Below are 54,128 nucleotides of genomic sequence, written 5' to 3'. Positions count from 1 at the left end.
CCCGCACGGCCCGCGACTCCGCCGACCAGGCCGCCCGCGACGCCGACGCCGCCCGCCGGGCCGCGTCCCGTGCCGAGCAGTCCGCCAAGGACGCCCGGGCCGCCGCCGACCGCGCCGACACCGCCGCCGCCGAGGCCGAACAGGCCGCCAAGGACGCCCTGAAGTACGCGGAGGAGGCGCAGGCGGCGGCCGACCGGGCCGAAGCCGCCCAGAAGAACAAGTCGATCGCGGACGGCGGCACCACCGGAGTCGGCGGTGTCTTCTACGTGGTCGACAAGATGGTCCCGATCGGCGAACCGGAGGTGACGAAGAAGGAGAACTGCAACGTCATCATCCACGTGGGCGACTGCGTGATCACCGCTGTCATCCGCTTCGACGCCCACATCGATCTCTACCTGTGCACCGCGGACGACGTGCCGGCGACCGAGACCGGCTGCCCCTCGGCCGCCACGGTCTTCCTCGGCTCGGAAGTGCTGAAGAACCAGAAGACCGAGGTCACCCGCACCCTGTCGATGGCCGAGTTCAACGAGGGCATCGACCCGGTGGAGATCCTCTTCGGGAGCTGGATCAAGTGCGTCCAGAAGATCGCTCCCGGCGGTGAGAGCGGAAGCCTGGGCGGATGCGGCTGGGCAGCCCTCGACGTCGTGACCCTGTTCGCGGGCAAGCTCCTCAGGCCCATCGCCGACGCGGTCAAGGCTCTCGACGCCGCCGCGAAGACCGGCATCGGCTTCACGGACGCTTACCGGACCCTCCGCTCTCTCGGCCTCTCCGAGGAGGCCATCGCCGGCATCAGCAAAGCGCAGTTCCTGCGGCTGAGGGCGACGTGCCTGACGGCTCCGGTCGCCTCCGGGCTGCGCGCACCGCCGGCCGGTGGTGGCGTGCAGCGGACCGTCGCGGCCGGTGCCGCCAAGTGCCCTGACTACGTCGCCGTGGCACCGAACGGACTGGGCATCGTCGCGGGAATCAACGACGCCGGTCTCGTCTCCATGGCAGTCAAGGTGGGCCCGGGTACGCCGAGTGGCGGCGAGATGTTCAACGCCGCGCTGGCGCACTTCGGCGACAAGGTCAAGGGCGTGAAGGCGTACTGGCAGAACGGCGGAGAACTCAGCGACAACCTGAATTCCTTCAACAAGGCCGTGCGGAGCGGCGAGTACGCCTCACTCGAAGAGGCCGCGCTCCGGGGGACGTTCACCGGCAAGATGTCCTCGAAGTCGGGCTTCACGAAGGTGGAGATCATCGAACTTCGGGGAATGCCGGGTGAGTACACCGAGGTCGGTGTGATCTTCTCGTAGGGTACGGCCCGCCTGATTCGCGTCATGGCGGGCATGGGCGAGGGCGGGCTCGCACGAAGCGGGACCCGCCCTCGCGGTTCTTGGTGGAAGCAGAGTGGAGAGCCGGGTACGACATGGATGATCTGGAAAGAACGGCGGACGGGCTGAGGGCGGCTCGGGCGGAAGGCAAGGACGCGGTGGAACTGGCCCTGTTCTCCAGGGAAAAGCTGGGACCGGCCTTCGGCGTCATCTCCTTCATCGCCGTGTTCCGCACCGCGTTCGACATTCCGCTTCCCGTTCTTCAGCGGGCACAGGCGTGGGAGGGGTTCGGCTGGGGGAGCGCCCGGATCTCCGACGAAGAGTTCTCCGCCCTCCTCTCGCCCTGGCTCGCCGACTGACGATCCCGCGCGGCTCGCGCGCGGACGATGGGCGGCGGCCCGTCGGGAACGAGGCCCCGCCGGAAGCCTTTCGGCGGGGCCTCTTCACGCGGTCAGGAGGCGTCTCGGCCGGCCGGGAGGACGGGCAGGGGCTCCTTCGGGCCGTACGACGTCGTGACCGGCTCCCCGCCGGGGCACCGCGCCGCGAGGAGGGCCGCCGAGGCGATCGCCTCCACCGCCACGTCCGCGTCCAGGTACGCGCCACCGGTGCCGACCACCTCCCGGAAGGTGCCGCGCAACACCTCCGCCTTCCTCTCCACCGGTGCCCCGACCACCCGGTAGGAGAAGTCGGCGGCGGTGTCGTTGTCGAAGGGGCCGATGTCCCAGGTGCCCATGGCGTACTCGCTCTCTCCGTCGTCCGGGTTCGTGACGATCGTGGCAGCCCCCACTGACAACGGGCGGTCCGCTCAGTCCTCGACGCCCAGGTCGGCGCGCATCGCCTTCTTCATCGCGCCCACGTAGGGCCAGACGTCCTGGTGGAGTTCGGCCTCCATCGTCTCCAGTTCGGCCGCGTGGGCGGCGGGGTCGGCCGCGTACTTCCTGAGCTTTCCGTAGGCCGCGTTCAAGCGCGTCTTGGCCGCGCCGGAAGGGCGCGAGACGACGTCGGGGACGATCATCTGGGACTCCGCGTAGCTCTCCCGGTAGGCCACCCTGGCCGCCTCCAGGTGCTCCAGGGACGCGGTGACGTCCTCACCGCGTGCCAGTGCGTGGAGGTGGTTGGTCATCTCCGTCAGGTACTGGCGCGCGGCGGTGTTCAGCGTGATGTAGCAGGCGCGCCGGCGCTCCAGGCTCTCGCGCTGCCCTTGCAGGGCCCGCTCCGCCCGGAGCAGCTCCTCGGCGTGGTCGCGTTCCTCGCGCCGCTGGTCGGCGGCGGCCCGGAGCTCCATGCGTTTGGTGCGGTCCGCGCGGACCTGCGTCAGGAGCGCGGCTCCCAGCGTTCCCGCCACGCCGACCACCGCGATCAACAGTGCCGACCAGCTCGCGCCCATGTTCCCTCCCGTGTACGGCCCGGTCCCCGCGACGATGCTGTCACAAGGGGGACCGGCTCAGGCGCGGTGGCCGGGCCAGTGGGGGTCCTCCCAGCGGGCGGGGCCGGTCAGGCCCATGAGTCTGACGCGGTGGAGCAGGTCCTCGTGGACGCCCGAGGGGCCGAGCCGGACGGGGGCGTGGCGGACGAACCAGGCGGCGAGCTCGGTCCGGAAGAGCTCCTCGTTCTCCTCCTCCCAGGTGTACCAGGGGAGTTCGTCGCCCAGAAGTTCGTGGTTCCAGTGCTCGGCGGCCTCGGCCAGGTGCCGGTCGGCCACGTCCTCGTCGAGCGCCTCCCAGACCGCGAGCCACGGACCGAGCGTGCCGGACGCCTCCGCGCACAACGCGAGGAGTTCGTGGACGGGGACGACGGGGTCCGGGTCGGTGAGGGCGTGGGCCCACCAGGCGTGCAGGAACTCCCGCACGGCCTCCGCCTGTCGCCCGGGCCACCGCCACCACTCGCCCCGGACGATCGCCCGTCCCACCTCGTGCATGCCGGACAGGGGCTCCACCCGGCCGGCGACGAGCGCCCCGGCGAACTGGGGCAGGATGCGACGCAGCACCGCGCCCTGGTCCCTCCAGTCGGGAGCCGTCCACGTGCGGTGCAGGAGGTCCGGGTCGAGCACGACGTCCGGGACCTTCAGGAGCGCGAGTTCCTCCTCGCCGCCCCAGTGGCAGTCGCACTGGACCTCGTCGCTCCGGGCTGTCATGCCGCGGAAGGTGACGGCCAGGCCGTCCAGGGCGTGGGCGAGGCGGATCCGTGCGGGAGTCTCGTCGACGTCCATCGGTGTCGGGACCGCCTGCCGGTACTCCGGAGGACTTCCGCCGGCCGAAGATTCCCACCCTACCGGCCCCGGACGCCGTCGTTCGCGGGGGAATGCGAGCGGACGGTGGAGGGGCGGTCCGGACGCGGGCCCCGTGGGCCGGGACCGGGATCGGGCCACGGCCGTAGGACCCACGGCGTATGTACGGGGCCGGAGGCCTCTGCGACCATGACCGTCATGCCGCAGACCGACTCCGTCACCAGTGCGTCCCCCGTCGTCCCTCCCGCACTCGCGCCCCGTGCCTGGGCGGTCGTCCTGGTGGCCTGCGCGGGGCAGTTCCTCGTCGTGCTCGACGTCTCCGTCGTGAACGTGGCGCTGCCGTCGCTGCGGGCCGACCTCGGGCTCTCGGGGCTCGGTCTCCAGTGGGTCCTCAACGCGTACTCGATCGCCTTCGCCGGGTTCATGCTGCTCGGCGGGCGGGCCGCCGACCTCTACGGGCGCAAGGCGATGTTCCTGCTCGGGCTCGCCGTCTTCACCGCCGGGTCCGTCGCGGGCGGCCTCGCGCAGGAGGGCTGGCAGCTCGTCGCCGGGCGCGCCGTGCAGGGCCTCGGCGCGGCCGTCCTGTCGCCCGCCACCCTGACCCTGGTCACCGGCGCGGTCGCCCCCGGGCCCGCCCGGAGCCGGGCCATCGGCACCTGGACGGCGGTCGGCGCGGCCGGCGGCGCGGCGGGCGGCTTCGTCGGCGGCCTCCTCGTCGACCTGCTGTCCTGGCGCTGGGTCCTCCTCGTCAACGTCCCCATCGGCGCGCTCGTCCTCGCCGGCGCCCTCCTCTGGCTCCGCGAGAGCCGCCCCGGCACCGGCCGCCGCCTCGACCTGCCGGGCGCGGTCCTGGTCACCGGCGGGCTCGCCACCCTCGCGTACGGCATCGTCCAGACCGAGGAGGCGGGCTGGGGCGACCCGAAGACCCTCCTGACGCTCCTCGGCGCGCTCGTCCTGCTCGCCGCGTTCGTCGCGGTCGAGGCCCGCACGGCGGCCCCGCTGATGCCGCTGAGGATCTTCCGCACCCGGACGGTGTCGGCGGCCAACACGGCGATCCTGCTGTTCGGTTCGAGCTCCTTCGGCATGTGGTTCTTCATGACGGTGTACGCGCAGAACGTCCTCGGCTATACCCCGCTCCAGGCCGGCCTGGCGCTCGTCCCCAGCTCCCTCGCCGTCGTCCTGGGCTCTAAACTCGCGCCCCGCCTGATGCCGGCCCTCGGCGCCCGCGCCCTCGCCGTCATCGGCGCCCTCGTCGCCGCCTCCGGCTTCGCCTGGCAGTCCACGATGGGCGTCGACGGCACCTTCCTGACGACGATCCTGGGCCCCGGCATCCTCATGATGGGCGGCATCGGCCTGGCCACCACCCCGCTGGCCACCCTCGCCACCTCCAGCGCCGCCCCCGGCGAGGCGGGCCTCGTCTCCGGCCTCGTCAACACCTCCCGCACGATGGGCGGCGCCCTCGGCCTCGCGACCCTCTCCACCGTCGCCGCCGCCGTCACCGGCCCGGTCCACGGCACCCCCGACCCGGCCGCCCTCACCTCCGGCTACGCGGCCGCCTTCCGCGTCTCGGCGTCGATCCTGCTCGGCGCGACCGTACTGATGCTGCTGTGGCTGCCGAGGTCCGGACGCCGGGGCACCCCTTAGGGGCGGCCGGGCCCCGGCGGGTCCACTGTCAGAGGGGTGTGCCAGAGTCTGTGCATGCTCGACATCGTGGTGCATACGGAGAACGGGGAGCGGCACGTCCGCGTGTCCGCCGAGGAGCTGGCCGGGCTGGTCCGGCGCATCGGCGGCGAGGACGACCGGTTCCTGGTGGTCCAGCGGATACCCGACCTGCCCGACGTCTTCGTCCAGGTCTGGCACCAGACCGGCGGCGACTACACGCTGGAGCACCGCGACGGCGCCGCCGACCGGCACTTCCACACCATGGTCGGCGGGCCCGGGGACGTGGCCGCGGCGATGACCGGCTGGGCCCGCCGGGAGGCCGGCTGGGACGACGGCCCGTCCTGGTCGCCGCTGGACACGGGCCCCGTCCGCGAGGTGCCGCCGCTCGATCTCGGCGAGGACGAGCGCGAGACGCTGGAGAAGCGCGTCCGCGAAGTACTGGCCGGCGGCTACGCCTCCCGCGCCGAACTGGCCGAGGTCGCGGAGGAGTACCTGGTCACCGAGGACCGCCGGCCCGTCTCGCGCGAGCAGGCGCAGGCGCTGGCCGACCGGTTGTGGCTGGAGCGGGTCGCGGAGCAGGCCGCGTGGCGGGGCGAGACCGACCCCGAGCGGCTCACCCGCGCGTTCACCGCCCTGGAGGAGGCCGGCATCACCGCCCGCGAGAACTTCACCTGCTGCCGTGCCTGCGGCCAGGACGGGATCGGCGACGAAGGAGGCCCCGACACCCGCGGCTTCGTCTACTTCCACACCCAGTGCACGGACTCCGCCGCGGCCGGCCACGGGCTGACGCTCCTCTACGGAGGCTTCGACGGCTCGTCCGAGACCACCGCGGCCGTCGGCCGCGAGGTCGTGGCCGCCCTCACGGCGGTCGGCCTCCCCACCGAGTAGGACGGCGATCCCGGCCGGGCCGTCACCGTCACGCCCCTGGACTGGCGCCGCCGCCTCGTCGGTTAGGGACGGCATCGGGCACCGGGGCCCCCTCCCGCGTCGGGCGCGGCCCGAGGGCGGTGGCCGGACCGCACGCCCCCGGCACGGGGGCCGTCGCGCCGCGCCGGTTCAGAGCCAGCCCTGCCGTCGGGCCGCCCGCACCGCCTCCATGCGGTTGCGGGTGCCCGTCTTGCCGATCGCGGAGGACAGGTAGTTGCGGACCGTGGACTCCGAGAGGTGCAGGACGGCCGCGATGTCCGCGACCGTCGCGCCGTCCACCGAGGCCGCCAGCGCGTCCCGTTCGCGGGCTGTCAGGGGGTTCGGGCCCGCGCCGAGGGCCGCCGCCGCGAGCGCCGGGTCGACGACCGTCTCGCCCCGCAGGGCCTTGCGGACCGCCTCGGCCAGCTCCTCCACCGGCCCGTCCTTCACCAGGAACCCGGCCGCCCCCGCCTCCATCGCCCGCCGCAGATAGCCCGGCCGGCCGAACGTCGTCAGGATGAGGACCCGGCAGTCCGGCACCTCGTCCCGCAGGTCCGCCGCCGCGTCGAGCCCCGAGCGCCCCGGCAGCTCGATGTCGAGCAGCGCCACGTCCGGCCGCGCCACGAGCGCCGCGTCCACGATCTCGTCCCCGCGCCCGACCTGCGCGACCACCTCGATGTCCGGCTCCATGCCGAGCAGCAGGGCCAGCGCCCCGCGCATCATCCCCTGGTCCTCGGCGAGCAGGACCCTCACGGACTTTCCCGGGCGGTGGTCCCGCGGCATCTCGGTCACGGGGACCAGGGTAGGGCGTGCGCGGCCCCGGGATAGGGTGGGCGCGCCCCGGGGGGACGGGGCCGGAATCCGTGGAACTTCGTACGTATGGGGTGGGGAAATGCCCAAGCACCGGCTGTCCAGAAAAGGCCGCTACATCGCCCTGGCGACGACCGGCGTCGTCGTCGTGGCCGGCGCCGGGATCGCGGCGCAGACCTCGATGGCCGCCCCCGCGTGGCCCGCGCAGAAGACCTACACCGGCCGGGCGTTCGATGCCTGCACGGCGCCCTCGCTCGCCGCGATGACGGCGTGGAAGAAGGACGCCCACTACGGCGGCGTCGCCGTCTACATCGGCGGCAAGAACCGCGGCTGCGCCCAGCCCAACCTCACCCAGCCCTGGGTGAAGTCGGTCAGCAACCTCGGCTGGCGGATCATCCCCCTGTACGTCGGCGCCCAGCCGCCCTGCCAGAAGAGCCTGAACAAGGAGCGGTTCACCGCGGCCACCGCGGCCTCGGTCGGGGCCGCCAACGCCAACGACGCGATCGCCAGGGCCGCCGCGCTCGGCATGAAGCCCGGCAGCCCGATCTACCTCAACATGGAGTCGTACGACATCGCCGACAAGGCCTGCAACGACGCCACCCTCGCCTACGTGCGCTCCTTCACCAAGACCCTGCGCGCCAAGACCTACCGCGCCGGGCTCTACGGCTTCAGCACCTCCAGCGCCAAGGCCATCGCCACCGCCAAGGACCGCACGGACCTGCCGGGCAACCTCTGGTACGCCCTGTGGAACGGCCAGGAGACCACCACCAAGGACTGGCCCTGGGACCCGAAGCTGTACACCGACCACAGCCGCGGCCACCAGTACAAGGCCAACAGCAAGGAGACCCGCGGCGGTCACACCATCAACGTCGACCGCAACGCCTGGGACGCCCCGGTCGCCATCGTCGGCTGACCGGACCGTCAGCAGCGGCCGGCCCCCGCCTCCCCGGGGCCGGCCCCCGACCCGGGCGTCTCCACGGGGAGTTCCGCGACGACCCGGAAGCCGCCGCCCGGGGCCGGTCCCGACTCCAGCGTGCCGCCCGCCGCCGCGAGCCGCTCGCGCAGGCCGCGCAGCCCGCTGCCCGGACCGCCCGGTCCCGGCCCGGCGGCCCCCGGCCCCGGCCCGTCGTCCGGCCCGTCGCCCCGGCCGTCGTCGGTGACCGTCAGACGGGCCCGGCCGGCCGCCGGGCCGGAGACCTCGACGACGCAGCGGGACGCCCCGCTGTGCCGCACCGCGTTCGTCACGGACTCCCGCACCACCCAGCCGAACAGCGCCTCCGCCGCCGGTTCCAGGAGCGGCCCCGAGCGGCGCACGACCGGCTCGATGCCCGCCGAGGAGAGCGCGTCGCGCGCCCGGTCCAGCTCGGCCGCCAGACTGCCCTCCCGGTAGCCGGTCACCGCCTCCCGGATCTCGGTCAGTGCCTGTCTGCCCACCGACTCGATGTCCGCGACCTGCGCCAGGGCCGCGTCCAGGTCGTGCGGGGCGAGCCGCCGGGCGGCCTCCGACTTCACCACGACCACCGAGAGCGTGTGGCCCAGGAGGTCGTGGAGGTCGCGCGAGAACCGCAGCCGCTCCTTCTCCACCGCCGTCCGCGCCAGCTCCTCCCGGGTCGCCCGGAGCTCGCGGACCGTCTCGTTCAGGGCGAGGATGGCCGCCGTCACCATCACCGAGATGAACGTCCCGTACACGACCCCGAACGAGTCCCAGCCGTCCCGCCAGAACGTCACCGCCGCCACCCCGGCGACCAGCGGGAAGGTGATCCGGGACAGCAGCCTCCCGCGCCGCACCACCGCCCCCACCGCCAGGCCCAGGAGCGGGAAGAGCAGCAGCCACTCCCGGCCGTAGCCGATCGCGAGCCCGAAGGTGAGCACCGCGAGCGCGCCGAGCAGCCACCAGGTCAGCGGCGCCTCCCGGACGCGCGGGTCGAAGGCGCGCAGGACGATCGCGATGTACAGGGAGTTGAAGGCGAGCAGGCCCAGGCCGCCGATCCACGGGTTCGGGGCCTCGCCGCCGAGCAGGTGCGAGAGCGCGCCCAGGCCCATGAGGAGCCAGGGGAGCAGGCTGAGCCCGCTCGGCCCCCGCTCGCGCAGCCTCTCCCTCCGCCGCCGCCGGATCTTCATGGATGCCCCCTCGACTCCCGTGCCCGTCACGCCGCCCGTGCCGAACGACGGTACGAGACCGCCGCGTACGCGCCGAACAGCGCCGCCCAGCAGGCGAGCACCGCCAGGGCCGCCGCCGTCGGCGCCCGCCCGTCGGTCACCGCCACGCCCAGCTCCGCGAAGCGGTTCGTCGGCGTGTACTCCGAGAGCGTCCGGAGCCAGTCGGGGAAGAGCACGACCGGGAACCACAGGCCGCCGACGACCGCGAGCCCCAGGTTGCAGGCGACGTTGACAGCGCCGGTGGTCTGGGCCGTGAGCCGGTAGCCGTTGCCCATGCCGAGCAGGGTGAAGGGCAGCGAGCCGAGCCACAGCGTGACGGCGACGGCCGCCCACTGCCAGACCGCCATCCGCACCCCGTTGGCCAGGCCGCCCGCGAGCAGCACCCCCGCGATGGCGGGCAGGACGACCACCGAACCGGTCAGGGCCCGGCCCGTCACCACCTGCCGGGGCGTCATCGGGGTGATCCTCAACTGCCGCAGCCAGCCGGTGGACTTGTCCTCGGCGATCCCGGTGCCGAGGGAGAGCGCGGCGCCCAGCGCTCCGTACGCCGCCATGCCGACCATCGCGGCCGTCCGGTACGCGCTGTCGTCCGCGCCGCCGAGGTTGGTGAAGAGGAGGTACATCAGCACCGGGACGCCGACCGTCGAGATCGCGAATCCGGTGTCGCGCAGGGTGCGGCGCACTTCGAGGCGTACGTACGCGGTGATCATCGGGTCGTCTCCAGGGTCGTGAGCGGCTTCGGAGCGGAGGGCTTTCGGGTGAGGGCGAGGAAGGTGTCGTTCAGGGAGGCCGGGGCGACCTCCAGGCCCCGGATCGCGTCCCGCTCCGCCAGCGCCCGGACCGTCGCGTCGGAGTCGGTGGTCCGGAGCCGGGCGCGGTCGCCCCGGATCTCGTACGAGGTCACGCCGGGCAGCGCGTCGAGCGGGCCGGCCGGGCCGCCGGCCAGGTCGAAGGAGACCAGGCTGCCGCCGGCCGCCCGCTTGAGCTGTGCGCTCGTGCCGTCGGCGGCGACCCGGCCGGCGTCGAGGACGACGATCCGGTCCGCGTACGCGTCGGCCTCCTCCAGGTAGTGGGTGGAGAACAGGACGGTGTTGCCCCGGCGGGCGTAGCCGCGCATCGCGTCCCAGAACTCCTGCCGGGCCTCGACGTCGAGGGCGGCCGTCGGCTCGTCCAGGACGATCAGCTCCGGGTTCCCGGCGAGGGCGACGGCGAACCGGACCCGCTGGACCTGGCCGCCGGAGAGCCGGTCCACGCGCCGGCCGGCGAGGCCGGTCAGACCGGCGAGCGCCAGGGCCTCCGCGACCGGCATCGGTGCCGGGTAGGTGCGGGCGACGAAGCCGACCAGCTCACGGACCGTGACCCGGGGGACCGGCCTGCCCTCCTGGAGCATCGCCCCGACCCGCCCGGCCGCGACGGCACGGGCCGGCGGCCCGCCGAAGAGCTCGACCCGGCCGTCGTCGGGCTCGTCGAGGCCGAGGAGCAGGCCTATGGCGGTGGACTTGCCCGCGCCGTTGCGCCCGAGCAGGGCCACGGTCTCGCCCCGGCGGACGGTGAGGTCGAGTCCGTCGGCGGCGCGGACGGTCCCGTACGTCCTGGTCACGGCCCGGAAGGCGATCGCGGACTCACCGGCCGGGCCCTGCTTCTCTCGCGTCTGCTGCTTCATGACCACGACGTTACGGAGAGTGAGGGCCGTCTCGGTAGGCCGTTATGTACGCGTCCGACGGTGACAAATGTCCTGGGGGTCGGTCCCGTAGGGGTTCTGACGTGCCGTCGGCGAGGCTTCCCAAGCCCTGCCGCCTCGGCTATACAGGAGGGCCACTGAACTGGAACGCGTTCTAGTGCGATCGCGGTCCGGAGCCCCGCGTTCCGGGGCGATCCCGTGAGGAGCAGCAGCCCGATGCCCATCGACGCAGCCAAGGCCGTCGCCGCCGAACCCCGCAGCACCGAGATCGCCTGGGACCACAAGGACGTCCAGCTCTACCACCTGGGCCTCGGCGCGGGCACGCCCGCCACCGACCCCGCCGAACTCCGCTACACCCTGGAGTCCCGGCTCCACGTCCTGCCCAGCTTCGCCACCGTCGCGGGCGGCGGCATGGGGATCGTCGACGGCCTCTCCGCCCCCGGCGTCGACGTCGACCTCATGGCCGTCCTGCACGGCGCCCAGTCGATCACCCTCCACCGCCCCCTCCCCACCGGCGGGCGCGCCGTCTCCACCTCCCGCGTCGCCGCCGTCCACGACAAGGGCAAGGCCGCCGTCCTCGTCCTGCGCTCCGAGACCGCCGACGCCGACGGCCCGCTGTGGACGAGCGACGCCCGGATCTTCGTGCGCGGAGAGGGCGGCTGGGGCGGCGACCGGGGCCCCTCCGACCGGCTCGCCGTGCCCGACCGCGCGCCCGACCGGACCGTGGAGCGCCCCGTACGCGAGGAACAGGCCCTGCTCTACCGCCTCTCCGGCGACTGGAACCCGCTGCACGCCGACCCGGAGTTCGCGGCCCTCGCCGGATTCGACCGGCCCGTCCTGCACGGCCTCTGCACCTACGGGATGACCCTCAAGGCCGTCGTGGACACCCTCCTCGACGGGGACGTCGCCCGCGTCCGCGCGTACCGCGCCCGCTTCGCCGGGATCGTCTTCCCCGGCGAGACCCTGCGCATCCGGATGTGGACCGTGGAGGGCGGCGTCCAGGCGACGGTCACGGCGGCGGAGCGCGACGACGCCCCCGTCCTCGCCGACACCTTCGTGGAGCACGCGTAGGGCGACATCTTCCTGGAACACGCGTAGGGCGACCGGGAACGACACCGCGTGTAGGGCGACCGGGAACGGCACCGCGCGTGGGGCGACCGGGAACGACGGAGGGCCCCGGGATCTCCCGGGGCCCTCCGTCTCACTCCGCCCGCCCGGTCAACCGGACGCCCCGGTCACTGGGCGTCCGGTTCGCGGCGGTGGCGGCCGTGCGGCGAGGACGAGGAGTCCTCCGCCGGCGAGGCCTCGCCGCGATGCCGTCCGGAGCCGTGCGACTGCGCACCCTCCGTGTTCACTTCCTCCATGCTGTGACTCACCCCGTGGAAATCGTTCTTGCGTGCGGCCCGAAAGTCTAGTCAGCCGGCCGGCGGTCCGTCAGGGGAGCCTGCTGAAGCGGTACGGGACGGCACACCCGGGGCTCCTCGGGGACCGTCACCGGCTCCGGTGCGGGCTCCGGCTCGGGCGGCGGCTCCAGGGCCGCGAGCCCGCACGGCGTCCCCGGCGTCGCGTACGGCAGCCGCAGCACGCCCCCCGGCGTCCACAGGCCCGTGCCGGCCAGCCAGCCCGGCGGGGCCGCCAGCTGGTCCATCCGGCGGGACGAGGGCCGCCAGGTCCCCACCCAGCTCCCGGCCGCCGCGTCGATCCGCAGCGCCACCGCGCAGTTCTCCGGCATGAGCACCTGCCCCGGCTGCACGGCGAACGGCGTCACCGCCGCGTCGTCGAGCCGCAGGCAGTCCGGGAAGCGCACCGGGAGCAGGCTCCCGAGGACGCCCCAGCCGAGCCGGTCGTGGCCCGGCGACGGCGCGTCGGAGCGGATCAGGAGCAGCCCGCTGTCCGGGTCCGCGAGCAGCAGCCGGTCGTCGCTCTCCTCGGTGATCTGGAGCAGCGGCGTCACCTCCCCGCCCCGCTCCAGGTCGACGGCGACCGCCTTCACGGGGCCGTCGCCGAGCCGCCGGTCCAGGGCGAGCATCCGGCCCGTGCGGTCGAGCCACACCCCGCCCGAGCAGTGGCCGGCGACCTCCGCCACCCGCTCGGGGCCGAAGGCCCCGCCCGCCACCAGCCACAGCGTCGTGGTGTCGGGGCCGACGCACATCGCGTACGCGCAGATGCCGTCCGGCGAGGGCGGGAGCAGCACCAGCCCCTCGGAGCCGGGCGCGTCCACCGAGCCGAGCCGGAGCTCCCCGGTGGCCGGGCCGGTGGGGTAGAGCAGGGAGAAGGAGTGCCGCCGCCCGTCCACGCGGCGGCAGACGAGGACCCGGCCGTCCGCGAGGGGGAGCAGCTGGGTGTGCGGCTCCTCCGGCTGGTCGAGCGGGAGCGGCACGGCGTACGGCTCCGGGCCGTCGAGGGTCCACCTCTCCACGTACAGGGCGTCGCCGACGCCCGCGAGCCCGGCCGCGTACGCGCCGTTCGCCGTGGTCGTGAACCCCGTCGGCCGGCCGCTGCTCCCGCCGTACTTCCCTTCGCGGTCGTCGTCCTCGGCCGTCGTCTCGATGGCACACGCTGTCATCGACTCGTCACCTCCGGCGACGAAGCTAGTTTTCGCACTTCCAGCCGAACAACACGACCCCGCTCACTTCACACATAAGGGTGGCCGTCCGGCGTTTCTGCTGAGCGGGAGAGAGCGGGTGTGCTGGAGTGACCGGCGGTGACCCGGGGTAAGGGGAGCCTAAGTGGAGTCGGCGGCTCCGGCGGTGGGGCGCGACCAGGGGTGCCACCAGGAGCGGGACCAGGACCGGGGCCGGGGGCGGGGGCGGGGTCGTCCACAGGGACCGGAGCCCGGACGGGGTTGTCCACAGGCCAGGGCGGCGGAGCACGCGGGACAGGTAGCCTTTCCCCCGTGCCCCGTCTGTCTGAAGTCATCGCCGAGCTCGACGCCCTCTGGCCGCCCGACCGGGCCGAGCAGTGGGACGCCGTCGGCACCGTCTGCGGCGATCCCGACGCCCGGGTCGGCCGCGTGCTGTTCGCCGTCGACCCCGTCCAGGAGATCGCCGACGAGGCCGTCTCCCTCGGCGCCGACCTGATCGTCACCCACCACCCGCTCTACCTGCGCGGTACGACGACGGTCGCGGCCGGTCACTTCAAGGGCCGCGTCGTGCACGACCTCATCAAGAACGACATCGCCCTCCACGTCGCGCACACCAACGCCGACACCGCCGACCCCGGCGTCTCCGACGCCCTCGCCGGCGCCCTCGACCTGCGCGTCACCGGCCCGCTCGTCCCCGAGAACGGCCTCGGCCGGATCTGCGAGCTCGACCGCCCGGAGACCCTCGCCGAGTTCGCCGCCCGCGCCGCCGCGCGGCTGCCCGCCACCGCGCAGGGCATCCGGGTCGCCGGCGACCCGGACATGCCCGTGCGCCGGGTCGCCGTCAGCGGCGGCTCCGGCGACAGCCTCTTCGACGCCGTGCGGGCCGCGGGCGTGGACGCCTTCCTCACCTCCGACCTGCGCCACCACCCGGTCTCCGAGGCCACCCAGCGGACTCCGCTGGGCCTGGTCGACGCCGCCCACTGGGCCACCGAATGGCCCTGGTGCGAGCAGGCCGCCGCGCAGCTCGACGCGATCTCCGACCGTCACGGCTGGGACCTCCGCGTCCACGTCTCGAAGACGGTCACCGACCCCTGGTCCTTCCACCACACCTCTTCTCCTGGAGCCCCCAACTGAACGCCGCGCCCGCCGACCAGATCCGCCTCCTCGACGTCCAGGCCCTGGACACCCGCCTCCAGCAGCTCGCCCACAAGCGCCGCTCGCTGCCCGAGCACGCCGAGATCGAGGCGCTCACCAAGGACCTCACCCAGCTGCGCGACCTGCTCGTCGCCGCGCAGACCGAGGAGAGCGACTGCGGCCGCGAGCAGACCAAGGCCGAGCAGGACGTCGACCAGGTCCGCCAGCGCGCCGCGCGCGACCAGCAGCGCCTCGACTCCGGCGCCGTCTCCTCCCCGAAGGACCTGGAGAACCTCCAGCGCGAGATCGTCTCCCTCGCCAAGCGCCAGGGCGACCTGGAGGAGATCGTCCTGGAGGTCATGGAGCGCCGCGAGTCGGTCCAGGAGCGCCTGGCCGAGCTGACCGAGCGGGTCTCCGCCGTCCAGGCCAAGACCGACGACGCCACCGCCCGCCGCGACGCCGCCCAGGCCGAGCTGGACGCCGAGGCCGCCTCCGTCACCAAGGAGCGCGAGCTCGTCGCGGGCTCCGTCCCGGCCGACCTGCTCAAGCTGTACGAGAAGCTGCGCGAGCAGCAGGGCGGCGTGGGCGCGGCCCGGCTCTACCAGCGCAAGTGCGAGGGCTGCCACATCGAGCTCAACATCACCGAGCTCAACGAGGTCCGCGCCGCCGCCAGGGACACGGTCGTCCGGTGCGAGAACTGCCGCCGGATCCTCGTCCGCACCTCGGAGTCCGGCCTGTAATGACCTCCGCGCGCGAGCTCGTCGTCGAGGCGGACGGGGGTTCCCGGGGCAACCCGGGGCCCGCCGGGTACGGGGCCGTGGTCCTGGACGCGGTGACGGGCGAGACGCTCGCCGAGGCCGCCGAGTACATCGGTGTGGCGACGAACAACGTCGCCGAGTACAAGGGCCTGGTCGCGGGCCTGAAGACGGCCCGGGAGCTCTTCCCGGACGCCATCGTCCACGTCCGCATGGACTCCAAGCTGGTCGTCGAGCAGATGTCCGGCCGCTGGAAGATCAAGCACCCGGACATGAAGCCGCTCGCGGCCGAGGCCGGCCGGGTCTTCCCGGCGGGCCGGGTCCGCTACGAGTGGATCCCGCGCGAACGGAACAAGCACGCGGACCGGCTCGCGAACGAGGCGATGGACGCGGGGCGGCTCGGCCGCCAGTGGGAGCCCTCCGGCTCCACGGCGGCCCTGGACGCCTCGGCCGCCCGCAACGCCGCCGCCCCGCCCCCGTCGGGCCCGCCCGGCGACGCGCGGGCGGGGGCGGCGCGGGCGCGGGCGGCACTGTCCGGCTCCCCGGCTGCCGGGACCTCCGGCCCGGCGACAACCGGCGCCGCTACGAGTACGAGCGCGGGCACGAGCGCGGGCGCGGGTGCCTGGCCCACCACGGACGACGGCCTGTTCGGCGCCGACGAGGTCACCGTGACCTCGTCCACCCCGGTCGCCTCGGGCGACTTCGAGGCCGAGGCGGGCGTCCTGGCGCCGACGGGCCACGCGGCGGACACGACTGTCGTGGCCGGTACTGGTACTGACACCGGCACCGGCACCGGCACCGGTACCGGCATCGGCACTGGTACCGGCACTGGTACCGGCGCCACGCGGGCCGACGCCTCCGCTTCCGCCCCCGCCTCCGTACAGCCGCGCGGCACCTCCCAGCAGGGCTGGTCCGGACCCGACATGGGCGTGCCCGCGACCTTCGTGCTGCTGCGGCACGGGGAGACCGCGCTCACGCCCGAGAAGCGGTTCTCCGGGAGCGGCGGGACCGACCCCGAGCTGTCGGCGGCCGGGCTGCGGCAGGCCGAGGCCGTGGCCGCCGCGCTCGCCGCCCGGGGCACGGTCCAGGAGATCGTCAGCTCGCCCCTGACCCGCTGCCGCCAGACCGCCGCCGCCGTCGCCGCCCGCCTCGGGCTCGACGTGCGGATCGAACAGGGCCTGCGGGAGACCGACTTCGGCGCCTGGGAGGGGCTGACCTTCGGCGAGGTCCGCGAGCGGTACCCCGAGGACCTCGACGCCTGGCTGGCCTCCCCGAAGGCCGCGCCGACCGGCGGCGGCGAGAGCTTCGCGACCGTCGCCCGGCGCGTCGCCGCCGCCCGGGACCGGCTGACCGCCGCCCACGCGGGCCGCACCGTCCTCCTCGTCACCCACGTCACGCCCATCAAGACCCTGGTCCGGCTCGCCCTCGGCGCCCCGCCGGAGTCCCTGTTCCGCATGGAGCTGTCGGCCGCCTCGCTCTCGGCCGTCGCCTACTACGCGGACGGCAACGCCTCCGTACGCCTCCTCAACGACACCTCGCACCTCAGGTAGGACGGGGAAAACGGGTGGCGGGGAGACCCGCCCCCGTACCACCATCACCGTCCATGACCTGGCACTTCACCGAGGACCCCGCCGCCTTCCGCGCGGCCGCCGGAGCCCTGCTGTCCGCCGAGCCCGCCCGCAACACCGGCGTGCTCACGCTCGTGGACACCGCCGGGCGGCTCGGCTGGTGGACCGAGCCGGACGGGCGGGTCACCGGGGTGCTCGTGGTGACCGAGCCGGGGAAGCCGGTCTTCGGGACGGTGACGCCCGAGGCGGCCCGCGCCCTCGCCTCCCTGCCGGACCTCTTCGGGGGCGAAGGGGTGACCGCCCTGCGAGGCGAGACGGCGGCCGTCGAGGCGTTCGCGGAGGCCACCGGACGCCCCTGGACCGCCACCTTCCGGATGCGGCTCTTCCGGCTCGGCACGCTCACCCCGCCGGACCCCGCCCCCGCAGGACGCGCCCGCCTCGCCACCGCCGCCGACGTACCCCTCGCCGCCGCCTGGGCACGGGAGTTCGTCCGCGACCTCGGCGAGGAGCCGGGGGAGGACTGCACCGGGCCCGTCACGAAGCGGATCTCCGACGGTCGGATGCTGCTCTGGGAAGCGGAAGCGGAAGCGGAAACGGAAACGGAAGCGGAAGAGGCCGACGGACGGCCCGTCTCCATGGCCTGCTTCTCGCCCGTGACCGAGGGCCAGTCCCGCGTCCACCTCGTCTACACCCCGCCCGCCGCCCGCGGACGCGGGTACGCCGCCGGGGTCACCACCGCGGTCACCCGCGCCGCCCGGGACGCCGGGGCCGCGCAGGTCCTGCTCTTCACGGACCTGGCCAACCCCACCAGCAACGCCCTGTACCGACGGCTCGGCTACCGCCCGGTGACCGACCACCTGACCGTCGCGTTCACCGGCCGCTGACGGGCGCCCGCAGGGCCGCCGCCCCGCGCGCGAGCGACTCGACCCGGGCCCAGTCGCGGGCCGCGAGGGCGTCGGGCGGCAGCATCCACGTGCCGCCGACGCAGCCGACGTTCGGCAGGGCGAGGTAGGCGGGGGCCGAGGCGGGCGAGACGCCGCCGGTCGGGCAGAAGCGGGCCTGCGGGAGCGGGCCCGCGAGGGACTTCAGGTACGGGACGCCGCCCGCCGCCTCCGCCGGGAAGAACTTCATGGCGTCCACGCCCCGTTCGAGCAGCGCCACGACCTCCGAGACCGTCGAGACGCCCGGCAGGAAGGGCACGCCCGACTCCCGCATCGCGCCGAGGAGCCGGCCGGTCCAGCCGGGGCTGACCAGGAACCGGGCCCCGGCGCCGACCGCGTCCGCGACCCCGGCCACCGAGACGACGGTCCCGGCGCCGACGACCGCCTCCGGCACCCCGTCCGCGATCGCCCGCAGGGCGTCGAGCGCGGCCGGGGTCCGCAGGGTGACCTCGATCAGCGGCAGCCCGCCGGCCACCAGGGCGCGGGCCAGGGGGACCGCGTCGGCGGCGTCCTCGATCACCACCACGGGGACGACGGGGGCTTCCGGGGCAAGGTCGAACACGCTCGTCATGGCCTCATCCTGTCGAGGGCGAGCGCCAGCCGCAACGAGCGTTGCGGAGAATGCAACGAGAGTCAGTGGATCTCGTCCACCAGGACGTCGAGCGCCCCCGCCTTCCCGCCCTCCTCCACCACGTACCGCAGGTCCCGCAGCGCCTCCACCAGCTCCGCCGGGGTGGCCGGCTCCGCGCCCGCCTCCAGGAGGCTCCGCACGATCCGGCCCTTCGTCGCCTTGTTGAAGTGGCTGACCACCTTCCGGGTCGGCGCGTGCAGCACCCGTACCGTCGCCGTCCGCGCCGCCACCTCGCCCTTCGGCCGCCACGCCGTCGCGTACGCCGACGAGCGCAGGTCCAGGACGAGCCCGTCCCCGGCCGCCCCGGGCAGCACGGAGGCCATCGCGCCCCGCCAGTACGCGCCCAGCGCGCCGAGGCCCGGCAGCCTGATCCCCATCGAGCAGCGGTACGACGGGATGCGGTCGGTCACCTTCACGGCGCCCCACAGGCCGGAGAAGACGAGGAGCGCGTCCCCGGCCCGCTCCCGGGCCGCCGCGTCCAGGGTCGCCAGACCCAGCGCGTCGTACAGGACGCCGGTGTAGACCTCCCCGGCCGGACGCGCGCCGGCCGTCCGCAGCTCGGCGTTCTTCGCGACCTCGCCGCGCAGCCCCTCGCTCAGACCGAGCACCTCGCGCGCCTTCTCCTCGTCGGCGACGCACAGCTCGACCAGCTCGTCCAGGACCGCCGCCCGCGCCTGCGCGAGCCCCGGCAGGGACAGCGACTCCGGCTTGAGGGGCGCCCCGCTCCCCGACGGAGCCTTGCCTTCGGAGGGCGGCAACAGCACGAGCACGGTGGTTCTCCTTCGTACGTACGGGGGCGGGGGTGCGGCCCCGGCCGTCCAGCCTACAAAGCGCCGCCGGACCGCGAACGCCGCCGACGTGCGAACGCCGCCGGACCGCGGGGCGGCAGCGCGCCGCGAGGCGCCGCCGGATCGCGACGTCGCGCCGCGGTGCCCCGGGCCGCGAACCCGCGCCGACGTGACGCGCCCGCCCCCGCCCCCTACGCTCGGTCCATGCCCCGCCGCCCCCTTCACGTGACCGGCGCAGCCGAGGCTCCCCTGCGGGCCGCCCTGCGCGCACTCCGGACCGAGCTCGCGGTCCCCGAGGACTTCCCGCCCGCCGTCCTCGCCGAGGCCGAGGCCGCCGCGAAGGCGCCCCGGCTCCCCGCGCACGACGCCACCGACCTGCCGTTCCTCACCGTCGACCCGCCCGCCTCCACCGACCTCGACCAGGCCCTGCACCTGACCCGCAGGGCCGACGGCGGCTACCGCGTCCACTACGCCATCGCCGACGTCGCCGCCTTCGTCGCGCCAGGCTCCGCGCTCGACGCCGAGGCCCACCGCCGGGTCCTCACCCTCTACTTCCCCGACGGCAAGGTCCCCCTCCACCCCGCCGTCCTCTCCGAGGGCGCCGCCAGCCTCCTCCCCGGCGAGGTCCGCCCCGCCGTGCTGTGGCGGATCGACCTCGACGCCGAGGGGCGCAGGGTCGCCACCGACGTCCGCCGCGCCCTCGTCCGCAGCCGCGCCAAGCTCGACTACGCGCGCGTGCAGCGGCAGCTCGACTCCGGCACCGCCGAGGAGCCCCTCGCCCTGCTGCGCGAGATCGGGCGCCTGCGCGAGGCCATCGAGATCGAGCGCGGCGGGATCTCCCTCGACGTCCCCGAGCAGGAGATCGTCGAACGGGACCACGGCTACGACCTCGCCTACCGGGCCCCGTTCCCCTCCGAGAGCTGGAACGCGCAGATCTCCCTGCTCACCGGCATGGCCGCCGCCGACCTGATGACCGCCGCCGGCACCGGCATCCTGCGCACCCTCCCCACCGCGCCCGACGGCGCCGTCGCCCGGCTGCGCCGCTCCGCACAGGCCCTCGGCGTCGACTGGCCGCACCACGTCCCGTACGCGGACGTCGTCCGCTCCGCCGACCCGGCGAACCCGCGCCACGCCGCCTTCCTCCAGGAGTGCACCACCCTGCTGCGCGGCGCCGGGTACACCGTCTTCACCGACGGCCACGTCCCCGACCCGGCCGTGCACGCCGCCGTCGCCGACGAGTACACCCACTGCACCGCCCCGCTGCGCCGGCTCGTCGACCGGTACGCGAGCGAGCTGTGCGTGGCGGCGGTGGCCGGGGACGAGCCGCCCGAGTGGGTGCGGGCCGCGCTGCCCGCCCTCCCCGACGAGATGGCCGCGGGCTCGCGCCGCGCCAACGCCGTCGAGCGCGAGAGCGTCGACATCGTCGAGGCGGCGCTCCTGAAGGACCGGATCGGGGAGCTCTTCGACGCGTACGTGATCGACGTCAAGGAGCGCGAACCGTCCACCGGCACCGTCCACCTGGAGGACCCGGCGGTCGTCGCCCGGATCGCGGGCGGCGACTCCGCGCTGCCGCTGGGGGAGTGGCTGCGGGTCAGACTCGCGGAGGCGGACCCGGGTCGGGCGAAGGTGCTGTTCGAGCCCGTGTGACCGCCTCGCGCAGCGCCCCGTACAGGGCCTGCGGGTCGTCGGCGTGGACCCTGACGACCCGTACGGGCCGGGGCGCGCCCAGCAGCCGGGGCGCGTCGACCGGTCCGGTCAGCTCGACGGTGACGGAGGTCTGCGCGCCGACGGCGAGGTTCAGCTCGCCGTCGGCCTTCCCGTGCGAGAACAGCGTCTCCCGCCGTACGGACGCGATCCGGTCGAGCGGGATCCGCAGGTCGACGTGGGCGGCCTGCCGCAGCCGCAGGACGTCCCCGGCCAGGACGTGCGGCCGGGTCGCGGAGGCGGCGTGCAGCCCGAGGACGAAGAGCACGGTGTAGACGTCCAGGACGAGGACGATCCCGTGGACGAGGGGCCAGCGGGCGAGCAGGTACGACATGCCGACGGTCTCGACCACGCACACGAACGCGAAGCCGTACAGCAGCGCCGCCTGGTCGCGGGCGTGCGGGAAGACCCCGTCCGCGCCGGCGGTCCCGTGCGGCCGGCGCGCGACCCACCGCCCCAGGCTCGCGAGCAGCCGCAGCTCGTGCCCGAGGAGCCGCAGCACGGGCCCGGGCACCAGCTCCGCCACGGCGTCCCGCCGCGACAGCCCGCGCCGCCGCAGCCGCCGATAGGCGAGGCCCTCGGCGAGGAGGAGCCCCGCCACGAGGACTTCGGCGAGGCCCAGGACGGCGGCGGGTATCCGCACCCCGCCGGCGAGGCAGACGACGAGGACGGCTTCGAGGGGGAGGACGGCGCGGGCGAGGAGCCGGAGGGGGCGTACGGGCATCACGAGGTCCCCTCCCGCCGCTCCCGGACGAGCCGCACCGCGAGGCGTACGGCCGCCTCCTGGGCGGGGGAGAGGTCCGCGAAGACGGCGTTGGCGAGGAGGACCCCGGAGGCGCGCCCGTCCGCGCTCCTCTCCGGCAGCTCCACCCCGGACAGGTCCGGCAGGCAGTCCGCGAGCACCCGGGCGGCCTCGCCCACGCGGGGGTCGTCCGGCCCGGCGTCCTCCAGGGCGTCGAACAGCCCGTACACCTCGTGCGCGTACGAGGCCGTCCCGCGCAGGGACTCCATCAGGCGCGCCCGGTCCTCCTCCGGGACGACGGCGTCCAGCAGGGCGAGCACCTCCCGGTCCTTCGCGGCCATGGGGGACGCGGGCAGCTCGCCCAGGCCCGCCAGGAGCGCGGCGAACTCCGGCGACACGGGCCCGTCGGCCGGCAGCCGCCCGGCCCGCGCCTCGGCGAGCAGGAAGGCGAGCCGCTCCCGCCGCTCCCGCAGGACGGCCTCCTGGCGGGCGAGGTCCCGGTCCAGCTCTTCGAGGACCTCCGCGAGCCCGCGCCCCTCGTCGCCCGCGAGCACGTCCCGCACCTCGTCGAGGCCGAGCCCCAGCTCCGTCAGCCGCCGGATCCGGGCGAGCAGGACGGCGTCCCGGACGCCGTACTCCCGGTACCCGTTGGCCCGCCGCGCGGGCTCGGGCAGCAGCCCGGACTGGTGGTAGTGCCGCACGGCCCGGGGGGTGACCCCGACCAGGGCGGCGATCTCGCCGATGCGCATGGGGCCCAGTAGAAACCCTGACGCTGCGGCAGGGTCAAGCACGGGCCGGCGCGGCGGGTAGCATGGTCGGCACGGCAGACGAGCCGGGCGGGCGGCCGCGTGGAGATCCCCGGATCTCCCCGAGGAACGTCCGGGCTCCACAGAGCAGGGTGGTGGCCAACGGCCACCCGGGGTGACCCGCGGGACAGTGCCACAGAAAACAGACCGCCGGGGGCTTCGGCCCTCGGTAAGGGTGAAACGGTGGTGTAAGAGACCACCAGCGCCTGAGGTGACTCAGGCGGCTAGGTAAACCCCACTCGGAGCAAGGTCAAGAGGGGACACCCCGGTGTCCCTGCGCGGACGTTCGAGGGCTGCTCGCCCGAGTCCGCGGGTAGACCGCAGGAGGCCGGCGGCAACGCCGGTCCTAGATGGATGGCCGTCACCCCGACGACCGCGAGGTCCCGGGGTACAGAACCCGGCGTATAGCCCGACTCGTCTGCCCCTCAGGCTTCTGACCTGCGATATCGCAGGTCAGGGGCCTTTTTCCGTGGAATCGCGGGTGTCGCCTCACCCCTGTTCGTACCGGTTCGAACCGAACCTCACCGCTACGAAGGCAGCCATGAAGGTAGCCACGCCGGGCGGCTTGGCGTGGGTATCGGCTGGGCCGGGGAGGCCTTCCACGCCATGTGTCTACGCCTCGGTGTCTCCCGTCGCGGTCCCGGGGGCGGCGGAATTCTGTTCGTCGAGCCAGGCTCGAATGCCGCCAGGCTTCTGCGCGGGCGCGTCGAACGGGACGATCGGAACAGGGGGGAGGGCGGCTAGCCAGGCCGCCATGTCAGCGGGGAGTCCGACCGCTGAGGGCGCAAGCTCCTCGATCTTGCTCAGGAGTCGCTGAAGTTCCTCAGCCATGAAACGCAGATCCAGGTCCGCGCCGGCGACTTGGATCGTTCCTGCCGCTACGTTTATGAAGCGCATGGGAGAAGCCGGGAAGGTGGGCTTGGCGCCCGCCTGCCACTCCTCGGCGGTGGGGCGAGGCAGGCTGACGATCCACTCGTCAAGGCGCTCGTCGAAATGCTCACTTCCGTTACGGACTTCGCGGGCCTTCAGCGGGGACGAGTCCTCCACCTCAAGGATCTTTCGTAGAAACGGACCTCGCTTCGTCCGCCACTCCAAGCCCCTGTCGGTCCCGTTCGGACCCTTCCCAGGGGCGGGCCACAGAGTTCGGGAAACCTTTCCGAGGAAGGAGAGGAAGTCCTCGAAGCAGACCCAGGCGGCTGGCGGGACCGGAGTGTTCCGCGCGTAGGTGATCAGAGCGGTCAGGGCGGCCAGAGCGTAGCGAGTGTCGCGGGCCAGCCACATCAGATACACCCGCTGGGCCCATGGGTCATCGGATATGTCGTTGCTCATGGGCGTCATTGTGCCGTCGGTGGTCTACCGGGTGGGAGCAGATCTCAGAGGTATGGCATGGGCCGACTCTCCCGCCGAGTTATCGGGGCGTCGGAGGCTTCCGATGTCTGCCGGTCCCGGGGCCGAGTTTCGGTGTTGCCTCAAGGGCAGAGGGAGGGGCAGCCTCGGTGTGGGGAAAGAGGATGAGCCTCGCTTCCGCGAGGTTCGCCGCGAAGCCGTGCGCCTCCCACAGATGGCCGTTCCACCGCTGGATCGCGCGGGGCGCGTCGGGGTTCAGATGCGATGCCCGCGGGCCGTCGCCGGTCACGAGGGGTACGGCACGGAGCTGCCCGATCCTCGCGTCCCGGCGCTCGGCCCACTCTGCGAGCGGTTCGTCGTCCATGGCCGGAGCGTAGTGGCTCAGGTGATCCGGTGCTCCCAGCTTAGGGAGGGGGCCTGGTCGATCCAGTACCGATGGGACGCGGGCGTCACGCGGAGCCGTACGGAGTCGATCTCCGGCGCCCCGGCGTCCCGCCAGGCGACGAGGGAACGTTCCACGTCGTCCCACAGGGCCACCGGGCCGCCCTGGCGGACGGTCCAGTTCTCGTCGTCGACGAGGAACTCGGCGAACGACTCCCTTTCCGGATCGAACAGGTACCGCAAGGGCGACCCGTCACCGTCCGTCGCGCGGACGAACTGAGCGCCGGGCGCCGCCAACTGCGCGAGGAAGGCGGGCATCCACTCCTCCAGGGCGAGAGGAGACACCCGAGTGCGCCGCTCACCGTCCGCGTACGCGGTCCGGGCGGAGAGATCGCCGGCCACGGGGGCCACTGCCTGGGCCCGCGCCTGCATGAAGGAGGAGCGCCCGACGATCGAGCCCTCGGCGGTGCCGTCATCGCCGACGGTCAGTTTCGCGAGGCCGGTTCCCCACGGCCACGAGCCGACCGTACCGAGGACGACGCCTCCGGGTCTCGTCTGCCTGATCCACGCGTACGGGATGCGGCGGACCGCGCAGGTGGCGACGACCCGGTCGTACGGTGCCCGGTACGGGTGGCCGAGGAGCCCGTCGCCCGTCACTGCCCACGTCGAGAAGCCGACGGCTTCGAGAGCGGTATCGGCACGTGCGGCCACCTGTGCGTCGACCTCGACCGTGGCGACGTCGTCCTCGCCGAGGTAGTGGCACATCAGGGCCGTGGAGTAGCCGGTGCCCGTGCCGATCTCCAGGACTCGGTGACCCGTCGCGAGGTCCAGGTTCTCGATCATGCCGACGACGGTGGCCGGGTCGGTCGAGGAGGACGTGGGCACACCCACGACGGGTCCGTCGGCCTGGTCGGCGGTGAGGTGGCCGTCGAGCTGGGTGGTGAGGGTGTCGACGCCGTACACGATCTTCAGCCACTCGTCCGGGTCCGTGTCGGCGGCGGTGACGGGCCGCCAGGTCCGCCCCTCGTCCAGGAAGACTCCCGGACGGAGGAACCGCTCACGGGGAACGACCTCGACGGCCGCACGCAGCCAGGGGGATTTCAGTACACCTTCGCTCATGAGCACGGTCGCCATGCGACGTCGCTCGGATGCCGGGTCGGTCATCGGCGGTCTCCTTGCACGAGTAGGTCGGCGAAGGCCGTGGACATCGGGAGGCCGGTCTCGGTCTCCAGCCACCCCCACTGTCCGTTGGGGTTCAGTTCCAGCCACCAGTAGTCCCCCGCCCGGTCGACCGCGAGGTCGAAGCTTCCCGATACCAGATCCAGTCGGTCCAGATAGGCGTGCAGTGCCTTGGCCACCCGGTCGGGAAGGTGCTCCACGGTGTAGGTCAGGGCGCTGTAGTCCTTGCGCCAGTCCAGGAGGTCGGAGTCGATGCGTACGGCGAACGTATGCCGACCGACGATCAGCACGCGAACATCGGCGACCTTGTCCACACGGGCCTGGAACAAGTGGGGGGGTGACCCGGACGCTGTCGTCGATCTCGGCGGCGGTGACAGGGTCCGCCCAGCCGGTCACCGGCACGCTGTCACGCGTGTAGGGGGTCCATCGCAGCGTCTTGAAGATCGCCTGCCCCTGAGCGTGGACGAACTCGCGGGCCTCGTCCGGGTCGTTGGTGACAAGGGTGGGAGGGATGGTGAAGCCGAGTTGCCGGGCGAGAACGAGTTGTGCGGGTTTGTAGTCGGCTGCGGCAATGCGCAGGGGGTGGTTGACCCAGAGCGGGCCGCCCAAGGCGTAGAGGGTGCCACCGAGTCCGTAGCGGACCTGCGCCGCCGCGAACAGTGAGTCGTCAGCGGACAGGTGGGGAAACGTAGGCCATTCCGGGCGGCGCCAGTACACCGATCGGACTTGAGCCACATCAGCGGTTCTCGACGGGGTGCGCACCTGCCCGACCACCGGGGCCGGGCAGGTGCCGAACCGAGCCGAGATTATGAGGTCCTCACCGATGTCGGCGGGATTGAACCGGACCACCGGCACATCGCGCCGGTTGAGTTCGGTGATCACCATGTCGGCGGTGATGTCGTCCGCCTCGGTGACCACCAGAACCGGCCTCTTCTCGGTCATGGCCATCAGTCCTGATTGCTGTCCTGGTCGTGGCCCTGGTCGTTCTTGGAGTCCGAGTTCGTCGTCGTGGAGGTCTCGGTACCGGAGCTGGTGCCGTGCTTGCCCATCTCGACCACCTGCCCGACACGGTCGCGGAACACCCCGAGCTGCGTCGTGGGGTCGATGGCGACCGTGGCGTGGGGTCGACGGATGACCGTCGGGTAGGGCGCGAGTCGGCTCGCACCCCACGGCCGCGTGGGGGAAGGGAGTGCGAAAGAGGTGGTCATGAGACTCCTTGGGTTGAAGGGTGTGGTGCGGGAAACCGCCTGCGCCAGAGGGCACGGACGGCGATCTGTGGACGGCGGCTCAGGGGCGAGCGGCCTGGATGTTGTCGGCCGCGGTCGTCCACTCGACTCCGGACGCGGGTCGGATGTGCGCGATGCGGACCGCGCCGTGGCTGTGGAGCTCGTGTGTGACGGCGACGAGCACGCCCTCCCCACGCGAGGCGATGTCACGGACACGGGTGTCCAGGAGCGGGTGGTGCTCGTAGCCGTCGGAACCGACCGGGTTCACTCCTCCTGCTCCTGCCGGGCCTCGGCGCGGCGCATGAACCTCTCCCAGCCGCCGGCCGCCCGTACCCGCAGAGCCCGGCTCGGCGCACCCGGCCGGGGCTCCGGCGGCGTGTACGTACGGCCACTGGCGGCGGGGTTCCTGCGGGGCGGTCCGGAGGTCGTCACGCGGTCGCTCCTCTCTGTGGGGAGTCGCCCGGAGGGCCTTCGGCCTCCGAGCGCTGTGTCACCAGTGAACGACGATCCGTTACCTTTCCCCAGAGCGAACCCCGCGCAATGCTCGGGCGTTTTCCAGGCGTTGGCGCGTGGCGGGCATGAGTGCGTGAAAGGGTTCTCGTGAGGGGAGACCTATGACGTCGAGGCGTAAGCACTTTGCGGAACGGCGCGCGGCCCGGGGGTACTCTCAGGAGGAATTCGCAGAAGTGCTCTCGGTGGCCGCGTCCACCGTGGTCCGTTGGGAGAGTGGTCGCGCCACCCCGCGCCCCCACCAACGGCCGAAGATCGCAGGCCTGTTGGGAGTGAGCCTCCCGGAGCTGGAAGCCCTTCTTTCCGGCGAACAGCCGGCCGAGGCAGCTGGGCTCCCCGCTGCTCCACCCCTCCTCCATGGTGATGATGACGACATGAAGCGCCGCGAAGTCCTGAGTCTGCTCGCCGTTACGGGTGCGCTGGTCGCTCTTCCCGATTCCGGCGAGGCCGCCCGGGGGCGGGCTGCGTCGACGCTTTTGGAGACGGGGGACGCCTTACATCGCAGCCTCTGGCAGGTCTACGCGCTGTCGGACTCCAAGCAGGTCGTCTTCCCCGCGGTGCGCGCACAGCTCGATGTGATGGCGAAGGGGCTGACCGAGACCCGTGTCGCTGCGGATCGGTCCCGGCTGTGTCGGATGACGGCTGACCTCTACCAGCTCGTCGGTGAGCTGTTCTTCGACGCCAACCGGTACACCGACGCCGCGCACTGCTACACACTGGCCGCCAACGCGGCCCACGCCGGTGGCGACCACGACCTGTGGGCCTGTGCCATGACCCGCCACGCGTACGTCGAGCTGTACGCGCGCCGCGCGCATGCTGCCCAGCCTCTGCTCGCGGCGGCTTTCCGCATCGCCCGGAGGGGCGACGACGCTCTCTCCACCCGCCACTGGGTCGCGGCCGTCCAGGCGCAGGCGTACGCGGCCGTGGGCGATCTCGACGCGTGCAACCGGGCTCTGGACGAAGCCGAGAAAGTGCAAGCCCTCGATGGCGCCCACTCCCACAACGGCGGCTGGCTCCGCTTCGACGGCTCCCGCCTGGCCGAGGAGAGAGGGGCCTGCTACCTCCAACTGGGCCGCCCCGATCTCGCCGAGGAAGCGCTCGCCGCGGCCCTTGCCCAGCCCCTGTCCCTGCGCCGCCGCGCTGCCGTTCTGAGCGACCTCGCCGTGCTCGGCGCGGACAGGCGGGACATCGACCAGGTCGTGCACTACGCGGAGCGAGCACTCGGACTGGCCGACCGGTCGGATTCGGGATTCATCGGCAAGAAGCTGGACGGGCTTCGGGGGCGTCTTGCCCCTCTCATGTCCGATGACCGAGTCTCGACTCTTGATCACCGAATCGCGGCGCTTCCGCGCACCGCATGACGAGAGGGACACGCGCATGAACGACGGCCGGATCTTCCGCGAGGCGTGGATCGATGGTGTGAACAAGCACTATCCCGGCGAGCCGAAGCCCGGCTACGTCACGCCGTGGGACGAGACGCCCGCGTGGGAACGCGAAGCCGCCGCCGCTGTGTACGGGCAGGTGCGCGACTTCATCGAGGTCAGCGGCGGACATGCGGCCCGGCTCACCCGGGAGCAGAAGGGCCGGTTCGTCGCGATCTGCTGGACCGCCCAGATGTTCAGGCACTTCGAGGACCCCAAGCCCGGATATGTCGCCGACTGGTCCGACCTGCCGGTCTGGCAGCGGGAGACGGACGCGGACATCTTCGAACGCATCGAGGAGACCGTCTGACCTCAGGAGCGACGACGTCCCCGTTCTGGCCGATCCGGGCGGGGACGTTTTATTGCGTAGCCGTCAAAGTAGCCACGGAAGCACCATACCTGCACGTTTTCGCAGGTCGTAGCGTTGCGGCGACTGTTCCCGGCGTACAGCCCGACTCGTCTGCCCCTCCCCAGGGCCCTTGACCGCGTGACCGCGGGTCGGGGCCCTTCCTCGTGGAGCGACGGAGCCCGCCTCGCCCCGCCTCGCCCCGTTCCGTTCCGCGACGCCCGTTGCGGATGCGGGCCCGGCGGTGAGGGGGGACCCTTGAAGGTGCCCGCTGACGGACAGACTTCGAGGAGTACCACGATGTCGGTACTGGACAAGCTCAAAGGGATGCTCAAGGGCCACGAGGACCAGGCCGGAAAGGGCGTCGACAAGGCAGGCGACTTCGTCGACGGGAAGAGCCGGGGCAAGTACAGCGGCCAGGTCGACACCGCCCAGGACAGGCTCAAGCAGCAGCTGGGCCGCGACCGGGACACGCCGCCCCAGTGACGGAGCGGCACGGCGACTCGCCGACCGGCTGACCGGTCGGCCACGGCCCGGCGGACACGATCCGCCGGGCCGGATCGTTTTCCGCTCGTCCAGGTGGCCCAGCCCCCGCCGCTGACACGCGGGCGCGTGCGGCCCGGTTCCCCCGGGAGGGCGGGGCGGGAGGTGTACGGGTAGGGCATGACGATTCCCGTGGAGCAGCTCACCGACCCGGCCGTGCGCGCCTTCGTCGCGGCCCTCAACGCCAACGACGAGGAGGCCTTCCGGGCGGCCCTCGCGGCCGGCGCCACCATGTCCGACGACGGCACCGACCGGGACCTCGACGCGTGGACCGAGAAGGAGGTCTTCTCCTCGCGCGGCCACATGGAGATCGAGTCCCAGAAGGCCGACGGGCGCGACCTCGTCGCCCGCTACCGCAACGACACCTGGGGCGAGATGCGGACCCGCTGGCGGTTCACCGTCGAGGGCGGGAAGATCGCCCGGTTCGAGACCGGACAGGCGTAGGAAGGGGGGAGGGGGCGGTGGGCCTGCGAGGCCCCACCGCCCCCTCCCCGTGCCTCAGCCCCGGCCGACGTACGGCATCGCCGTCGCCATCACCGTCGCGAACTGCACGTTCGCCTCCAGCGGCAGCCCCGCCATGTGCACCACCGTCGCCGCCACGTCCGCCGCGTCCATCACCGGCTCCGGCGCCGTCCGGCCGTCCGCCTGGAGGATGCCGGTCCGCATGCGGGCCGTCATGTCGGTCGCCGCGTTGCCGATGTCGAGCTGGCCGCAGGCGATCCGGTACGGACGCCCGTCCAGGGACAGGGACTTGGTCAGGCCCGTCATCGCGTGCTTCGTCGCCGTGTACGCGATCGAGTGCGGGCGCGGCACGTGGGCCGAGATCGAGCCGTTGTTGATGATCCGGCCGCCCCGCGGGTCCTGCTCCTTCATGGTCCGGAAGGCCGCCTGCGCGCACAGGAACGCGCCCGTCAGGTTGACGTCGACGACCGCCCGCCAGGTCGCCGGGTCCAGGTCCTCGACCGGGGTCCCGCCGCCCGCGAACGTACCGGCGTTGTTGAAGAGCAGGTCCACGCGCCCGTAGCGGTCCCGTACGGACGAGAAGAGGGCCGCGACCTGCGTCTCCGACGTCACGTCCGTCGGGGCGCACAGGAAGTCCCCGCCGGGCAGGGCCGCCGCCGTCTCCTCCAGGGCCTCCGCCCGGCGGCCCGCGAGCGCCACCGACCAGCCCGCCGCCGCGAGCGCGCGGGCCACGCTCCGGCCGATGCCCGAACCCGCTCCCGTCACCACTGCGATGCTCATGGGCGCGCAGCGTACGCGAGACGCGTGCACCGTGAACTCATCCGTCCGACACGTGGATGTCCTGTACCCGACAACACGTGGTCGCCCCGGCCCCCTCGAATGACGAGCGCACGGCATCCGTCAGGGGAGGGGCACATGAGCCAGACGCACGAGCACGACCGGGAACTCAGGCACGCCGCAAGGCACTTCGGACGGCGGCGGTTCCTCACCGTCACCGGCGCCGCCGCCGCGCTCGCCTTCGCCACCCAGCTGCCCGCGGCCGGCTCCGCGGCCGCCGCCGAACTCGACGCCCGGCGCGTCACCGAGGACCCGTTCACCCTGGGCGTCGCCTCCGGCGACCCCCAGCCCGGCTCCGTCCTGCTCTGGACCCGGCTCGCGCCCCGCCCCTTCGAGCCCGGCGGCGGACTGCCCGACCGGCGGGTCCCCGTCCAGTGGGAGATCGCCCGCGACGAGCGCTTCCGGCACACCGTGCGGCGCGGGGCCGCCACCGCCCACCCCGAGTTCCGCCACACCGTCCACGTCGAGGTCGAGCACCTCGAACCCGGCCGCGCGTACTTCTACCGCTTCCGCGCCGGCGCCTGGACCAGCCCGGTCGGCCGCACCCGCACCGCCCCGGCCCCCGGCGCCCGCAACACGGCGCTCTCGCTCGCCGCCGTCTCCTGCCAGGCCTACCACGACGGCCACTTCACCGCCTACCGCCACCTCGCCCAGGAGGACGTGGACGTCGTCCTCCACCTCGGCGACTACCTCTACGAGTACGCCGTCGACGCCACCGGCGGAGCCCGCGCCTACACCGACCGCGTCCTCCCGGCCGTCTTCGACCGCGAGACGCTCACCCTGGAGGACTACCGGCTCCGCTACGCCCTCTACAAGACGGACCCCGACCTGCGGGCCGCGCACGCCGCCCACCCCTTCGTCGTCACCTGGGACGACCACGAGACCGAGAACAACTACGCGGGCGGCACCCCCGAGAACGACGTCCCGCCGGAGGAGTTCCTGCTCCGCCGCGCCGCCGCCTACCGCGCCTACTGGGAGCACCAGCCGCTGCGCCGCCCCCAGCTCCCCGAAGGACCCGACATGCGGCTGTACCGGCGGCTGCGCTTCGGGAGCCTCGCGCAGTTCGACATCCTCGACACCCGCCAGTACCGCTCCGACCAGGCGTACGGCGACGGCTGGCAGGTCCCCGGGCCCGAGTCCGAGGACCCGTCGCGCACCCTGACCGGCGCCGCCCAGGAGCGCTGGCTGCTCGACGGCTGGCGCCGCTCCCGGGCCCGCTGGAACGTCCTGCCCCAGCAGGTCGTGTTCGCCGAGCGCCGCGACCGCGCCACCGCCGACTTCAAGCTCTCCATGGACTCCTGGGACGGCTACCCGGCCTCCCGGCGGCGGATCCTGGCGGGCGCGGAGGCCGCCGGCGTCGAGAACCTGATGGTGCTCACCGGCGACGTCCACGTCTCCTACGGCCTCGACCTCAAGGCCGACTTCCGCGACCCGTCCTCCCGGACCGTCGGCACCGAGATCGTCACCACCTCGATCACCAGCGGCAAGGACGGCGCCGACCGCCCCTCGAACTACGACAAGCTCATGCGGGCCAATCCGCACCTGCGGTTCTTCAACGGGCGGCGGGGCTACACGAAGGTCTCCCTCGGCCGCGACAGCGCCCGCGCCGACTTCCGCACGGTCCCCTACGTGACGACCCCGGGCGCCCCCGTCACCACCGCCGCCTCCTACGTCACCGAGGCGGGGAACCCGGGCCTCGTCCCCGCGTAGCCCTCACTCCCCGGGGTAGCGGACGCCGATGCGGTCCCGCACCGCGTCGAGCGTCCGCATCACCGCGAGCGAGCCGTCCAGCGGCACCAGCGGGGACTCCTTCTCGCCCGCCCGCAGACAGCGCGTCACCTCGGCGGCCTCGTGCCGGAAGGAGTGCGGATCGGCCTCCGCGACGAACTCCTCCGGCTCGGCGCCCTCACGGTGCAGGGTGAACCGCTCGGGGAAGAAGAAGCCGCGCGGCACGTCGATCCGGCCGAGGGAGCCCGTCACCGAGGCCGTCAGCGGGGTGTCCGCGGCGATCGAGCAGGACAGCAGGGCCGACGCCCCCGTGCCGGACCAGCCCAGGAGCATCCCCGTGTTCAGGTCGACGCCCTCCGGCGAGAGCAGCGCGTGCGCCTGCACCGTGTCCGGCTCGCCGAGCAGCAGCTGCGCGAACGACACCGGGTACACCCCCAGGTCGAGCAGCGCCCCGCCGCCCGTCTTCGGGTCCCGCAGCCGGTGGTCCGCCCCGAAGGGGCCCGCGAGCCCGAAGTCCGCCTGGACCGTGCGGACCTCGCCGACCGCCCCGTCGCGCACCAGCTCCGCGATCCGCCGGATCAGCGGGTTGCAGTACATCCACATGGCCTCCATCAGGAAGAGGCCGCGGTCCCGGGCGAGGGCGACCAGCTCGGCCGCCTCCCGGGCGTTGAGCGTGAGGGCCTTCTCGCAGAGCACCGCCTTGCCCGCCTCCAGGGCGAGGCCGGCCGCCGCCCGGTGCGCGTGGTGCGGGGTCGCCACGTACACCACGTCGACGTCCGCGTCGGCGAAGAGCCCGGCCCACTCCCCGTACGCCCTCGGTATCCCGAACCGCTCCGCGAAGGCCCGCGCGGGCGCCTCGCTGCGGGACGCCACCGCCACCACCTCGGCACCGTCCAGCGTCAGCAGGTCGGTGGTGAACCGCTCCGCGATGCCGCCCGTCGCCAGGATCCCCCAGCGCACCGTCCCGCTCATGTTCCCCACCCGTCTCACAGAGGTCTCGACCACGCCGGTCGAGCTGAGAGCATAGGCAAGGTTTCAACGAGATGGAGCGGTCGATGCCGGAGAGCGGTCAGAGAACAACACAGGGGAACACGGACGAGACGGCGCCCGTCGCTCCCGACGCGCCCGGCGCCCTCGCCGCCGCCGGCGTCCCCGCCGCGGCCGCCGACCCCGCCGCCCCCGCGCCCGCCGCCCCCGCGCCCGCCGCCCCCGGCGTCACCGCCGCCCGGCGGACCGGTCTGCTCGTCACCCTCGTCCTGGGCGGCCTCACGGCCCTCCCCCCGCTCTCCATGGACATGTACCTCCCGGCCCTGCCGGAGGTCACCGGCGCGCTGCGCGCGCCCGCCGCCACCGTCCAGCTCACCCTCACCGCCTGCCTCGCCGGCATGGCCCTCGGCCAGCTCGTCGTCGGCCCCATGAGCGACAAGTGGGGACGCCGCCGCCCGCTGCTCGCCGGCATGGTCGTGTACGTCCTCGCCACCGCCGTCTGCGCCCTCGCGCCCACCGCCGAGACCCTCATCGGCTTCCGGCTGCTCCAGGGCCTCGCGGGCGCCGCCGGCATCGTCATCGCCCGCGCCGTCGTCCGCGACCTCTACGACGGCGTCGAGATGGCCCGCTTCTTCTCCACCCTGATGCTGATCTCCGGCGCCGCCCCGATCGTCGCCCCCCTCATCGGCGGGCAGATCCTGCGGATCACCGACTGGCGGGGCGTCTTCCACGTCCTCACCGGCGTCGGCGTCCTGCTCACCCTCGTCGTCCACCGCTTCCTCGCCGAGACGCTGCCGCCGGAGCGCCGCCACGAGGGCGGGGTCGGCCAGGCCCTGCGCACCATGCGGGGACTCCTCGCGGACCGGGTCTTCGCCGGCTACACGCTGACCGGCGGCCTCGCCTTCGCCGTCCTCTTCGCCTACATATCGGCGTCGCCGTTCGTCGTGCAGGAGATCTACGGCGCCTCGCCGCAGACCTTCAGCCTGCTCTTCGGCCTCAACTCCATCGGCCTCGTCGTCGTCGGCCAGATCAACGGCAAGCTCCTCGTCGGCCGCGTCAGCCTCGACAAGGTGCTCGGCTGGGGCCTCGCGGTCATCCTCCTCGCCGCGCTCGCGCTGCTCCTCATGACCAGCGGGGTCTTCGGGAAGGCCGGGCTCGTGCCCGTCGCCGCCGGGCTCTTCGTCCTGATGTCCGCGATGGGCCTCGCGATGCCGAACACCAACGCCCAGGCCCTGATGCGCACCCCGCACGCCGCCGGGTCCGCCTCCGCCCTCCTCGGCACCACCTCCTTCCTCGTCGGCGCCGTCGCCTCCCCGCTCGTCGGCATCGCGGGCGAGCACACGGCCGTCCCGATGGCCGTCGTCCAGCTCACCTGCGCCGCCCTCGCCCTGGCCTGCTTCCTGGGCCTGTGCCGCCCGTGGCAGGCCGCCGGAGCGGGAAAGACGCGGGACCCGGCCGCCTAGAATGTCTCGGTGAACGCCTCCGCCCCCTCCGCCGACTCCCTGCGCGCCGCCCTCGCCGGGCTCCTCGACGGCCTGCCGCCCCACCGGGCCGCCCGGGCCGTCGAGCGGCTGATCGCCAACTACCGGGGCACCACCCCGACGGACGCCCCCGTGCTCCGCGACCGCTCCGACGTCGCCGCGTACGCCGCGTACCGGATGCCGGCGACCTTCGAGGCGGTACGGGGCGCCCTGGACGCCCTGCGGGACGCCGCGCCCGACTGGGAGCCGCGCACCCACACCGACGTCGGCGGCGGCACGGGCGCGGCGAGCTGGGCCGTCGCGGAGGCCTGGGGCGACGCCCCGCCCCGCACCACCGTCCTCGACTGGGCCGAGCCCGCCCTCGCGCTCGGCCGCGAGCTGGCCGGCGGCGTCCTCGACGCGGAGTGGCGGCGCGAGCGGATCGGCGGCGCGCTGCGCCTCGCCGACACGGACCTGGTCACCGTCTCGTACGTCCTCAAGGAGCTGACCGAGGCCGACCGCGCCTCGCTCGTCACCGAGGCGGCCCGCGCCGCGCGGGCCGTCGTCGTGGTCGAGCCGGGCACCCCGGACGGCTACGAGCGGATCATCGCGGCCCGCACCCTGCTCGTCGACGCCGGCTTCGCCGTCGCCGCGCCCTGTCCGCACAGCGGGGCCTGCCCGATCGTGCCCGGCACGGACTGGTGCCACTTCTCGGCCCGGGTCAGCCGCTCCTCGCTGCACCGGCAGGTGAAGGGCGGTTCGCTGGCGTACGAGGACGAGAAGTACGCGTACGTGGCCGCCACCCGGTTCCCGGTGGACCCGGCGGCCGGCCGGATCGTCCGCAGGCCGCAGATCCGCAAGGGCCTGGTCCAGCTGGAGCTCTGCGACCCCGGGGGCCTCTCCCGCGACACCGTCACCAAGCGCCACGGGCCCCTCTACAAGCAGGCCCGCGACGCGGAGTGGGGCGACCCGTGGCCGCCGGAGGGGGACACCCCCTAGGGGCGGGACCCCGCCCGGGCCAGGAGCACCGGGGCGAGGACGGCGACGAGGACGACGGCCGCGTTGACGAGGACCGCGCGGCCGATGCCGTCGGGCAGCGTCGCGGCGGTGACGACCACGGCGCTCATGACCGGGGTGCCCAGGGTGATGCCGACCTGCTGGGTCATGGTGGCGATGCCGGTGGCCGTGCCCTGCTCGGCGTCGGGCAGACCGGAGGTGGCGGTCACCATGAAGCCGACGATGGCGAGCATGTTGCCGACGCCGCCCGCGAAGGTGGCGGCGAGCAGCAGCCCGTACGTGCTCCGCCCGTCGCCGAGCCCGACGAGGGAGAGGGTCGCGACGGCCTGGAGGACCCCGCCCGCGATCAGGGCGGTACGGGGGGAGAACCGGCCGATGAAGCGGGGGGCGAGCAGTCCGCCGAGGACCGTGCCGGCGCCCAGGACGCCGAAGGAAAGGCTGGCGGCGAGCGGCGAGAAGCCCAGGACGTCCTGGAGGTGCAGGGTCATCAGGAAGACCAGCGAGGTCTCGGTGGCGAAGGCGACGAGCCCGGCGAGGTTGCCCAGGACGACCGTGCGCCGCTTCAGGACCCGGATCGGGACGAGGGGCGCGGCGGAGCGCCGCTCGACGAACGGGAAGGCGGTGAGCAGGGCGACGGCCGCGGCCAGGGCGACGAGGACGCCGGGGTCGGTCCAGCCGTGCTCGCCGGCGGCGGTGAGCCCGTAGACGAGGGCGAGGAGACCGCCGGTGACGGTGATCGCGCCCGGCACGTCGAGGCGGGGCCGCTCGGCCGGGCGGCTCTCCTCGACGACGGCGGGGGCCACGAGCAGGACGGCGAGGGCGACCGGCACGTTGACGAAGAACGCCCAGCGCCAGGAGAGCAGGTCGGTCAGGACGCCGCCGAGGACGGCCCCGGTGGTGAACCCGGCGGACATCAGGGCGCCGTTGAGGCCGAGGGCCTTGTCCTGCAGCGGTCCCTCGGGGAAGGCGGAGGTCAGCAGCGAGAGCCCGGCGGGGGTGACGGCGGCGGTGGCGAGGCCCTGCGCGACGCGGGCGGCCATGAGCAGCTCGGGGGAGGTGGCGAGGCCTCCGGCGAGGGAGGCGGCGCCGAGGACGGCCATGCCGCCGAGGAAGACCCGGCGGCGGCCGAGGAGGTCGGCGACGCGCCCGAAGAGGAGGGTGAAGCCGGCGGCGGCGAGGGCGAAGCCGGTGGCGATCCACTGGAGGCCGCCGAGCGAGAAGCCGAGTCCCTCGCCGATGACGGGCAGGGCGACGTTCAGGATCGAGAAGTCGACGGCCAGCATGAACTGGGCGACGAGGAGGACGAGCAGCACGAGCCGCATGCGCCCGTCCATGTGGGGGCCGGGGGCGGTCCCGTGCGCTGTCGGGGCTGTCGGGGCTGTCGGGGCTGTCGGGGCGGTCGGAAGGGCCGGAGCGTCGGGGGAAGGCATGGCGGACCCCTTAAAGGGACGTGAGTTCCGTTAAGATGACGCAGACGGTAGCAGGGTGAGGAGTGTTAATGGAACAGCGTTCCCGTTTGGGTGGAGGGTCGTCAGCCCCGGGAGGGGGCTCCGCGGCTCCGGGAGAGGGGTCGGCGGCTCCGGAGGAGGGCCCTTCGGGGCAGGGGAAGGGCTCGTCGGCATCGGGAGGGCGCCCGGGCGGCCCGGAAAAGCACCCGGCCGGTCCGGGGAAGCGCTCGGCCGGCCCGGGGGAGGAGGCGTCGGCTCCGGGGGACGGGCCGGTCGTGCCGGGCGAGGGGGCGCCGGGCGACGGGGTGTCCGGCGAGGGGGCGCCGGGCGAGGGGGCGACGGCCCCGAGGGGCGGCCCGGCCGCTCCGGGCGGAGGGCCGTCGGCCGCGCCCGGTGCGCGCCGTCCCGGCGGCCGTACCGCCAAGGTCCGCCGCGCCGTCCTCGACGCCACCCAGGAGGCCCTGGCGGCCTCCGGCTTCCACGCGCTGAACATGGACCAGATCGCCGTGGGCGCGGGCGTCGGCAAGACCACCGTCTACCGCCGCTGGGGCTCCCCGGTCGGCCTGGTCGCCGACCTCCTGGACGACATGGCCGAGCAGTCCCTGCCCGCCGCCGACACCGGCGGCCTCGCGGGCGACCTGCGGGCCAACGCCGCGCTCGTCCTGGCGACCCTCACCGACCCCCGGATGGGCGCCGTCTTCCGGGCCGTCATCGCCGCGGCCGCCTGCGACGAGGAGTGCGCGCGGGCCCTGCGCGGCTTCTACCGCACCCGCCTGGCCGAATGGGCCCCGGTGGCGGCGCGGGCCGCGGCCCGGGGCGAGCTGCCGGCCGGCACCGACCCGCTCGAACTGCTCCGCGCGGTCTCGGCCCCGCTCTACTACCGGTTCGCCGTCACCCACGAGGAGCTGACCCCCGCCGACGCGGAACGGGCCGTCACGGCGACCCTGGTCGCCGCGGCGGCGGGCGCCTTCGTGCCGGGCGGGCCCTAGGGGGTGTCCGGCGCGCCGTCGCCCCCGCGGGGCGACGGCGCGCTTCGCGCGGACCCTACGGCCGCAGCTCCTGCGTGCAGCACTTCACGCTGCCGCCGCCCTTGAGGAGTTCGCTCAGGTCCATGCCGACCGGCTCGAAGCCCCGGTCGCGGAGCGGTTCGAAGAGGCCCACCGCCGCCTGTGGCAGCAGGACGTTCCGCCCGTCGCTCACGGCGTTGAGCCCGAAGGCCGCCGCGTCCTCCTCCGTCGCGATCAGGGCGTCCGGGAAGAGCCGGGCCAGCACCGCCCGGCTGCCGGGGGAGAAGGCGGCCGGGTAGTACATGATCTCGTCGCCCGCGTCGTCCAGGACGCACAGCGCCGTGTCCAGGTGGTAGTAGCGCGGGTCCACCAGGTGCAGGCCGATCACCGGGCGCCCGAAGAACTCCTGCGCCTCGCCGTGCGAGAGCGGACTGGCGCGGAAGCCGCGCCCGGCGAGGATCCAGGAGGCGGTGACGGCGAAGTCCCCCTCGCCCTCGTTCACGTGCTCCGGGATCCGCAGGTCCTCCTCCGCCCAGCCGTGGCGGCGGAACCAGGCGAGGTGCGCGTCGGCCTCGCCCGCGCGCTCCGGATACGCGAACCTCGCGCCGAGGACCCGGCCCCCGACGACGGTCGCGCCGTTCGCCGCGAAGACCATGTCCGGGAGCGCCGGGTCCGGCTCCAGGACCTCCACGGTGTGGCCGAGCGCCCGGTAGCGGTCCCGCAGGTCCTCCCACTGGGTGAGGGCGAGCGGCGGGTCGACCGGTTTCGTGGGGTCCATCCAGGGGTTGATGGAGTACGTCACCGTGAAGTGCGCGGGTGGGCACATCAGGTAACGGCGGGGCGAGGGCGAGCGCGGAGTGGTGCGCAAGAAGGGCTCCTCACGGGCGGGCGGGCGGAAGAACCGCGGTGCGGTGGACCCCATGGTCCGCCCTGGGAGCCCTCCGCGCAGTGGACCGTTCGGGTGGTTCGATGACCATCCGCCATGACGAGACGTAACGTCTCGTCTGCTGCTAGGCTGGTCCCATGCCCGACCTCACGCCCGAACCCGTGCCCAAGGCCGTCCCCGACGCCTCCCGCCGCAGCGAGCGCTCCCGCCGCGCCATCTTCGACGCCGCCCTCGCCCTCGTCTCCGAGAGCGGCTACGCCAGGACCACCATCGAGGGCATCGCCGCCCGCGCCGGCGTCGGCAAGCAGACCATCTACCGCTGGTGGCCCTCCAAGGCGGCCGTCCTCCTCGACGCCTTCCTCGACCTCCAGGTCCGGGCCCACGAGGCCATGGACGGCGACGGCGACGGCGGAAGTGAGATCCCCGACACCGGCGACCTCGCCGCCGACCTGAAGCGCGTCCTGCGCGCCACCGTCGACGAGATGAACGACCCCGTCTTCGAGGCCCCCACCCGCGCCCTCGCCGCCGAGGGGATCGTCGACCCCGACCTCGGTGCCCGCTTCACCGAGACGCTGCTCGAACCCCAGCTCCAGTACTACGTCCGCCGCATCGAGGCGGCCCGGGAGGCCGGTGACGTCGACCCCGGCACCGATCCCCGCCTCGCCGTCGAACTCCTGGTCGGACCCCTCCACCACCGGTGGATCCACCGCACCCTGCCGCTCACCCACGCCTACGCGGACGCCCTGGTCGACCACGTCCTGCGCGGCCTCGCCCCGAGGTCCTGAGGGCCGGGCGGAGGGCCCGGCGGCGACCCCGGTTCCGCACTCCGGTCACCCGGGGCGCAGGATGGTGGGACCATGGGCGGAGCCGAACGGGCGAGCGCGAGGTTGTGAGGGGATAGATGGGCGACGGCATCGGCCGCTACCGCGGCACGGAGAGCAGACTCGCACGGTGGCTGCGCAGGCGTCCCGAGCGCGATGCGGCCGAGGACGGGAACGACCGCGAGAAGCTGCTCCTGGCCGTCGCCGCCGCCGGGATGCCCCTGGCCCCCGCCGCGTACCCCGTCGGCTACAGCTGTTCCTGCGAGCGGATCGGCTGTCCCACCCCCGCCCGGCACCCCGTCTCCTTCGCCTGGCAGACCCAGTCGACCACCGACCGCGGCCAGATCGAGCGCTGGGCCCGCAACGAGCCCGGGGCGAACTTCGTCACCGCCACCGGCATGGTCCACGACGTCCTCGACGTGCCGCTGGCCGCCGGCCGCGCCGCCCTGGAGCGCCTCCTCGCCGAGGGCGTCGAGGTCGGCCCGCTCGCCGAGTCCCCGGCCGAGGGCCCCGACGGCGGACGGATGCTCTTCTTCACCGCCACCCGCGGCACCCCCGAGGACGAGGACGAGTGGTGGCCCTGTGAGCTGGACTGCCACCCCGAGACCATGGACGAGCACCCGGGGCTCCGCTGGCACTGCCGCGGCAGCTACGTCCTCGTCCCCCCGGCCCGGCTCCCCGGCGACGAGGCCGCCCACCCGGTCGTCTCCTGGATCCGCGGTCCCGAGCATCCGCTGCCCGACCCGCTGAACCTCCTGGAGACCCTCCAGGACGCCTGCGCCCGCCACGCGGCCGAGCGCGGGGCGGACGGCGACGGCGAGCACGCGTCCCACGAGATCGCCTGGCCGCTGACCCGCTGAGCCACCGACCCGCTGACCCGACGACTGGCTGACCCGCTGACCCGCTGACCCGCTGCCCTGGCGACCGGCTGACCCGCTGAGCCACCGACCCGCTGACCCGACGACCGGCTGAGCCGCCGACCCGACGACCGGTCGACCGGCCGAGGCGGGGCGGCGGTCCGGAGATCAAGACGTCCGGGGCGTTACGAGCCCACCGCGCCCACCACGCCCTGGAGCCGGCCCGCGATCGCGACCCCGTCCCGGGCCGTGCCCGCCGGCTTGACCAGGACGGACTGGCTGGACACCCACTCCCGGGTGACCGTGTTCCTGACCTCGCCGGTCATCAGCGCCTTCACGTCCTGGGGGACCTTGGGCCGGTAGCCCGGCGCCGCCGTCTGCCGCTCGAAGTACCGGATCGCGAAGAAGACGAGCGCGCCCCCGTCCCGGGTCCGCAGCCCCAGCGGCGCGAAGTCCCCCCGGTCGGCGACCCGGTCCACGTACTGGGTGGCGAGCCCCGGCCGCGCGGCGGCCTTCTCCCGCCGCGCCCGCCACTCGCTGGTGTGCGGCCCGGCCGCGAACGGTCCCGGCTTCCCGTCCTTCAGGTACGCGACGTACTCCGCGCCGAGCCTGCCGGGCGCGACCGCCAGCGCGTCGTCGTCCGCGTCGACCGGCACCGGGTGCCCCTCCTCCTCGGCGAACGCGGGCAGTTCGTCCGCGTCGAGGATGCTCAGGTAGGCGGCCTCCCACCGTGCCCGGGGGCCGTCGCGCACGAAGACCAGGAGCCAGCGCTGGTCGTCCCGGCCCCGGTCGACGTCCCGGTTGGAGTCGGTGTCCGCGACGAACCAGCGCGGCCAGCCCGCCTTGCGGGGCAGCAGGAAGCGCGCGTCCGTCAGCTCCAGCGGCCGGTGCTTCGCGTTGCCGCCGGGGCTGGTGACCGCGCGGGCGCGCAGCCCCGCCTGGTTGATCTCCCCGAGCGGCCCGGTGACCCGGTCCGCGTCGAGGGCCGGGTCGTAGGCCTTGTCGGCGCGGTTGAAGGCGCTCGTGAAGTCCGCCAGGACCTTCGCCGCCTCGGCCTCCGTCGCCGGCGGCACGATCGCCAGCTCGCCGTGCACCGTCACGCAGCCGCTCGCCGTCAGCGCCAGGGCGGTCACGGCCGCCGTCGCCGCGAGCAGCCTCACCGGCCGCGCCGGCCACCGCTCACGCGCTCGTCCCGGCGCTCGCCCCACCCTCAGCCTGCTCATCGGTCGCCTTCTGCTTCTTCACCCGCGCGGACGGACCCGACCCTATCGGGGCCAGGAACAGCGCGAGCGCCGGGACCAGATACAGCGCCCACACCGTGACCTGAAGGACCGTCGGGTCCGGCTGGAAGTTGAAGACGCCCTTGAGGAGGGTGCCGTACCAGCTGTCCGGCGGGACCGCCGCCGAGACGTCGAAGGCCTTGTCCGCGAGGCCGTCGAGGAAGCGCGCCTCCTGGAGGTCGTGCACGCCGTACGCGAGGACGCCCGCCGCCACCACGACCAGCATCCCGCCGGTCCAGGTGAAGAACCTCGCCAGGTCGATCCGCACCGCGCCCTTGTAGAACAGCCACCCCAGGAGGACCGCCGTGAGCAGGCCGAGGAGGACTCCGGCGAGCGGGGCGGCCGTGCCGTCCGACGAGGCCCGTACGGACGCCCACACGAACAGCGCCGTCTCCAGGCCCTCGCGGCCCACCGCGAGGAAGGCGGTGACGACCAGCGCGCCCGTGCCCATGCCGAGCGCCGCGTCCAGCTTCCCGTGCAGCTCGGCCCTCAGGTGCCGGGCCGTCCGCCGCATCCAGAAGACCATCCAGGTCACCAGGACCACCGCGACGACCGACAGCGAGCCGCCGAGCAGCTCCTGCGCCTCGAAGGTCAGCTCCCGGGAGCCGAACTCCAGGGCGGCGCCGAAGGCGAGGGACACGCCGACGGCCACGCCGACGCCGGCCCAGACCGGCCGCAGCGCGTCCCGGCGCCCGGTCTTCACCAGGTACGCGACGAGGATGCAGACGATCAGACTGGCTTCCAGTCCCTCGCGCAGGCCGATCAGATAGTTGCCGAACACGGCTTTCCCCTCCTGGTGTCAGGTGAACAGGGCACGGCCCCACCAGTCACCGGTGTCGCGGACGCCCGGCGGGATCGCGAACAGCGCCGAACCCACGTGCCGGACGTACTCGTTGAGCGCGTCGGCGCGGGCCAGCGAGGTCTGCACCGGGACGAATCCGGTGCGGACGTCCCGCTGGTAGGCGAGGAAGAACAGCCCCGCCTCCAAGCGCCCGAGGCCGTCCGTGCCGTCGGTGAACGAGTATCCCCGGCGCAGCATCGTCGCGCCCCGGTTGGTGTCCGGGTGGGCGAGCCGGACGTGGGAGTCCGGCTTCATCGCCTTCAGGAACGGCTCGTCGTGCTCCTTCGCCCGCCCGGCGGGCGCGCCCTCGCGCTTGTCGCGGCCGAAGACGTCCTCCTGCTCGGCGAGGGAGGTGCGGTCCCAGGTCTCGACGTTCATGCGGATGCGCCGGGCGACCAGGTAGGAGCCGCCGTCCAGCCAGGCCGCCGGGCCCTCCGCGTCCTTCCCGGAGACCCACACGTGGGCGTCGAGGCGGGCGGTGTCGGTGCCCGCGACGTTGCGGGTGCCGTCCTTGAAGCCGAAGAGGTTGCGGGGGGTCTGCGCGTCCGGGGTCGTCGAGGACGTCTTGCCGAAGCCGAGCTGGGACCAGCGCACGGCGACCTTGCCGAAGCCGATCCTGGCCAGGTTGCGGATCGCGTGCACGGCGACCTGCGGGTCGTCCGCGCAGGCCTGGACGCACAGGTCGCCGCCGCTGCGGGCCGGGTCCAGGTCGTCGCCGGGGAAGCGGGGCAGGTCGATCAGGGCCCCGGGCCGCCGGTCCGCCAGGCCGAAGCGCCGGTCGAAGAGCGAGGGCCCGAAGCCGAGGGTGAGGGTGAGCCGGGAGGGCTGGAGGCCGAGGGCCTCGCCGGTGTCGTCCGGCGGGGCCTCGGGCAGCCCGCCGTACGCCCCCTCGCCGACCTCGGCGCCGGCCGTCAGCCGCTCGGCGGCCCGCGTCCAGTCCTTCAGCAGCCGCACCAGTTCGGCGCGGTCCTTCGTGGTCACGTCGAAGGCGGCGAAGTGCAGCCGGTCCTGCACGGCGGTGGCGATGCCGGCCTGGTGCGGGCCGTGGAAGGGCACGGCCCCGCCCGCCGGGACCGCGCCGTCCCCGCCCCGGGTCAGGGCGGCGGCGCCGCCGGCCGCGACGGCACCGAGCGCGAGCCCGGCGCCGCCCCAGCCGATGACCGCGCGCCGGGAGGGCGCGGCGGGTTCGCTCATGTCGCTGGGCTCCCGGGTCACTTGACGACGGCGGCGGCGAGCTTGGAGAGCGGCTCGGCCAGCGCGTTGACGCCGTCCGACAGCTCCTTGCGCTGCTCCTTGCCGACCTTGTCGTAGGGGGTGAAGTCGTAACCGTTCTTGTCCTGGCGGTACTCGTCGAGCAGCGCGTTCAGGGCGGCGAACCGCTCGTCGAGGTCGGCGACCAGCCGGGGGTCGTTCTTCGAGGCGACCGGCTTCAGCAGGTCGAAGGACTTCTGCGCGCCCTCGACGTTGGCCTTGAAGTCGACCAGGTCGGTGTGGGAGTAGCGCTCCTCCTCGCCGGTGACCTTGCCGGTGGCGACCTCGTCCAGGAGCTCCTTGGCGCCGTTGGCCATGGAGGTGGGGGTGATCTCGGCCTTGCCGACCCGCTTCACCCAGTCCGCGAGGTCCTTGTCCAGGAGGTCGGCGAGCTGCTTGTCGCGGGCGGTGAGCTTCTCGTCCTGCCACAGCGCCTTCTCCAGGCGGTGCCAGCCGGTCCAGTCCTTCGCCGGGTCCTGGCCCTCCTCCAGGCCGTCCTCGCGGACGTCCACCTTGGGGTCGATGTCGCCGAAGGACTCCGCGACCGGCTCGGTGCGCTCCCAGCCGATGCGGGAGAGGGCGTACGCCTTCCTGGCGCCTTCGAGGTCCCCGGCGCGCACGGCGTCGGTGAAGACCTTCGCCCTGGGCAGGGTCTGGTCGGCCTGCGCCTGGACGTACTGGCGGTAGGCGGCGACGGCGGCGTCCATCTCGGGCGAACGCTTGGTGCCGGTGGCGCCTTCGCCGGTGACCTTGACGGCCTGGCGGATGCCGGGGCCGGTCATGCCGGGCTTGCAGGCGATCGCGTAGTCGCCGGCCTTGATCTCGGCGGTCAGCGTGGCCCGGGTGCCGGGGCCGATGTTCTCGCGCTCGGTGACGATCCGGTCGTCCGGGTACAGGACGTAGACCTCGGTCACCTTCGAACCCCGGTTCTCCACGGCCAGCTTCACGTGCCCGGCCGGGAACTCCGTCTTCGACACCGTGCAGGAGTCGTCCTTGGCGACGACGGTGACCACGCCGTCCTTCGCGTCGTCCCCGCCCTTCTCGGCGCATCCCGTGACGGCGGTCAGGGCCGCCGCGGTCGCTGCGGCGGTGACGACGGAGAGGCGGACGGCTCGCATGGGGACTCCAGGAACGACGGGGGACGGGACGGAGGCGGAGCCAACTTAGCCCAGGCTTACCTCGGTCAGAACGGCCCGTCCAGTGATCCGTCTCTCATCTCCGGCGCACCGGTCACGGCCCGGTCACGGCGGCTCCAGGGACGGTTCACGGGCCGGTCAAGAGCGGGTCAAGGAAGGCGGACCGGCCGGATCCCGGTGCCGTACCGGTACGACGAGGGGGACCCCGGTCCGGGGGTGCGGGAACACCTCCACCGGCTGCCGGTACACCCGGCTCAGGAGCTCCTCGCCGAGCACCTCCGAAGGAGGGCCCTCCACCGCGATCCGGCCGTCGTGCAGCACCCCGAGGAGAACGGGCGGCCGGCGAACTCCTCGACCTCGGTGGCCGCCGTCGCCTCCGCGACCGCCCCCCATCGGGCGGGGCCGCACCCGGAACCCGGTTGCGGCCCTGCCCCCTTGCGGACGGGTGGTTGAATTCCGCCATGAACACGACCGCCACTGACATCGACGTCCTGCGGGTCTTCTGTGCGGGCGACGGCCGGCACGGCAACCCCCTCGCGGTCGTACGGGACGCCCGCACCCACCCCGACGAGTCCTCGCGCCAGGCGCTCGCCAAGGAGCTCGGCTTCAGCGAGACGGTGTTCGTGGACGACCCGGAGCGCGGGCTCGTCGACATCTACACGCCCGGCCTGCGCCTGCCGTTCGCCGGGCACCCGCTCGTCGGCGCGGCCTGGCTGCTCGACCTGGAGGTCGTCCACCCGCCGGCCGGCGAGGTGTGGGTGCGCGGCGACGGGGAGTTCACCTGGATCGAGGCGCGCGCCGAATGGGCCCCGCCCCGCACCCTGCGCCGGTACGCCTCCGCCGCCGAGGTGGAGGCCCTGGACGTGCCCGAGCCGGGGGAGTGGATCTACGCCTGGGCCTGGGAGGAGGAGGCCGCCGGGCGGATCAGGGCGCGGGCCTTCCCGGGGCGCGGCGACGGCGTCGACGAGGACGAGGCGACCGGCGCGGCGGCGCTGCTGCTCACGGCGGAGCTGGGGCGGGCCCTGAACATCAGGCAGGGCCGGGGGTCGCAACTGCTGACCGCCCCCGGCCCCGACGGGATCGTGGAACTCGGCGGACGCGTCCGCCTGGAGGGCACGCTCACGCGCTGACCCCCCGTACCGGCACCGTCCGGAAGGACGTCACGCGCTCAGCGGGAACTCGCTCCCGAGCTGGTGGAAGACCGCGCTGTTGAAGGCGAAGGCGCGCTTGCACTCGTCGACGATCCGCTGCTTCTCCAGGTCGTCGGCGTTCACCCCGTCGAGCAGCTCCCGGTACGCCCGCTTGAACGCGGCCGGGTTGGAGATCTCCTCGAAGACGTAGAAGCGGACGCCGTCGCCCTTGCGCGAGAAGCCCCAGGTGCGCTCCGCCTTGTCGCGGATGATCTGGCCGCCCGACAGGTCGCCCAGGTAGCGCGTGTAGTGGTGCGCCACGTAGCCGGCGGGCCAGTCGCGGGCGCACTCGGCGACCCGCTCGGCGTACGCCGTGGTGGCCGGCAGCGGCGAGACGCCGTCGCGCCAGTCCGGGCCCCGCAGATGGGCGAGGTCCTGCTCCAGGGCGGCCGTGCGGAACAGCTCGCGCTGTACGAACGGCCCGGCGACCGGGTCCTCCCGCAGCGCCTCCGCACCCTCCTCCAGGGCCCGGTAGACGAACCAGAGCTGCTCGGTGTAGCGCGCGTAGGCGTCGACGCCGAGGCGCCCGCCGAGGAGGTCACCCATGAAGGACGACGTCTCCGCTTCGGTGTGCTGCTCGTGCGATGCCGTGCGGATGAGCGTCGAGAAGGGCGTGTCCAAGGCGTGCCTCCGGGACCGATGGGACGGGAACCAGTGACGATCCTGCCAACTTAGGCTTACCTAAGTCAACTGGTTCCCGACGTCCTGTCGGTAAAAAAGCTACCCACTTCCCGGGGCGGGGCAACGTCAGGGCAGCGTCAGGATCTCCGCCCCGTTCTCCGTCACGACGAGGGTGTGCTCGAACTGGGCCGTCCGCTTGCGGTCCTTGGTCACCACGGTCCAGCCGTCGTCCCACATGTCGTAGTCGTGGGTGCCGAGCGTCAGCATCGGCTCGATGGTGAAGGTCATGCCGGCCTTGATCTCGGTGGTGTGGTGCGGGGAGTCGTAGTGCGGCACGATCAGGCCGGAGTGGAAGGACGAGTTGATGCCGTGCCCGGTGAAGTCGCGCACGACCCCGTAGCCGAAGCGCTTGGCGTACGACTCGATGACCCGGCCGACGATGTTGATCCGGCGGCCCGGCCGCACGGCCTTGATCGCCCGGTTCAGGGACTCCCGGGTCCGCTCCACGAGCAGCCGGGACTCCTCGTCGACGTCGCCGCAGAGGTAGGTGGCGTTGTTGTCGCCGTGGACGCCGTTGATGTACGCCGTCACGTCCAGGTTCACGATGTCGCCGTCCCGCAGCACCGTGGAGTCCGGGATGCCGTGGCAGATGACCTCGTTGACCGAGGCGCACAGCGACTTCGGGAAGCCGCGGTAGCCGAGGGTGGAGGGGTAGGCGCCGTGGTCGCACATGAACTCGTGCGCGACCCGGTCGAGCTCGTCGGTGGTGACGCCGGGGGCGATGTGCTTGGCGGCCTCCTCCATCGCCCGCGCGGCGATGCGGCCGGCGATCCGCATCCGTTCGATCGTGTCGGAATCCTGCACCTCGGGCCCGGTGTACGGGGTCGGTGCGGGCTTCCCGACGTACTCGGGGCGGCGGATGGAACCCGGAACGGAGCGGTGGGGGGAGAGCTCCCCCGGTACGAGAAGCGACTGGCCAGACATGCCAGCGAGTGTAACGACCGGGTCTGGGGCACCATGATCCTCGGAGGAAGGAGCCGACGATGGCCCTGTTCAAGAAGCGCACGGCGGGCAAACCGGGCGAGTGGTACTACTGCCTGGAGCACAAGAAGGTCGAGGAGGGCCCCGAATGCCCCTCGAAGAACCGTTTCGGCCCGTACACCACCCGTGAGGAGGCCTCGCACGCCATGGAGACCGCCCGCGAGCGGAACCAGGAGTGGGAGACCGACCCGCGCTGGCACGACGCCGGGGGGAAGAGGGACGAGACCCCCGAATAGGCGGTACGGGGCTCCCGGGGCCGCTCCGGCGGCCCCGGGCCCTCCCGCGCACGCCGGGCCCCGGAGCCCCCGGCCCCGGTCCGCTCAGGCGGTGTCGGCCGCCTCCGCGCGGGCCTTCCCGGCCGCCTCCTGCTGCGCCCTGCGCCGCAGCGAGTCCTCGTCGGTCCCGGAGTCGTACGTCAGGAGCTTCGGCAGCGTCAGGCAGAGCAGGCCCACCGAGGCCACACAGGCCACGCCGCCCGTCCAGACCGCCGTCCGGGTGCCGGTCCAGCCCGCCATCACGCCCGCCCGCACCTGGCCCAGCTGCGGGCCGACGCTGTAGGAGAGCACCTCGATGCCGGCGAGCCGGCCGCGCAGCTCCTCCGGGATCGTCTGGTTCCAGATGGTCGAGCGGCCCAGGCCGCTCAGCATGTCCCCGGCGCCCGCGAAGGCCAGGCAGAGCAGCACCAGCCAGACGTTCCCGAACCAGCCGGCCGCCGCGATCGCCAGGCCCCAGGCCGCCGCGCCCCCGGCCACGAGCAGCCCGTGCCGCCGCACCTTCGAGGTCCAGCCGCTGGTCAGACCCAGGACCAGCGAGCCGACCGAACCCGCCGCGTACATCAGACCGAGCGACCAGTCCGCGTCCAGCTCGTCCGCGAGGAACGGGAAGACCGCGTTCGGGAAGGCGAAGAACATCGCCGCCAGGTCGACCGCGTACGTGCCCAGCAGCACCGGCCGCGACCAGGCGTACCGCGCCCCCTCCGCGATGCCCCGCAGCGACGGCTTCTCCGCGTCGTGCGCGGGCGGCGCGGGGGAGAGGCGCCGGCACATCAGGACCGAGACCGCGAAGCCGCAGGCCGTCACCGCGTACGCGGGCGCGTGCCCGGCGAACGCCACGACCAGGCCCGCGATCGAGGGACCCGCGATGGCGCCCATCTGCCAGCGCAGCGAGTTCAGCGCGGCCGCCGCCGTCTGGTGCTCGTGCGGCACGATCCGGGCGAACAGCGAGTCGAGCGCGGGCCGCTGGAGCCCCGCGAGCGCCGAGACGCCGGCCGCCACCACGTACAGCGGCCAGAGCATCGGCTCCGGCAGCACCGCGTTGACCAGCAGGACCACGGCGAGCGTGCCGAGGCCCGCCTCGGTCCACAGGATCACCCGCCGCCGGTCGACCGCGTCCGCGAGCGCCCCGCCGTACAGGCCGAACACCACGAGCGGCACCAGCTCGACCGCGCCCATCGCCCCGACCGCGAGCGGCGAGTTCGTCAGCTCCTTGATCTGGAGCGGCAGGGCGATCATCGCCATCGCGCTGCTGAAGAACGTCACGAGCCCCTGCACCCACAGGAGCCGGAAGTCGCGCGAGGCGCGCCAGGGCGCCGGATCGGGCAGGAGGGCGGAGAGCTTGGAGAGCGCGGGGGACACGGGGGGACATGCTCCGTCCGAAAGGTGCTGAGGGCAACCCGATTATCGGTGGGTCCCGCCGGCGGCCCGGCGGCGGGCCGCTACCAGCGCTTCGGCGGCGGGGCCGTCAGCCGGTCCGCGAGGTCCGAGAGCCGGTCCCGGAAGCGGCGGCTCCCGCGCGGCGACGGCAGGCTGTTCTCCCCGGCCGCCGCGCTCACCAGGTGCTGCACCGTGTCCAGGTCCACCTCCGAGCCCGCCGCCACCGCGAGCGTCTCGTGCGCGAGCCCCCGCACCTCCGGGCCGTCCCCGCCGAGCGCCAGCACCGTCGCCCCCGCCCGCCGGGCGTCGTGCACCCGCTGGAGCACCCCCTCCTCCGGCCGCTCCGGCGCCACCATCAGGAGCGTCGACCCCCGCCCCGCCGCCTCCAGCCGGCCGAGCCCCACCGCCAGGTGCGCCGGGGCGCCCGGCCGCACCCGGTGCCGCACCAGCGTCGGAGCCAGCTCCGGGAGCCCCGACCAGACGGACTCGTCGACCAGGTGCGCCGCCAGGTGCCAGGGCTCGTACTCCTCCGTGCCGACCAGGAGCAGCCCGCCCCCGTGCGAGACCGCCGAGCACCGGAGCACTCCCGCGAACCGGCGGACCTCCCCCGGCCACTCCGTCCCGGCGAGCACTTCCCGCAGCAACGCGACCCGTACGGCATCCATGCGGACGCATCATGGACGACGCCGGGCCCGCGCGCGGCCGAACGCGGAAGGACCACCCGTACGGGGATCGCCCCGGCGGTCCGACCGGTCGGTAATGTCGGGGCCATGACTTCCTCCAGCGCACCCCAGGACCCCGCCGCCCGTGCCGCCAAGGCCCCCAAGGACCCGTGGGACCTCCCCGACGTCTCCGGGCTCGTCGTCGGCGTCCTCGGCGGCACCGGCGAGCAGGGCCGCGGCCTCGCCCACCGGTTCGCCCGGGCCGGGCAGAAGGTGATCATCGGCTCCCGCGCCGCCGACCGTGCCCGGGAGGCGGCCGCGGAACTCGGCCACGGCGTCGAGGGCGCCGACAACGCCGAGACCGCCCGCCGCAGCGACGTCGTGATCGTCGCCGTGCCCTGGGACGGCCACGCCGAGACGCTGGAGTCGCTGCGCGAGGAGCTGGCCGGCAAGCTCGTCGTGGACTGCGTCAACCCGCTCGGCTTCGACAAGCGGGGTGCCTACGCCCTCAAGCCCGAGGAGGGCTCCGCCGCCGAGCAGGCCGCCGCGCTCCTCCCCGACTCCCGGGTCACCGCCGCCTTCCACCACCTCTCCGCCGTCCTCCTCCAGGACACCTCCCTGGACGAGATCGACACCGACGTGATGGTCCTCGGCGAGGAGCGCGCCGACGTGGAGACCGTCCAGGCCCTCGCGGGCCGCATCGCCGGCATGCGCGGCGTCTTCGCCGGCCGGCTGCGCAACGCCCACCAGGTCGAGTCGCTCGTCGCCAACCTGATCTCGGTCAACCGCCGCTACAAGGCCCACGCGGGCCTCCGGGTCACCGACATCTGAGGGCGCCCGAGCCGGGGAGGAGAGCCGGAGAACGGGCGCTTCCGGGCATGGGGGACACTGGACGGGCACCGCAGCACGCCGCACCCGGACAGGAGCCGACCCCCATGCCCCGCCTCGCCCTCTACGCCCTCGTGGTCTGCGCCCTGGCCGTCGCCGCGGCCGTCGTCTCCTTCGTCCAGGGCAGCTTCCTCGGCATCGTCTGGGTCCTCCTGGCCGGCCTCTCCTCCAACATGGCCTGGTACTACCTCCGCCGCGCCAGGGTCGAGCGGGAAGCCGCCCGGCAGGCCTGAGCCGGACACCCCCTAGACCTCGCAGAACTCCGGGGTCCCCTGCCAGAACCGGAACAGCTGCGAGCCGCAGTACCGGCTCGGCTCCGGCACCCCGAGCGTCCGCATCAGCGCGTCGACCGCGTCGAAGAAGGCGCCGTTGACCGCCGGGACGAACAGCAGCGCGATCACGACGAAGAAGCCGTACGGCGCGTACGGCTCGATCTGCCGCTTCACCCGGTACGACAGCCAGGGCTCCACCACCCCGTACCCGTCGAGCCCCGGCACCGGCAGCATGTTCAGGAGCGCCGCCGTCACCTGGAGGAACGCCAGGAACGCGAGCGCGTACCGGAAGGCCGGCGGCACGCCGTCCAGCGCGCCCAGCCAGAACGGGGCCGTGCACACGAGCGCGAAGAGCACGTTCGCCAGCGGGCCCGCCGCCGAGACCAGGCTGTGCTTCCAGCGGCCCTTGATCCGCCCCTGCTCGATGAAGACCGCGCCGCCCGGCAGACCGATCCCGCCCATGATCACGAAGAGCACCGGGAGCACGATGCTCAGCACCGCGTGCGTGTACTTCAGCGGGTTCAGGGTCAGATAGCCCTTCGCGCCCACCGTGACGTCCCCGCCGTGCAGGGCGGTCCGGGCGTGCGCGTACTCGTGCAGGCAGAGCGACACCACCCACGCCGAGGTCACGAAGAGGAAGACCGCGAGACCGGGCAGGGCGGCGAAGTCCGTCCACACCGCCCAGCCGGTGACGGCCATGACGGCGAGGATCGCCAGGAAGACGGGGCTGATCCGCCGTTCGTGGCTCCGGGTGGTGGCCGTGGTCATCGCGGGGGCTCCCAGGGGGACGGGGTGAGCAGAAGGCTGGTGTGCGGGAAACGTACCGGGCCCCGGCCCGGTTCCTGGACCACTCCGGGGACCGCTTCCGGGAACGCTTCGGGGACCGCTTCCGGGAACGCTCCGGGGACCGCTTCCGGGAACGCTCAGGAACCGCTTCCGGGAACGCTTCGGGACCGGGCGGCCGACCCGCTCCGGCCCGGAGGCCGACCGGGCCCGGGACCCGGCTCCGGCCCCGCTCCCCGCCGGACGGCTCCCCGCCGGGAGCGGGAGTCGCGCGCTCACGGAGAATGGGCCCGTGCGCTACTCCGTCCTCGGCCCCACCCTCGTTCACGCGCCCGACGGCACCGACGTGGCCGTCGGCGGCCCCCGGGTCCGCGCGCTGCTCACCGTCCTCGCCCTGCGGGCGGGCCGCCCCGTGCCCGTACGGGAGCTGGTGGACGAGGTCTGGTACGGCGACGAGCCGCCCGCCGACGCGGTCGCCGCGCTCCAGGCCCTGGTCGGGCGGCTGCGCAAGGCCCTCGGCCGGGAGCGGGTGGTCTCCGGCGAGGGCGGCTACCGGCTCGACGCCCGGCCCGAGGACGTCGACCTGCGCCGCTTCGAACGGCTCGCCGCCGAGGGGGCCGCCGCGCTCGCCGCCGGGGACGCCGGAGGGGCGGCCGCCCTGCTCGACGAGGCCCTCGGGCTCTGGCGCGGCCCCGCCCTCGCCGACCTGCCGGACCGGGCCGCCGAGGCCGCCCGCTGGGAGGCCCGCCGCCTCGACGCCCGCCGCGCCCGGCTCGACGCCGCCCTCACCCTTGGCGACGCGCCCGCCGCCCTCCCCGAACTGACCGCCCTCTGCGCGGCCCACCCGCTGGACGAACCCCTCCAGGCCCTGCGGATCCGCGCCCTCCGCGACACGGGCCGGGCGGCCGAGGCGCTCGCCGCCTACGAGTCGGTCCGCCGCGCCCTCGCCGAACGCCTCGGCACCGACCCGTCCCCGGCCCTGCGCGCCCTCCACGCGGAACTGCTCGCCGGGGAGACGGCCCCGGCGACCCCGGCGACCCCGGCGACCCCGGCGACCCCGGCGGCGCCGGAACCCGCCCCCGCCGCCGCCCCCGCTCCCGTCCCGGGAAACCTGCGCGCGCGGCTCACCAGCTTCGTCGGCCGCGACGAGGAGATCGCCGCCCTCCGCGAGGACCTGCGGACGGCCCGGCTCGTCACCCTGCTCGGCCCCGGCGGCGCCGGGAAGACCCGCCTCTCGCAGGAGGCCGCCGAGCGCGGCGCCGGGGCCTGGCCCGACGGCGTCTGGGTCGCCGAACTCGCCCCCGTCACCGCCCCGGAGGCCGTGCCCGAGGCCGTCCTCGCGGCCGTCGGCGCCCGCGAGACCGTCCTGCGCGGCGCGGGCGCCGAAGAGCTGCGGGCCGGGAACGACCCCCTCTCCCGGCTCGTGGAGCACTGCGGCGGACGCCGGATGCTGCTGGTCCTCGACAACTGCGAGCACGTCGTCGGGGCCGCCGCCGAGCTGGCCGAGACCCTCCTCGCCCGCTGCCCGGACCTGCGGGTCCTCGCGACGAGTCGGGAGCCGTTGGGGGTGCCGGGGGAGGTGGTGCGGCCGTTGGGTCCGTTGCCGGTGGGGGTGGCGTTGCGGTTGCTGGGGGAGCGG

55 protein-coding genes, 1 other RNA gene and 5 pseudogenes (1 of these 61 running past the window's edge) are annotated in these 54,128 nt (G+C 74.0%); 28 read left to right on the top strand and 33 right to left on the bottom strand.

What is annotated here, in order from left to right; genetic code table 11:
• On the top strand, window positions 1-1,292 hold the final stretch of the coding sequence (locus ADL08_RS10255) for a ricin-type beta-trefoil lectin domain protein (protein ID WP_234352084.1). It extends 3,229 nt beyond the left edge of the window; the window shows 1,292 of its 4,521 coding nt (coding positions 3,230-4,521); its start codon lies beyond the left edge, outside the window; it ends in the stop codon at window positions 1,290-1,292.
• 83 nt (window positions 1,293-1,375) lie between these two features.
• Entirely contained in the window at window positions 1,376-1,669 is a 294-nt protein-coding gene (locus tag ADL08_RS10250; protein WP_053641763.1) for a hypothetical protein, read from the top strand.
• A 110-nt stretch (window positions 1,670-1,779) separates the two neighbouring features.
• Here the strand turns inward: ADL08_RS10250 and ADL08_RS10245 are convergent.
• The 3 genes and pseudogenes from ADL08_RS10245 to ADL08_RS10235 all read right to left on the bottom strand — a co-directional run.
• A pseudogene (locus ADL08_RS10245) lies at window positions 1,780-2,043 on the bottom strand (DUF4259 domain-containing protein); the annotation flags it as partial.
• A gap of 72 nt (window positions 2,044-2,115) precedes the next feature.
• Window positions 2,116-2,697, bottom strand: a complete 582-nt coding sequence (locus ADL08_RS10240; protein ID WP_053641762.1) for a hypothetical protein — start codon at window positions 2,695-2,697, stop codon at window positions 2,116-2,118.
• 57 nt (window positions 2,698-2,754) lie between these two features.
• Window positions 2,755-3,519 carry a hypothetical protein gene (locus tag ADL08_RS10235; RefSeq protein ID WP_053641761.1) on the bottom strand — a complete coding sequence of 255 codons (765 nt, stop codon included), beginning with the start codon at window positions 3,517-3,519 and terminating at the stop codon, window positions 2,755-2,757.
• A 207-nt stretch (window positions 3,520-3,726) separates the two neighbouring features.
• Here ADL08_RS10235 and ADL08_RS10230 point away from each other — a divergent pair, with 207 nt between their 5' ends.
• Window positions 3,727-5,181, top strand: a complete 1,455-nt coding sequence (locus ADL08_RS10230) for a DHA2 family efflux MFS transporter permease subunit (RefSeq protein WP_078968097.1) — start codon at window positions 3,727-3,729, stop codon at window positions 5,179-5,181.
• A 54-nt stretch (window positions 5,182-5,235) separates the two neighbouring features.
• Window positions 5,236-6,153, top strand: a pseudogene (locus ADL08_RS10225) (DUF6891 domain-containing protein).
• Window positions 6,154-6,255: 102 nt separating this feature from the next.
• On the opposite strand, the gene ADL08_RS10220 reads toward ADL08_RS10225, so the two are convergent.
• Window positions 6,256-6,888: a response regulator transcription factor gene (locus tag ADL08_RS10220; RefSeq protein ID WP_053641795.1), complete on the bottom strand. Its 633-nt coding sequence runs from the start codon at window positions 6,886-6,888 to the stop codon at window positions 6,256-6,258.
• Between the two features lie 109 nt (window positions 6,889-6,997).
• On the opposite strand from ADL08_RS10220, the gene ADL08_RS10215 reads away from it, so the two are divergent.
• Window positions 6,998-7,828 carry a glycoside hydrolase domain-containing protein gene (locus ADL08_RS10215; protein ID WP_053641760.1) on the top strand — a complete coding sequence of 277 codons (831 nt, stop codon included), beginning with the start codon at window positions 6,998-7,000 and terminating at the stop codon, window positions 7,826-7,828.
• A gap of 8 nt (window positions 7,829-7,836) precedes the next feature.
• Here the strand turns inward: ADL08_RS10215 and ADL08_RS10210 are convergent, their stop codons facing one another.
• From ADL08_RS10210 to ADL08_RS10200, 3 genes are read right to left on the bottom strand one after another with little or no spacing between them, the layout of a single operon-like run.
• Window positions 7,837-9,036, bottom strand: a complete 1,200-nt coding sequence (locus ADL08_RS10210; RefSeq protein WP_053641759.1) for a sensor histidine kinase — start codon at window positions 9,034-9,036, stop codon at window positions 7,837-7,839.
• Between the two features lie 26 nt (window positions 9,037-9,062).
• Entirely contained in the window at window positions 9,063-9,782 is a 720-nt protein-coding gene (locus ADL08_RS10205) for an ABC transporter permease (protein ID WP_107092002.1), read from the bottom strand.
• Window positions 9,782-10,738, bottom strand: coding sequence for an ABC transporter ATP-binding protein (locus tag ADL08_RS10200; protein WP_107092001.1), 957 nt, complete (start codon window positions 10,736-10,738; stop codon window positions 9,782-9,784). The genes ADL08_RS10205 and ADL08_RS10200 overlap by 1 nt, the downstream gene beginning before the upstream one ends.
• Before the next feature lie 234 nt (window positions 10,739-10,972).
• Between ADL08_RS10200 and ADL08_RS10195 the strand changes: the two genes are divergently transcribed.
• Window positions 10,973-11,827: a MaoC/PaaZ C-terminal domain-containing protein gene (locus tag ADL08_RS10195; RefSeq protein WP_053641757.1), complete on the top strand. Its 855-nt coding sequence runs from the start codon at window positions 10,973-10,975 to the stop codon at window positions 11,825-11,827.
• A gap of 340 nt (window positions 11,828-12,167) precedes the next feature.
• Here ADL08_RS10195 and ADL08_RS10190 read toward each other — a convergent pair whose 3' ends face one another.
• Window positions 12,168-13,322, bottom strand: a complete 1,155-nt coding sequence (locus ADL08_RS10190; protein ID WP_053641756.1) for a hypothetical protein — start codon at window positions 13,320-13,322, stop codon at window positions 12,168-12,170.
• 330 nt (window positions 13,323-13,652) lie between these two features.
• On the opposite strand from ADL08_RS10190, the gene ADL08_RS10185 reads away from it, so the two are divergent.
• The 4 genes from ADL08_RS10185 to ADL08_RS10170 are packed head-to-tail and all read left to right on the top strand — an operon-like array spanning window position 13,653 to window position 17,681.
• A complete protein-coding gene (locus tag ADL08_RS10185) occupies window positions 13,653-14,474 on the top strand; it encodes a Nif3-like dinuclear metal center hexameric protein (RefSeq protein WP_053641755.1) in 822 nt (273 codons plus the stop codon).
• The gene (locus ADL08_RS10180; RefSeq protein WP_199836984.1) at window positions 14,471-15,214 is read left to right on the top strand and encodes a zinc ribbon domain-containing protein; all 744 of its coding nucleotides are present in this window, start codon (window positions 14,471-14,473) and stop codon (window positions 15,212-15,214) included. The genes ADL08_RS10185 and ADL08_RS10180 overlap by 4 nt, the downstream gene beginning before the upstream one ends.
• Complete coding sequence (locus ADL08_RS10175) at window positions 15,214-16,779, top strand: bifunctional RNase H/acid phosphatase (RefSeq protein ID WP_053641754.1); 1,566 nt, start codon at window positions 15,214-15,216, stop codon at window positions 16,777-16,779. The genes ADL08_RS10180 and ADL08_RS10175 overlap by 1 nt, the downstream gene beginning before the upstream one ends.
• Before the next feature lie 53 nt (window positions 16,780-16,832).
• A complete protein-coding gene (locus ADL08_RS10170) occupies window positions 16,833-17,681 on the top strand; it encodes a GNAT family N-acetyltransferase (RefSeq protein ID WP_053641753.1) in 849 nt (282 codons plus the stop codon).
• Here the strand turns inward: ADL08_RS10170 and eda are convergent.
• Both eda and yaaA read right to left on the bottom strand, forming a co-directional pair.
• On the bottom strand, window positions 17,668-18,309 hold the full coding sequence (gene eda, locus ADL08_RS10165; protein WP_053641752.1) for a bifunctional 4-hydroxy-2-oxoglutarate aldolase/2-dehydro-3-deoxy-phosphogluconate aldolase: 642 nt from the start codon (window positions 18,307-18,309) through the stop codon (window positions 17,668-17,670). The two genes, ADL08_RS10170 and eda, sit on opposite strands and share 14 nt — an antisense overlap.
• Window positions 18,310-18,371: 62 nt before the next feature.
• Window positions 18,372-19,139 carry a peroxide stress protein YaaA gene (gene yaaA / locus ADL08_RS10160; RefSeq protein WP_053641751.1) on the bottom strand — a complete coding sequence of 256 codons (768 nt, stop codon included), beginning with the start codon at window positions 19,137-19,139 and terminating at the stop codon, window positions 18,372-18,374.
• Window positions 19,140-19,361: 222 nt separating this feature from the next.
• Here yaaA and ADL08_RS10155 point away from each other — a divergent pair, with 222 nt between their 5' ends.
• Window positions 19,362-20,804: an RNB domain-containing ribonuclease gene (locus tag ADL08_RS10155; protein ID WP_053641750.1), complete on the top strand. Its 1,443-nt coding sequence runs from the start codon at window positions 19,362-19,364 to the stop codon at window positions 20,802-20,804.
• Here ADL08_RS10155 and ADL08_RS10150 read toward each other — a convergent pair.
• Together ADL08_RS10150 and ADL08_RS10145 are read right to left on the bottom strand one after the other, a co-directional pair.
• A complete protein-coding gene (locus ADL08_RS10150; RefSeq protein WP_053641749.1) occupies window positions 20,749-21,585 on the bottom strand; it encodes a hypothetical protein in 837 nt (278 codons plus the stop codon). The genes ADL08_RS10155 and ADL08_RS10150 overlap by 56 nt on opposite strands.
• Complete coding sequence (locus tag ADL08_RS10145) at window positions 21,585-22,352, bottom strand: MerR family transcriptional regulator (RefSeq protein WP_053641748.1); 768 nt, start codon at window positions 22,350-22,352, stop codon at window positions 21,585-21,587. Before ADL08_RS10145 ends, ADL08_RS10150 begins: the two co-directional genes overlap by 1 nt.
• 79 nt (window positions 22,353-22,431) lie before the next feature.
• Here ADL08_RS10145 and rnpB point away from each other — a divergent pair.
• An RNA gene (gene rnpB, locus ADL08_RS10410) (RNase P RNA component class A) lies at window positions 22,432-22,830 on the top strand.
• A 191-nt stretch (window positions 22,831-23,021) separates the two neighbouring features.
• Here rnpB and ADL08_RS10140 read toward each other — a convergent pair.
• From ADL08_RS10140 to ADL08_RS37140, 7 genes and pseudogenes are all read right to left on the bottom strand, one after another.
• Window positions 23,022-23,738: a hypothetical protein gene (locus ADL08_RS10140; RefSeq protein ID WP_053641747.1), complete on the bottom strand. Its 717-nt coding sequence runs from the start codon at window positions 23,736-23,738 to the stop codon at window positions 23,022-23,024.
• 79 nt (window positions 23,739-23,817) lie between these two features.
• Window positions 23,818-24,120, bottom strand: coding sequence for a DUF6087 family protein (locus ADL08_RS35350; protein ID WP_078968095.1), 303 nt, complete (start codon window positions 24,118-24,120; stop codon window positions 23,818-23,820).
• A gap of 17 nt (window positions 24,121-24,137) precedes the next feature.
• Entirely contained in the window at window positions 24,138-25,301 is a 1,164-nt protein-coding gene (gene tgmC, locus ADL08_RS10135; RefSeq protein WP_053641746.1) for an ATP-grasp peptide maturase system methyltransferase, read from the bottom strand.
• A pseudogene (tgmB, locus tag ADL08_RS10130) lies at window positions 25,298-26,258 on the bottom strand (ATP-grasp ribosomal peptide maturase). The gene tgmC and the pseudogene tgmB overlap by 4 nt, the downstream one beginning before the upstream one ends.
• A gap of 5 nt (window positions 26,259-26,263) precedes the next feature.
• A complete protein-coding gene (gene tgmA / locus ADL08_RS10125; RefSeq protein ID WP_053641745.1) occupies window positions 26,264-26,524 on the bottom strand; it encodes a putative ATP-grasp-modified RiPP in 261 nt (86 codons plus the stop codon).
• Between the two features lie 79 nt (window positions 26,525-26,603).
• Window positions 26,604-26,810, bottom strand: coding sequence for a hypothetical protein (locus ADL08_RS10120; RefSeq protein WP_053641744.1), 207 nt, complete (start codon window positions 26,808-26,810; stop codon window positions 26,604-26,606).
• Complete coding sequence (locus tag ADL08_RS37140) at window positions 26,807-26,974, bottom strand: hypothetical protein (protein WP_159043040.1); 168 nt, start codon at window positions 26,972-26,974, stop codon at window positions 26,807-26,809. Before ADL08_RS37140 ends, ADL08_RS10120 begins: the two co-directional genes overlap by 4 nt.
• 182 nt (window positions 26,975-27,156) lie before the next feature.
• Here ADL08_RS37140 and ADL08_RS38965 point away from each other — a divergent pair.
• The 5 genes and pseudogenes from ADL08_RS38965 to ADL08_RS10100 all read left to right on the top strand — a co-directional run.
• Window positions 27,157-27,339, top strand: a pseudogene (locus ADL08_RS38965) (helix-turn-helix domain-containing protein); the annotation flags it as partial.
• Window positions 27,340-27,426: 87 nt separating this feature from the next.
• On the top strand, window positions 27,427-28,413 hold the full coding sequence (locus tag ADL08_RS10115) for a transcriptional regulator (protein ID WP_324610430.1): 987 nt from the start codon (window positions 27,427-27,429) through the stop codon (window positions 28,411-28,413).
• Window positions 28,414-28,429: 16 nt separating this feature from the next.
• The gene (locus ADL08_RS10110; RefSeq protein WP_053641742.1) at window positions 28,430-28,783 is read left to right on the top strand and encodes a hypothetical protein; all 354 of its coding nucleotides are present in this window, start codon (window positions 28,430-28,432) and stop codon (window positions 28,781-28,783) included.
• Window positions 28,784-29,119: 336 nt separating this feature from the next.
• A complete protein-coding gene (locus ADL08_RS10105) occupies window positions 29,120-29,305 on the top strand; it encodes an antitoxin (protein ID WP_053641741.1) in 186 nt (61 codons plus the stop codon).
• A 177-nt stretch (window positions 29,306-29,482) separates the two neighbouring features.
• Complete coding sequence (locus tag ADL08_RS10100) at window positions 29,483-29,806, top strand: hypothetical protein (protein WP_053641740.1); 324 nt, start codon at window positions 29,483-29,485, stop codon at window positions 29,804-29,806.
• A 54-nt stretch (window positions 29,807-29,860) separates the two neighbouring features.
• On the opposite strand, the gene ADL08_RS10095 is transcribed toward ADL08_RS10100, so the two are convergent.
• Complete coding sequence (locus ADL08_RS10095; protein WP_053641739.1) at window positions 29,861-30,604, bottom strand: SDR family oxidoreductase; 744 nt, start codon at window positions 30,602-30,604, stop codon at window positions 29,861-29,863.
• Between the two features lie 135 nt (window positions 30,605-30,739).
• Here ADL08_RS10095 and ADL08_RS10090 point away from each other — a divergent pair, with 135 nt between their 5' ends.
• Window positions 30,740-32,371, top strand: a complete 1,632-nt coding sequence (locus ADL08_RS10090) for an alkaline phosphatase D family protein (RefSeq protein ID WP_053641738.1) — start codon at window positions 30,740-30,742, stop codon at window positions 32,369-32,371.
• Between the two features lie 3 nt (window positions 32,372-32,374).
• Here ADL08_RS10090 and ADL08_RS10085 read toward each other — a convergent pair whose 3' ends face one another.
• On the bottom strand, window positions 32,375-33,361 hold the full coding sequence (locus tag ADL08_RS10085) for a Gfo/Idh/MocA family protein (protein WP_053641737.1): 987 nt from the start codon (window positions 33,359-33,361) through the stop codon (window positions 32,375-32,377).
• A gap of 83 nt (window positions 33,362-33,444) precedes the next feature.
• Here ADL08_RS10085 and ADL08_RS10080 point away from each other — a divergent pair, with 83 nt between their 5' ends.
• On the top strand, window positions 33,445-34,839 hold the full coding sequence (locus tag ADL08_RS10080; protein ID WP_053641736.1) for a multidrug effflux MFS transporter: 1,395 nt from the start codon (window positions 33,445-33,447) through the stop codon (window positions 34,837-34,839).
• A 9-nt stretch (window positions 34,840-34,848) separates the two neighbouring features.
• Entirely contained in the window at window positions 34,849-35,835 is a 987-nt protein-coding gene (locus ADL08_RS10075) for a small ribosomal subunit Rsm22 family protein (protein WP_053641735.1), read from the top strand.
• On the opposite strand, the gene ADL08_RS10070 is transcribed toward ADL08_RS10075, so the two are convergent.
• Window positions 35,832-37,283, bottom strand: a complete 1,452-nt coding sequence (locus ADL08_RS10070; RefSeq protein WP_078968093.1) for an MFS transporter — start codon at window positions 37,281-37,283, stop codon at window positions 35,832-35,834. The genes ADL08_RS10075 and ADL08_RS10070 overlap by 4 nt on opposite strands.
• 293 nt (window positions 37,284-37,576) lie before the next feature.
• Between ADL08_RS10070 and ADL08_RS10065 the strand changes: the two genes are divergently transcribed.
• The gene (locus ADL08_RS10065; protein WP_053641733.1) at window positions 37,577-38,290 is read left to right on the top strand and encodes a TetR/AcrR family transcriptional regulator; all 714 of its coding nucleotides are present in this window, start codon (window positions 37,577-37,579) and stop codon (window positions 38,288-38,290) included.
• A 55-nt stretch (window positions 38,291-38,345) separates the two neighbouring features.
• On the opposite strand, the gene ddaH is transcribed toward ADL08_RS10065, so the two are convergent.
• Window positions 38,346-39,176 (bottom strand): dimethylargininase, encoded by an 831-nt coding sequence (gene ddaH / locus ADL08_RS10060; protein ID WP_420709585.1) that lies wholly within the window; start codon window positions 39,174-39,176, stop codon window positions 38,346-38,348.
• A 155-nt stretch (window positions 39,177-39,331) separates the two neighbouring features.
• Between ddaH and ADL08_RS10055 the strand changes: the two genes are divergently transcribed.
• Together ADL08_RS10055 and ADL08_RS10050 are read left to right on the top strand one after the other, a co-directional pair.
• Window positions 39,332-39,979, top strand: a complete 648-nt coding sequence (locus tag ADL08_RS10055; protein WP_053641732.1) for a TetR/AcrR family transcriptional regulator — start codon at window positions 39,332-39,334, stop codon at window positions 39,977-39,979.
• A 116-nt stretch (window positions 39,980-40,095) separates the two neighbouring features.
• A complete protein-coding gene (locus ADL08_RS10050) occupies window positions 40,096-40,875 on the top strand; it encodes a bifunctional DNA primase/polymerase (RefSeq protein ID WP_053641731.1) in 780 nt (259 codons plus the stop codon).
• A gap of 182 nt (window positions 40,876-41,057) precedes the next feature.
• Here the strand turns inward: ADL08_RS10050 and ADL08_RS10045 are convergent, their stop codons facing one another.
• From ADL08_RS10045 to ADL08_RS38040, 5 genes and pseudogenes are all read right to left on the bottom strand, one after another.
• Window positions 41,058-42,095 (bottom strand): hypothetical protein, encoded by a 1,038-nt coding sequence (locus tag ADL08_RS10045; RefSeq protein ID WP_053641730.1) that lies wholly within the window; start codon window positions 42,093-42,095, stop codon window positions 41,058-41,060.
• Window positions 42,052-42,933: an iron uptake transporter permease EfeU gene (gene efeU, locus ADL08_RS10040; RefSeq protein ID WP_053641729.1), complete on the bottom strand. Its 882-nt coding sequence runs from the start codon at window positions 42,931-42,933 to the stop codon at window positions 42,052-42,054. The genes ADL08_RS10045 and efeU overlap by 44 nt, the downstream gene beginning before the upstream one ends.
• 18 nt (window positions 42,934-42,951) lie before the next feature.
• Entirely contained in the window at window positions 42,952-44,187 is a 1,236-nt protein-coding gene (efeB, locus tag ADL08_RS10035; RefSeq protein ID WP_053641728.1) for an iron uptake transporter deferrochelatase/peroxidase subunit, read from the bottom strand.
• Between the two features lie 17 nt (window positions 44,188-44,204).
• Complete coding sequence (gene efeO, locus ADL08_RS10030) at window positions 44,205-45,362, bottom strand: iron uptake system protein EfeO (protein WP_053641727.1); 1,158 nt, start codon at window positions 45,360-45,362, stop codon at window positions 44,205-44,207.
• Between the two features lie 156 nt (window positions 45,363-45,518).
• Window positions 45,519-45,701: pseudogene (locus ADL08_RS38040) on the bottom strand (hemin importer ATP-binding subunit); the annotation flags it as partial.
• 140 nt (window positions 45,702-45,841) lie between these two features.
• On the opposite strand from ADL08_RS38040, the gene ADL08_RS10020 reads away from it, so the two are divergent.
• The gene (locus tag ADL08_RS10020; protein WP_053641725.1) at window positions 45,842-46,510 is read left to right on the top strand and encodes a PhzF family phenazine biosynthesis protein; all 669 of its coding nucleotides are present in this window, start codon (window positions 45,842-45,844) and stop codon (window positions 46,508-46,510) included.
• A 30-nt stretch (window positions 46,511-46,540) separates the two neighbouring features.
• Here ADL08_RS10020 and ADL08_RS10015 read toward each other — a convergent pair whose 3' ends face one another.
• Both ADL08_RS10015 and map read right to left on the bottom strand, forming a co-directional pair.
• Window positions 46,541-47,191, bottom strand: a complete 651-nt coding sequence (locus tag ADL08_RS10015) for a heme oxygenase (biliverdin-producing) (protein WP_053641724.1) — start codon at window positions 47,189-47,191, stop codon at window positions 46,541-46,543.
• Window positions 47,192-47,317: 126 nt separating this feature from the next.
• A complete protein-coding gene (gene map, locus ADL08_RS10010) occupies window positions 47,318-48,175 on the bottom strand; it encodes a type I methionyl aminopeptidase (RefSeq protein ID WP_053641723.1) in 858 nt (285 codons plus the stop codon).
• A 59-nt stretch (window positions 48,176-48,234) separates the two neighbouring features.
• Here map and ADL08_RS10005 point away from each other — a divergent pair, with 59 nt between their 5' ends.
• Complete coding sequence (locus ADL08_RS10005; protein WP_053641722.1) at window positions 48,235-48,468, top strand: hypothetical protein; 234 nt, start codon at window positions 48,235-48,237, stop codon at window positions 48,466-48,468.
• Between the two features lie 84 nt (window positions 48,469-48,552).
• On the opposite strand, the gene ADL08_RS10000 is transcribed toward ADL08_RS10005, so the two are convergent.
• Window positions 48,553-49,866: an MFS transporter gene (locus tag ADL08_RS10000; RefSeq protein ID WP_053641721.1), complete on the bottom strand. Its 1,314-nt coding sequence runs from the start codon at window positions 49,864-49,866 to the stop codon at window positions 48,553-48,555.
• 80 nt (window positions 49,867-49,946) lie between these two features.
• Window positions 49,947-50,549, bottom strand: a complete 603-nt coding sequence (locus ADL08_RS09995) for a hypothetical protein (RefSeq protein WP_053641720.1) — start codon at window positions 50,547-50,549, stop codon at window positions 49,947-49,949.
• A gap of 105 nt (window positions 50,550-50,654) precedes the next feature.
• On the opposite strand from ADL08_RS09995, the gene npdG reads away from it, so the two are divergent.
• Both npdG and ADL08_RS09985 read left to right on the top strand, forming a co-directional pair.
• Window positions 50,655-51,377 (top strand): NADPH-dependent F420 reductase, encoded by a 723-nt coding sequence (gene npdG / locus ADL08_RS09990; RefSeq protein WP_053641719.1) that lies wholly within the window; start codon window positions 50,655-50,657, stop codon window positions 51,375-51,377.
• A gap of 47 nt (window positions 51,378-51,424) precedes the next feature.
• A complete protein-coding gene (locus ADL08_RS09985) occupies window positions 51,425-51,667 on the top strand; it encodes a hypothetical protein (RefSeq protein ID WP_199836982.1) in 243 nt (80 codons plus the stop codon).
• A gap of 12 nt (window positions 51,668-51,679) precedes the next feature.
• Here ADL08_RS09985 and ADL08_RS09980 read toward each other — a convergent pair whose 3' ends face one another.
• On the bottom strand, window positions 51,680-52,474 hold the full coding sequence (locus ADL08_RS09980; protein ID WP_053641717.1) for a site-2 protease family protein: 795 nt from the start codon (window positions 52,472-52,474) through the stop codon (window positions 51,680-51,682).
• A gap of 307 nt (window positions 52,475-52,781) precedes the next feature.
• On the opposite strand from ADL08_RS09980, the gene ADL08_RS09975 reads away from it, so the two are divergent.
• A partial coding sequence (locus tag ADL08_RS09975) for an AfsR/SARP family transcriptional regulator (RefSeq protein ID WP_199836981.1) occupies window positions 52,782-54,128 on the top strand: 1,347 nt, incomplete at its 3' end.

The sequence above is a fragment of the Streptomyces sp. NRRL F-6492 genome (assembly GCF_001280125.1).
Lineage (GTDB): Bacteria > Actinomycetota > Actinomycetes > Streptomycetales > Streptomycetaceae > Streptomyces.
The sequence above is the reverse complement of the archived record's forward strand: the minus strand, read 5'-3'. Positions and strand labels throughout refer to the sequence as shown.

Excerpts from the sequence above, each read along its gene's own strand:
- ADL08_RS10220 (WP_053641795.1), bottom strand. The coding sequence starts at position 6,888 with ATGCCGCGGGACCACCGCCCGGGAAAGTCCGTGAGGGTCCTGCTCGCC.
- ADL08_RS10155 (WP_053641750.1), top strand. The coding sequence starts at position 19,362 with ATGCCCCGCCGCCCCCTTCACGTGACCGGCGCAGCCGAGGCTCCCCTG.
- ADL08_RS10080 (WP_053641736.1), top strand. The coding sequence starts at position 33,445 with ATGCCGGAGAGCGGTCAGAGAACAACACAGGGGAACACGGACGAGACG.
- ADL08_RS10145 (WP_053641748.1), bottom strand. The coding sequence starts at position 22,352 with ATGCGCATCGGCGAGATCGCCGCCCTGGTCGGGGTCACCCCCCGGGCC.
- ADL08_RS10230 (WP_078968097.1), top strand. The coding sequence starts at position 3,727 with ATGACCGTCATGCCGCAGACCGACTCCGTCACCAGTGCGTCCCCCGTC.
- ADL08_RS10070 (WP_078968093.1), bottom strand. The coding sequence starts at position 37,283 with ATGCCTTCCCCCGACGCTCCGGCCCTTCCGACCGCCCCGACAGCCCCG.
- ADL08_RS10105 (WP_053641741.1), top strand. The coding sequence starts at position 29,120 with ATGTCGGTACTGGACAAGCTCAAAGGGATGCTCAAGGGCCACGAGGAC.
- ADL08_RS10150 (WP_053641749.1), bottom strand. The coding sequence starts at position 21,585 with ATGCCCGTACGCCCCCTCCGGCTCCTCGCCCGCGCCGTCCTCCCCCTC.
- ADL08_RS10235 (WP_053641761.1), bottom strand. The coding sequence starts at position 3,519 with ATGGACGTCGACGAGACTCCCGCACGGATCCGCCTCGCCCACGCCCTG.
- ADL08_RS09995 (WP_053641720.1), bottom strand. The coding sequence starts at position 50,549 with ATGGATGCCGTACGGGTCGCGTTGCTGCGGGAAGTGCTCGCCGGGACG.
- ADL08_RS10175 (WP_053641754.1), top strand. The coding sequence starts at position 15,214 with ATGACCTCCGCGCGCGAGCTCGTCGTCGAGGCGGACGGGGGTTCCCGG.
- ADL08_RS10195 (WP_053641757.1), top strand. The coding sequence starts at position 10,973 with ATGCCCATCGACGCAGCCAAGGCCGTCGCCGCCGAACCCCGCAGCACC.
- ADL08_RS09985 (WP_199836982.1), top strand. The coding sequence starts at position 51,425 with ATGGGGGACACTGGACGGGCACCGCAGCACGCCGCACCCGGACAGGAG.
- ADL08_RS10215 (WP_053641760.1), top strand. The coding sequence starts at position 6,998 with ATGCCCAAGCACCGGCTGTCCAGAAAAGGCCGCTACATCGCCCTGGCG.
- eda (WP_053641752.1), bottom strand. The coding sequence starts at position 18,309 with ATGACGAGCGTGTTCGACCTTGCCCCGGAAGCCCCCGTCGTCCCCGTG.
- ADL08_RS10140 (WP_053641747.1), bottom strand. The coding sequence starts at position 23,738 with ATGAGCAACGACATATCCGATGACCCATGGGCCCAGCGGGTGTATCTG.
- ADL08_RS10190 (WP_053641756.1), bottom strand. The coding sequence starts at position 13,322 with ATGACAGCGTGTGCCATCGAGACGACGGCCGAGGACGACGACCGCGAA.
- ADL08_RS10240 (WP_053641762.1), bottom strand. The coding sequence starts at position 2,697 with ATGGGCGCGAGCTGGTCGGCACTGTTGATCGCGGTGGTCGGCGTGGCG.
- ADL08_RS10045 (WP_053641730.1), bottom strand. The coding sequence starts at position 42,095 with ATGAGCAGGCTGAGGGTGGGGCGAGCGCCGGGACGAGCGCGTGAGCGG.
- ADL08_RS35350 (WP_078968095.1), bottom strand. The coding sequence starts at position 24,120 with ATGGACGACGAACCGCTCGCAGAGTGGGCCGAGCGCCGGGACGCGAGG.
- ADL08_RS10090 (WP_053641738.1), top strand. The coding sequence starts at position 30,740 with ATGAGCCAGACGCACGAGCACGACCGGGAACTCAGGCACGCCGCAAGG.
- npdG (WP_053641719.1), top strand. The coding sequence starts at position 50,655 with ATGACTTCCTCCAGCGCACCCCAGGACCCCGCCGCCCGTGCCGCCAAG.
- tgmC (WP_053641746.1), bottom strand. The coding sequence starts at position 25,301 with ATGACCGACCCGGCATCCGAGCGACGTCGCATGGCGACCGTGCTCATG.
- ADL08_RS10055 (WP_053641732.1), top strand. The coding sequence starts at position 39,332 with ATGCCCGACCTCACGCCCGAACCCGTGCCCAAGGCCGTCCCCGACGCC.
- ADL08_RS10210 (WP_053641759.1), bottom strand. The coding sequence starts at position 9,036 with ATGAAGATCCGGCGGCGGCGGAGGGAGAGGCTGCGCGAGCGGGGGCCG.
- ADL08_RS10200 (WP_107092001.1), bottom strand. The coding sequence starts at position 10,738 with ATGAAGCAGCAGACGCGAGAGAAGCAGGGCCCGGCCGGTGAGTCCGCG.
- ADL08_RS10085 (WP_053641737.1), bottom strand. The coding sequence starts at position 33,361 with ATGAGCGGGACGGTGCGCTGGGGGATCCTGGCGACGGGCGGCATCGCG.
- ADL08_RS10100 (WP_053641740.1), top strand. The coding sequence starts at position 29,483 with ATGACGATTCCCGTGGAGCAGCTCACCGACCCGGCCGTGCGCGCCTTC.
- map (WP_053641723.1), bottom strand. The coding sequence starts at position 48,175 with ATGTCTGGCCAGTCGCTTCTCGTACCGGGGGAGCTCTCCCCCCACCGC.
- ADL08_RS10115 (WP_324610430.1), top strand. The coding sequence starts at position 27,427 with ATGAAGCGCCGCGAAGTCCTGAGTCTGCTCGCCGTTACGGGTGCGCTG.
- tgmA (WP_053641745.1), bottom strand. The coding sequence starts at position 26,524 with ATGACCACCTCTTTCGCACTCCCTTCCCCCACGCGGCCGTGGGGTGCG.
- efeO (WP_053641727.1), bottom strand. The coding sequence starts at position 45,362 with ATGCGAGCCGTCCGCCTCTCCGTCGTCACCGCCGCAGCGACCGCGGCG.
- ADL08_RS10110 (WP_053641742.1), top strand. The coding sequence starts at position 28,430 with ATGAACGACGGCCGGATCTTCCGCGAGGCGTGGATCGATGGTGTGAAC.
- ADL08_RS10170 (WP_053641753.1), top strand. The coding sequence starts at position 16,833 with ATGACCTGGCACTTCACCGAGGACCCCGCCGCCTTCCGCGCGGCCGCC.
- ADL08_RS10020 (WP_053641725.1), top strand. The coding sequence starts at position 45,842 with ATGAACACGACCGCCACTGACATCGACGTCCTGCGGGTCTTCTGTGCG.
- ADL08_RS10095 (WP_053641739.1), bottom strand. The coding sequence starts at position 30,604 with ATGAGCATCGCAGTGGTGACGGGAGCGGGTTCGGGCATCGGCCGGAGC.
- ADL08_RS09980 (WP_053641717.1), bottom strand. The coding sequence starts at position 52,474 with ATGACCACGGCCACCACCCGGAGCCACGAACGGCGGATCAGCCCCGTC.
- ADL08_RS10050 (WP_053641731.1), top strand. The coding sequence starts at position 40,096 with ATGGGCGACGGCATCGGCCGCTACCGCGGCACGGAGAGCAGACTCGCA.
- ADL08_RS10005 (WP_053641722.1), top strand. The coding sequence starts at position 48,235 with ATGGCCCTGTTCAAGAAGCGCACGGCGGGCAAACCGGGCGAGTGGTAC.
- efeB (WP_053641728.1), bottom strand. The coding sequence starts at position 44,187 with ATGAGCGAACCCGCCGCGCCCTCCCGGCGCGCGGTCATCGGCTGGGGC.